At 64.1% G+C, this 57,671-nt stretch carries 49 protein-coding genes (1 of these 49 only partly in view); 32 read left to right on the top strand and 17 right to left on the bottom strand.

Annotation, left to right across the window (positions count from 1 at the left end):
• The 6 genes in view from BMW89_RS05625 to BMW89_RS05600 are tightly spaced (at most 17 nt apart) and all read right to left on the bottom strand, a layout consistent with a single transcriptional unit that may run on beyond the window.
• Window positions 1-1,154 carry the 5' portion of a M20 family metallopeptidase gene (locus BMW89_RS05625; protein ID WP_092023627.1) on the bottom strand. The gene continues 61 nt to the left of window position 1, outside the view, so only the first 1,154 of its 1,215 coding nucleotides appear in the window; it begins with the start codon at window positions 1,152-1,154; the stop codon falls past the left edge of the window.
• Window positions 1,155-1,171: 17 nt separating this feature from the next.
• Window positions 1,172-2,746, bottom strand: coding sequence for an ATP-binding cassette domain-containing protein (locus BMW89_RS05620; protein ID WP_092023625.1), 1,575 nt, complete (start codon window positions 2,744-2,746; stop codon window positions 1,172-1,174).
• Complete coding sequence (locus BMW89_RS05615; protein WP_092023623.1) at window positions 2,743-3,573, bottom strand: ABC transporter permease; 831 nt, start codon at window positions 3,571-3,573, stop codon at window positions 2,743-2,745. The genes BMW89_RS05620 and BMW89_RS05615 overlap by 4 nt, the downstream gene beginning before the upstream one ends.
• Entirely contained in the window at window positions 3,566-4,513 is a 948-nt protein-coding gene (locus BMW89_RS05610) for an ABC transporter permease (protein WP_092023621.1), read from the bottom strand. The genes BMW89_RS05615 and BMW89_RS05610 overlap by 8 nt, the downstream gene beginning before the upstream one ends.
• Window positions 4,514-4,528: 15 nt before the next feature.
• Entirely contained in the window at window positions 4,529-6,076 is a 1,548-nt protein-coding gene (locus BMW89_RS05605) for an ABC transporter substrate-binding protein (RefSeq protein WP_092023619.1), read from the bottom strand.
• A 17-nt stretch (window positions 6,077-6,093) separates the two neighbouring features.
• The gene (locus BMW89_RS05600; RefSeq protein ID WP_092023616.1) at window positions 6,094-7,410 is read right to left on the bottom strand and encodes a M20 family metallopeptidase; all 1,317 of its coding nucleotides are present in this window, start codon (window positions 7,408-7,410) and stop codon (window positions 6,094-6,096) included.
• Between the two features lie 81 nt (window positions 7,411-7,491).
• On the opposite strand from BMW89_RS05600, the gene BMW89_RS05595 reads away from it, so the two are divergent.
• From BMW89_RS05595 to BMW89_RS05570, 6 genes are all read left to right on the top strand, one after another.
• Window positions 7,492-8,253 (top strand): GntR family transcriptional regulator, encoded by a 762-nt coding sequence (locus tag BMW89_RS05595; protein ID WP_092023614.1) that lies wholly within the window; start codon window positions 7,492-7,494, stop codon window positions 8,251-8,253.
• 153 nt (window positions 8,254-8,406) lie between these two features.
• Window positions 8,407-9,357 (top strand): PDR/VanB family oxidoreductase, encoded by a 951-nt coding sequence (locus tag BMW89_RS05590; protein WP_092023612.1) that lies wholly within the window; start codon window positions 8,407-8,409, stop codon window positions 9,355-9,357.
• Window positions 9,358-9,375: 18 nt separating this feature from the next.
• Entirely contained in the window at window positions 9,376-10,716 is a 1,341-nt protein-coding gene (locus BMW89_RS05585) for an aromatic ring-hydroxylating dioxygenase subunit alpha (RefSeq protein ID WP_092023610.1), read from the top strand.
• A complete protein-coding gene (locus BMW89_RS05580) occupies window positions 10,713-11,189 on the top strand; it encodes an aromatic-ring-hydroxylating dioxygenase subunit beta (RefSeq protein WP_092023608.1) in 477 nt (158 codons plus the stop codon). Before BMW89_RS05585 ends, BMW89_RS05580 begins: the two co-directional genes overlap by 4 nt.
• Before the next feature lie 7 nt (window positions 11,190-11,196).
• A complete protein-coding gene (locus BMW89_RS05575; RefSeq protein WP_092023606.1) occupies window positions 11,197-12,813 on the top strand; it encodes an ATP-dependent acyl-CoA ligase in 1,617 nt (538 codons plus the stop codon).
• A gap of 22 nt (window positions 12,814-12,835) precedes the next feature.
• The gene (locus BMW89_RS05570) at window positions 12,836-13,567 is read left to right on the top strand and encodes an SDR family NAD(P)-dependent oxidoreductase (RefSeq protein ID WP_092023604.1); all 732 of its coding nucleotides are present in this window, start codon (window positions 12,836-12,838) and stop codon (window positions 13,565-13,567) included.
• On the opposite strand, the gene BMW89_RS05565 is transcribed toward BMW89_RS05570, so the two are convergent.
• From BMW89_RS05565 to BMW89_RS05550, 4 genes are read right to left on the bottom strand one after another with little or no spacing between them, the layout of a single operon-like run.
• Window positions 13,564-14,046 carry a MarR family winged helix-turn-helix transcriptional regulator gene (locus BMW89_RS05565; RefSeq protein WP_092023602.1) on the bottom strand — a complete coding sequence of 161 codons (483 nt, stop codon included), beginning with the start codon at window positions 14,044-14,046 and terminating at the stop codon, window positions 13,564-13,566. The two genes, BMW89_RS05570 and BMW89_RS05565, sit on opposite strands and share 4 nt — an antisense overlap.
• A 25-nt stretch (window positions 14,047-14,071) precedes the next feature.
• Window positions 14,072-14,539: a MarR family winged helix-turn-helix transcriptional regulator gene (locus tag BMW89_RS05560; RefSeq protein ID WP_092023600.1), complete on the bottom strand. Its 468-nt coding sequence runs from the start codon at window positions 14,537-14,539 to the stop codon at window positions 14,072-14,074.
• Window positions 14,539-16,098: an indolepyruvate oxidoreductase subunit beta family protein gene (locus tag BMW89_RS05555; protein WP_092023598.1), complete on the bottom strand. Its 1,560-nt coding sequence runs from the start codon at window positions 16,096-16,098 to the stop codon at window positions 14,539-14,541. Before BMW89_RS05555 ends, BMW89_RS05560 begins: the two co-directional genes overlap by 1 nt.
• Window positions 16,095-18,254 (bottom strand): thiamine pyrophosphate-dependent enzyme, encoded by a 2,160-nt coding sequence (locus tag BMW89_RS05550; RefSeq protein WP_092023596.1) that lies wholly within the window; start codon window positions 18,252-18,254, stop codon window positions 16,095-16,097. Before BMW89_RS05550 ends, BMW89_RS05555 begins: the two co-directional genes overlap by 4 nt.
• Window positions 18,255-18,380: 126 nt before the next feature.
• Here BMW89_RS05550 and BMW89_RS05545 point away from each other — a divergent pair, with 126 nt between their 5' ends.
• The 6 genes from BMW89_RS05545 to BMW89_RS05520 all read left to right on the top strand — a co-directional run bounded on the left by BMW89_RS05545 (window position 18,381) and on the right by BMW89_RS05520 (window position 24,160).
• Window positions 18,381-19,409 (top strand): carbon-nitrogen hydrolase family protein, encoded by a 1,029-nt coding sequence (locus BMW89_RS05545; protein WP_092023594.1) that lies wholly within the window; start codon window positions 18,381-18,383, stop codon window positions 19,407-19,409.
• Between the two features lie 48 nt (window positions 19,410-19,457).
• Entirely contained in the window at window positions 19,458-20,564 is a 1,107-nt protein-coding gene (locus tag BMW89_RS05540) for a cupin domain-containing protein (RefSeq protein WP_092023592.1), read from the top strand.
• 42 nt (window positions 20,565-20,606) lie between these two features.
• Window positions 20,607-21,515: a fumarylacetoacetate hydrolase family protein gene (locus tag BMW89_RS05535; protein ID WP_092023590.1), complete on the top strand. Its 909-nt coding sequence runs from the start codon at window positions 20,607-20,609 to the stop codon at window positions 21,513-21,515.
• The gene (locus BMW89_RS05530) at window positions 21,515-21,952 is read left to right on the top strand and encodes an acyl-CoA thioesterase (protein ID WP_092023588.1); all 438 of its coding nucleotides are present in this window, start codon (window positions 21,515-21,517) and stop codon (window positions 21,950-21,952) included. The genes BMW89_RS05535 and BMW89_RS05530 overlap by 1 nt, the downstream gene beginning before the upstream one ends.
• An 11-nt stretch (window positions 21,953-21,963) precedes the next feature.
• Window positions 21,964-22,671: a hypothetical protein gene (locus BMW89_RS05525; RefSeq protein WP_244547534.1), complete on the top strand. Its 708-nt coding sequence runs from the start codon at window positions 21,964-21,966 to the stop codon at window positions 22,669-22,671.
• Between the two features lie 145 nt (window positions 22,672-22,816).
• Window positions 22,817-24,160 (top strand): hypothetical protein, encoded by a 1,344-nt coding sequence (locus BMW89_RS05520; RefSeq protein WP_092023584.1) that lies wholly within the window; start codon window positions 22,817-22,819, stop codon window positions 24,158-24,160.
• A 286-nt stretch (window positions 24,161-24,446) separates the two neighbouring features.
• Here BMW89_RS05520 and pdxR read toward each other — a convergent pair whose 3' ends face one another.
• Window positions 24,447-25,850 carry a MocR-like pyridoxine biosynthesis transcription factor PdxR gene (gene pdxR, locus BMW89_RS05515; protein ID WP_092023582.1) on the bottom strand — a complete coding sequence of 468 codons (1,404 nt, stop codon included), beginning with the start codon at window positions 25,848-25,850 and terminating at the stop codon, window positions 24,447-24,449.
• Between the two features lie 238 nt (window positions 25,851-26,088).
• On the opposite strand from pdxR, the gene BMW89_RS05510 reads away from it, so the two are divergent.
• Entirely contained in the window at window positions 26,089-27,006 is a 918-nt protein-coding gene (locus BMW89_RS05510; RefSeq protein WP_092024639.1) for an NADP-dependent oxidoreductase, read from the top strand.
• Window positions 27,007-27,554: 548 nt separating this feature from the next.
• On the opposite strand, the gene BMW89_RS05505 is transcribed toward BMW89_RS05510, so the two are convergent.
• Genes BMW89_RS05505 through BMW89_RS05490 form a run of 4 tightly spaced genes read right to left on the bottom strand, consistent with a single transcriptional unit; the run spans window position 27,555 to window position 32,256 of the window.
• Complete coding sequence (locus tag BMW89_RS05505; RefSeq protein ID WP_092023580.1) at window positions 27,555-28,268, bottom strand: ABC transporter ATP-binding protein; 714 nt, start codon at window positions 28,266-28,268, stop codon at window positions 27,555-27,557.
• Complete coding sequence (locus BMW89_RS05500; RefSeq protein WP_092023578.1) at window positions 28,265-30,034, bottom strand: branched-chain amino acid ABC transporter ATP-binding protein/permease; 1,770 nt, start codon at window positions 30,032-30,034, stop codon at window positions 28,265-28,267. The genes BMW89_RS05505 and BMW89_RS05500 overlap by 4 nt, the downstream gene beginning before the upstream one ends.
• A complete protein-coding gene (locus BMW89_RS05495) occupies window positions 30,031-31,074 on the bottom strand; it encodes a branched-chain amino acid ABC transporter permease (protein WP_092023576.1) in 1,044 nt (347 codons plus the stop codon). Before BMW89_RS05495 ends, BMW89_RS05500 begins: the two co-directional genes overlap by 4 nt.
• 33 nt (window positions 31,075-31,107) lie before the next feature.
• On the bottom strand, window positions 31,108-32,256 hold the full coding sequence (locus BMW89_RS05490; RefSeq protein ID WP_092023574.1) for an ABC transporter substrate-binding protein: 1,149 nt from the start codon (window positions 32,254-32,256) through the stop codon (window positions 31,108-31,110).
• A 587-nt stretch (window positions 32,257-32,843) separates the two neighbouring features.
• Here BMW89_RS05490 and BMW89_RS05485 point away from each other — a divergent pair.
• The 7 genes from BMW89_RS05485 (at window position 32,844) to BMW89_RS05455 (ending at window position 40,209) form a co-directional block, all read left to right on the top strand.
• Window positions 32,844-33,626 carry an aspartate/glutamate racemase family protein gene (locus BMW89_RS05485; protein WP_092023572.1) on the top strand — a complete coding sequence of 261 codons (783 nt, stop codon included), beginning with the start codon at window positions 32,844-32,846 and terminating at the stop codon, window positions 33,624-33,626.
• Window positions 33,627-33,656: 30 nt separating this feature from the next.
• Window positions 33,657-34,085, top strand: coding sequence for an organic hydroperoxide resistance protein (locus BMW89_RS05480; protein WP_092023570.1), 429 nt, complete (start codon window positions 33,657-33,659; stop codon window positions 34,083-34,085).
• 10 nt (window positions 34,086-34,095) lie between these two features.
• Window positions 34,096-35,274 (top strand): thiolase family protein, encoded by a 1,179-nt coding sequence (locus BMW89_RS05475; RefSeq protein WP_092023568.1) that lies wholly within the window; start codon window positions 34,096-34,098, stop codon window positions 35,272-35,274.
• Window positions 35,271-36,512, top strand: a complete 1,242-nt coding sequence (locus tag BMW89_RS05470) for an SDR family NAD(P)-dependent oxidoreductase (protein WP_092023566.1) — start codon at window positions 35,271-35,273, stop codon at window positions 36,510-36,512. Before BMW89_RS05475 ends, BMW89_RS05470 begins: the two co-directional genes overlap by 4 nt.
• 34 nt (window positions 36,513-36,546) lie before the next feature.
• Entirely contained in the window at window positions 36,547-37,329 is a 783-nt protein-coding gene (locus tag BMW89_RS05465) for a cyclase family protein (protein ID WP_177195846.1), read from the top strand.
• A 61-nt stretch (window positions 37,330-37,390) separates the two neighbouring features.
• Window positions 37,391-38,548 carry an ABC transporter substrate-binding protein gene (locus BMW89_RS05460; protein WP_177195845.1) on the top strand — a complete coding sequence of 386 codons (1,158 nt, stop codon included), beginning with the start codon at window positions 37,391-37,393 and terminating at the stop codon, window positions 38,546-38,548.
• A gap of 14 nt (window positions 38,549-38,562) precedes the next feature.
• Window positions 38,563-40,209, top strand: a complete 1,647-nt coding sequence (locus BMW89_RS05455) for an ATP-dependent acyl-CoA ligase (RefSeq protein ID WP_244547533.1) — start codon at window positions 38,563-38,565, stop codon at window positions 40,207-40,209.
• Window positions 40,210-40,228: 19 nt separating this feature from the next.
• On the opposite strand, the gene BMW89_RS05450 is transcribed toward BMW89_RS05455, so the two are convergent.
• Window positions 40,229-40,735 (bottom strand): MarR family winged helix-turn-helix transcriptional regulator, encoded by a 507-nt coding sequence (locus BMW89_RS05450; protein ID WP_092024637.1) that lies wholly within the window; start codon window positions 40,733-40,735, stop codon window positions 40,229-40,231.
• A gap of 309 nt (window positions 40,736-41,044) precedes the next feature.
• Here BMW89_RS05450 and BMW89_RS05445 point away from each other — a divergent pair, with 309 nt between their 5' ends.
• From BMW89_RS05445 to BMW89_RS05435, 3 genes are read left to right on the top strand one after another with little or no spacing between them, the layout of a single operon-like run.
• Window positions 41,045-43,363 (top strand): bifunctional salicylyl-CoA 5-hydroxylase/oxidoreductase, encoded by a 2,319-nt coding sequence (locus BMW89_RS05445; protein ID WP_092023559.1) that lies wholly within the window; start codon window positions 41,045-41,047, stop codon window positions 43,361-43,363.
• A 16-nt stretch (window positions 43,364-43,379) separates the two neighbouring features.
• Window positions 43,380-44,558 (top strand): acyl-CoA dehydrogenase family protein, encoded by a 1,179-nt coding sequence (locus BMW89_RS05440; RefSeq protein WP_092023557.1) that lies wholly within the window; start codon window positions 43,380-43,382, stop codon window positions 44,556-44,558.
• A 20-nt stretch (window positions 44,559-44,578) separates the two neighbouring features.
• The gene (locus BMW89_RS05435) at window positions 44,579-45,004 is read left to right on the top strand and encodes a RidA family protein (RefSeq protein ID WP_092023555.1); all 426 of its coding nucleotides are present in this window, start codon (window positions 44,579-44,581) and stop codon (window positions 45,002-45,004) included.
• Window positions 45,005-45,054: 50 nt separating this feature from the next.
• Here BMW89_RS05435 and BMW89_RS05430 read toward each other — a convergent pair whose 3' ends face one another.
• A complete protein-coding gene (locus BMW89_RS05430; RefSeq protein WP_092023553.1) occupies window positions 45,055-45,765 on the bottom strand; it encodes a GntR family transcriptional regulator in 711 nt (236 codons plus the stop codon).
• 171 nt (window positions 45,766-45,936) lie between these two features.
• On the opposite strand from BMW89_RS05430, the gene BMW89_RS05425 reads away from it, so the two are divergent.
• From BMW89_RS05425 to BMW89_RS05385, 9 genes are all read left to right on the top strand, one after another.
• Window positions 45,937-47,208: an aminotransferase class III-fold pyridoxal phosphate-dependent enzyme gene (locus BMW89_RS05425; protein WP_092023551.1), complete on the top strand. Its 1,272-nt coding sequence runs from the start codon at window positions 45,937-45,939 to the stop codon at window positions 47,206-47,208.
• A gap of 92 nt (window positions 47,209-47,300) precedes the next feature.
• On the top strand, window positions 47,301-48,827 hold the full coding sequence (locus BMW89_RS05420) for an ABC transporter substrate-binding protein (protein WP_502686385.1): 1,527 nt from the start codon (window positions 47,301-47,303) through the stop codon (window positions 48,825-48,827).
• A 56-nt stretch (window positions 48,828-48,883) separates the two neighbouring features.
• Complete coding sequence (locus BMW89_RS05415) at window positions 48,884-49,831, top strand: ABC transporter permease (protein ID WP_092023547.1); 948 nt, start codon at window positions 48,884-48,886, stop codon at window positions 49,829-49,831.
• Window positions 49,776-50,711, top strand: coding sequence for an ABC transporter permease (locus tag BMW89_RS05410; RefSeq protein ID WP_502686382.1), 936 nt, complete (start codon window positions 49,776-49,778; stop codon window positions 50,709-50,711). The genes BMW89_RS05415 and BMW89_RS05410 overlap by 56 nt, the downstream gene beginning before the upstream one ends.
• Entirely contained in the window at window positions 50,712-51,701 is a 990-nt protein-coding gene (locus tag BMW89_RS05405; RefSeq protein WP_092023543.1) for an ABC transporter ATP-binding protein, read from the top strand.
• Window positions 51,698-52,657, top strand: a complete 960-nt coding sequence (locus tag BMW89_RS05400) for an ABC transporter ATP-binding protein (protein ID WP_092023541.1) — start codon at window positions 51,698-51,700, stop codon at window positions 52,655-52,657. The genes BMW89_RS05405 and BMW89_RS05400 overlap by 4 nt, the downstream gene beginning before the upstream one ends.
• 34 nt (window positions 52,658-52,691) lie before the next feature.
• A complete protein-coding gene (locus tag BMW89_RS05395) occupies window positions 52,692-54,089 on the top strand; it encodes an amidase (RefSeq protein WP_092023539.1) in 1,398 nt (465 codons plus the stop codon).
• Between the two features lie 51 nt (window positions 54,090-54,140).
• Window positions 54,141-56,444, top strand: coding sequence for a penicillin acylase family protein (locus BMW89_RS05390; RefSeq protein ID WP_244547532.1), 2,304 nt, complete (start codon window positions 54,141-54,143; stop codon window positions 56,442-56,444).
• Window positions 56,445-56,588: 144 nt separating this feature from the next.
• Window positions 56,589-57,635: a Rieske 2Fe-2S domain-containing protein gene (locus BMW89_RS05385; protein ID WP_092023535.1), complete on the top strand. Its 1,047-nt coding sequence runs from the start codon at window positions 56,589-56,591 to the stop codon at window positions 57,633-57,635.
• The last annotated feature ends 36 nt before the right edge of the window (window positions 57,636-57,671 follow it).

Raw genomic sequence — 57,671 nt, 5'->3', positions numbered from 1 at the left:
ATATCGACGCGTTCGTCGGGCATGGTGTTGTAGCGGCCGCCGGGGCCGCAGACGATGCCTTCCATCTTGCCGAAATAATGCAGATGACCGGCGTCGGTGCCGTAGAAGCAGCTCGGTGCAACGGCTCCCGTCGGCTGGTCCTCGCCGCGCACCGCGCGATAGGCGCGATTGACCGCCGTGACGATCGGGCTCGAGCGCGCCACCTCGAAGGGCGGCATGGTCGGCACGCCGGAACGGTCCTCCGACATGATTTCGGCCTTGAGGCCGGGAAAGCGCGCTTCGAGCGCATCGAGCTCGCGGCGCATGTCGGCCATGGCGCCGGCCTCGGTCTGCCCCGGTGCATAGCGGCCCGAACCCTTGATCCGCAAAAAGTCCGCAACCTGGGGCGTACGCCATTCGTGCAGTTCGCGCCCGAGCGCGCCGTGGACGACGCCGACATGGACACGATTGATCCGTTCATGCTCCGGCGACAGCGCGCCCGAGAACTTCATCGCGTTGAGGCGCGGGATCAGGTCACAGGCCGCGGTGATCGCGTCGACCGCCTCTTCGCGCTTGGACAGATGGCGGGTATTGCCTGTTAGCTCGATGATGAACATGAACGCGGCGGCGTGCATGGTCATCGCCTTCAGATCGGTCGGCTCCGAATTGATGAAGTAGTCCGCGCGAAGCCCCTCCTCGACCAGCGAGTAGGTGCCGACGCCGCCTTGCAGCTCGCCGACAACGTAAGTGAGGATGACGTCGCCCCGCAGTTTGACGCCGGCATCGATCAGCGTCTTCACAGCGCAGAAATAGGCGGCGTCGCCGGCCTTCATGTTGGATACACCGATGCCATAAATGAAGTCGTCGTCGACCTTGCCGGCCCAGGGATCGACGGTCCACCCCTCAGTCACCGGATTGGTGTCGAGATGGCCGTTGAACAGCAGGCTCTTGCCGCCACCCGACCCTTTCCAGCGGCCGACGGCGTTGACCCGGCCCTCATTGCCGAAGGACGTGAGCTCGGTCGCAAGGCCGATCTCGCGCATGCGGCCGGCCATGAAGGAAGCCAGCTGCTTCTCGCCGTCCGACTTGGAGTAGCTCTTGTGCTGCACCATGCGTGACAGCAGGTCGAGGGCCGCGGGCACGTCGATCCGGGCGAGAAGTGCGTTGTGATCCATGGGAGAAATCCTTGTCGTCAGCCGACGGGCACGGGGGAGGCGGCCATCAGTTCGCTTGTGTAGGGATGAACATGGTCGGTATCGAAATCCTCGATCGCCAACAGGTCGACCATCTCGCCTCCGCGCATCACGGCGATGCGGTGGGCGATTTGACGGATGAGGTTGAGATCGTGGGTGATGAAGAGAAAGGCGGTCCCGGTCGCGGCACGCAGCGCCAGCAGCAGTTCGATGATCTGTGCCTGCACGGAAACGTCGAGCGGCGCGGTGATCTCGTCGCAGATCACGATCTTCGGCCGTGCGGCAAAGGCCCGTGCAATGGCGACGCGCTGCTTCTCACCGCCCGAGAGCTGGTGAGGCCAGCGACCGGCATAGGACGCCGGCAGGCGAACCTGCTCGAGAAGGCGGGGAATCTCGGCGGCGTTGCCGCCATAGAGTTTGAGCGGACGCGACAGGATTTCGCCGACCTTGTGGCGCGGATTGAGCGAGGCATCCGGATGCTGGAAGATGATCTGGACGTCGCGGCGGTAGGCCGCGTTCATGTCGCGCGCGCCCGTGATCACGCGATTGTCGAAGCGGACCGTCCCCGAAAAGCGGGCAAGACCGGTGAGCGCGCGCGCCACCGAGGATTTGCCCGAGCCGGATTCGCCGACGAGGCCGAGGATTTCTCCGGCCCGCACGTCCAGGCCGACGCGCCTGGTCGCCGGCGGCGGCGCATGGCCAAAGAGTTTGGCGCGACCGTAATGAACTTCGATGTCCGAGGCCGCGAGAAGAACGTCATCGCCGGATTTGTCGTGAACGAGGCGATGTTCCGGCCGCGGCACGGCCTGCACCAGGGCTTGCGTATCGGCATGACGCGGCGCGCGGAAAATATCGGCCGCGGGCGCCTGCTCGACCAGACGGCCGTGCTTCAGAACCGCGACCCGGTCAGCGACCCGCGTCACCAGCGCGAGATCGTGAGAGATATAGAGCGCGGCAACGCCGGTCTCCTCGCGCAGCCGGGCAAACAGTTTTAGGATGCGGGCGCCGGTGATCACGTCGAGCGCCGTGGTCGGCTCGTCGAACAGAATGACGTCCGGCCGGCAGCCGAATGCTGTGGCAATGATGACACGTTGCTTTTCGCCGCCGGAGATCTCGTGCGGATAGCGCCGCATGATCGCGGCCGGGTCGCGCAGCTCGACATGGCCGAGCAGGTCGATCGCCAGTGCATTCGCTTCGCGTTGGCTGAGGCCGCGATGCTGGATCAGCGTCTCCGTCACCTGCCGCCCGATGGAGAGCGTCGGGTTGAGCGCGGTCGAGGGATCCTGGAATACCATGCCGAGCCGGCGACCCCGGATTTTCGTCAGCTCCCGCGGGCCCAGCCGCTGAAGGTCGGTGTCGCCGAGATGCAGGGAGCCTGCGATTTCGCGGGCGTTGTCCGGCAAATGGCGCATCAGCGCCCAGGCGAGCGAGCTCTTGCCGGAGCCGGATTCCCCGACCAGGCCCAGCACCTCGCCGGGCGCGATCTCCAGCGAAATATCGTGCAGCACGCGCACCGGTCCCGCGGCCGTCAAATAGTCGAGCGTATAGTTCTTGATGGCAAGCGCCGGGGTCACCGCTCGTCCTTCGGATTGAGAGCGTCGCGAAGGCCGTCGCCCAGGAGGTTGAAGGCAATGGCGGTGAGCGCGATCGCTGCGGATGGCGCGATCAGGCCCCACGGCGCCTGATACATATATTGCCGGGCATCGGCGACCATGAGCCCCCATTCGGACGCAGGCGGCTGCGCGCCGACGCCGAGGAAGCTGAGCGTTGCAAACAGCATGACGGCAAAGGACACGCGGATGGTGGTTTCGATCACGATCGGCGCCATCACGTTGGGCAGCATCTCGCGGAAGATGATCCACAGCGCGCTTTCGCCGCGCGCGATGGCCGCCTTGACGTAGTCCTGGTTGCGGATGTTGAGCGCGACCGAGCGTGTCACGCGCGCCATGCCGGGCGCAAAGGCGACCGCGATGGCGACGACAGCGTTGCCGGTGCCGTTGCCGAGCGTCGAGACCAGCAACAGGGCCATCAGAAGGCCCGGGATCGCCATCACGGCGTCGTTGGTGCGCATGATGGCCTCGTCAGTGCGGCCGCCGAGATAGGCCGAGCCGACGCCGATGATCGCGCCGGCTGCGCTGCCGGCCAAGGTCGCGATGAGCGCCATTGGCACGGTCGAACGTGCGCCGACCATCAGGCGGCTCAGGATGTCGCGGCCGAATTGATCCGCGCCCAGCCAGTTCTGCCAGCCCGGCGCGCGAAACCGGCCGAGAAAGTCGATCTTCTCCGGCGCGTAGGGCGCGAGTGCCGGTCCGAACAGGCAGGCAATGGCGATGAGCGCCAGCAGCGCGACACCGACAAGACCCTGCGGTCTTCGGATCAGGCGGATGAGCAGCTCAGTCATAGCGGATCCGGCGGTCGAGAAGCGCGTAGGCCATGTCGGCAAGCGTGTTGGTAATCGCGTAGGTCGCAGCCATGATCAGTGCGCCTGCCTGGATCGATGGCAGGTCGCGCGTGGTGATGGCGACCATCAGCGCACGCCCGATGCCCGGAATGGCAAAAATCTCCTCGATCACGATGATGCCGCCGAGCAGGTAGCCGACGTCCAATGCGATGATCGTGACGACCGGCAACATGGCGTTGCGCAGAGCGTGGCGAAACAGCACGGTGCGTTCCGGTAGTCCTTTCAGCCGCGCCGCGCGGATGTAGTCCGACTTCAGCACGTCGAGTGTCTCGGAGCGCATCATGCGCATCACATGAGCGATGAGGATCATCGAGATGGTCAGGACCGGCAGCGCCAGATGACGGATGCCGTCGCCAAAGTCCTCCAGCAGCGAGACGTAGCCTGTTGCCGGCAGCCAGTGCAGCGTGTCGGCCAGCAGAAGCGCAAGCAGCGTTGCGGTGACGAATTCGGGCAGCGAGACACCGAGATAGGCGATCAGGCTCACGCCCGCGTCGGTGAGCCTGCCGTGCCGCAGCGCCGCCACCACGCCAAGCGGCACGGCGACGAGCAGCGTGACGAGGATGGAGGACACCGCGAGCAGCAGCGAACGCGACAGCGCCGTCAGCATATCGGGGCCGACGGGCTGGCTCGTTCGCATCGAGATGCCGAAATCGCCGCTGAAAACGCGGCCGGCCCAGTGCAGATATTGCTGCCAGGCGGGAGCGTCGAGTCCGAGTCTTGCCCTGAGCGCTGCCAGCATTTCCGGCGTCGCGTTCTCGCCGAGCAGCGACTGGGCCGCGTCGGCCGGCAGGATCTGCGTGATGGCGAACACCAGCATCGAGACCACGATGAGAGTGTAGCCCATCAGCAGCAGGCGACGCGCAAGCCAGGCAAGTGACACCCGATACCTCCGGCGTCAGGCGCGCTTCGGCGCGCCGGTGCCGAGCGAGACCATGTCGAGGCGGAACACCGAGCCGCGCGGATGCAGCGTGTAACCTTCGACATAGGCGCGCTGGGCGGCCAGAAGATCGAAGAACGCCGAGATCACCGAGGGGACCTCCGTGTTCATCAACTCCTGCGCCTTGGCATAGAGCGCGTTGCGCTTGGCCTCGTCGGTCTCGACGCGGGCCGCGTTGATGATGGTGTCGAACTCGGCATTGTTCCAGTGGGTCTCGTTCCAGGTCGCATTCGAGGTGTAGAGCAGGTTGAAGATCGCATCTGCGGTTGGCTGCATGTTGTAGAAGCCGACGTAGAAATTGCCCTTCTTCCAGACCTGGTCGAGATAGGTCGCGTGCGGCATCGTCTGCACGTTGATGCGGAAGCCCGCTGCTGCCGCCATTTCGCGAACCGCGACGCCGAGCTGGGTGCGGGTAGCCGGCCTGTCGGAAGCGATCAGCGTCAGGTCGATCCCGTTGGGATAACCGGCCTCGGCCAGAAGCTGCTTCGCCTTGGCGACATCGGGCTTCTTCATCGGGATGTTCTTGTAGAAATGATAGGCGGAGTTCAGCGGCGTGTCGTTGCCCGGCGTTCCGTAGCCGCCGGCGACGAAACCGACGGTGGCCTCGCGGTCGACCGCCAAGGCGAGGGCCTGGCGGACCCTGACATCGTTGAACGGCTTCTGGTCGCATCCGAGGTTGATATTGAGAAACTGGCCGGAGGGCGTGCGCAGCGCCTTGACGCCGCTGGCCTTCACAAGCCGCTCATACTCGCCGGGCGTCGTCGTCAGGAGCAGGTCGATCTCGCCGGACATCATCGCCGAGGCTTCGGCGGTGCGATCGGGATAGACGAGCAATTCCACGCGGTCGAGGTACGGCCGTGCCGGGTCGTAATAGGCAGCGTTGCGTTCGACGACGATCTTCCGATCGGGCTCATAGGACACGAGCTTGAACGGCCCGGTGCCATTCGCCGTCGTCGACAGGATCGCGAGGTCGGATGCAATGATTTTCGCCGGAACGATCCGCGCGTTGAGATAGGTAAGCGCCACCGGCAGGTCGGCATAGGCGCCCGAGAGCGTGAACTTGACGGTCAAGGGATCGATCGCTGCGACCTCTTTGATCGGACCGACATTGGTTCGGCCGGGGGAGGCGGTCTTCGGATCGAGGATGGCATTGATGGTGGCGACGACATCTTCCGACGTCAGCGGCGAGCCGTCGTGGAATGTCACGCCCGGGCGCAGCTTGAAGATCCACTCCGTGCTTGTCGCGTTCGGCTCCCAGGAGATCGCGAGGTCCGGTTCGACGGTCATGTCCGGCTTCAGCCGGGTCAGGTTGGAGTAGAGCAATTCGGTGACGAGATATTCGGGATTGACCCGCGCCAGCATCGGATGAATCACCGATGCCGCCTGGTCCAGCGACATCCGCAGCACGCCGCCACGCTTGGGGGGCTCGGCGCTGGCAATCCTGGGAAGGGTGACGAGGCTTATGGCAGTTCCGGCAAGAAAGAGGCGGCGGGTGACGGACAGCATCGGAAGACGCTCCTGAGTTAGCGAATGGCGGTTGCTTCGGGCGAAAGATCGGAACGGAATTCGGCAGAGAGATAAGCAAGGACCGACTTCGCCAGTGCGACGATGTCGGAGCGTGTCGTGAATTCGCCGGGGGCGTGAATGCGGCTGTCCGGCCGGCCAAGGCCGGTCAACAGGATCTCCTGCATGCCGGTGGCTTGCACCCAGCCGAAGTCGGAGCAGCTCGTCGCGCCCCATTTGGCGAATGCCTCGGGGGCGTAGCCGAACCCGGCCGACAATGCTTCCTGCCAACGCGGCCAGTGCGGACCGGTTGGATCCGACGTCGGCATCAGATGACCGGTGAGGGCGATCTCAATCCCGGCGTGCGGCGCGGCCTTGCGGATGACGTCCTCGATCTCGCGACGCGCGCCGAAAAAGTCCTCTTCCGGCGCATAGCGGCGGCAGACGAGGATCTCGAACTGCGAGGGAATCTGCCCGCCGCATTGGCCGCCATGCGCGGCGGAAATGTCGAGCTGTGCGGCCAGCGGACGAGTCGCGCCCGGCGGGGCTGGCAGGGCGGAGGTGCGCCCTGCGATCTCCGGCTTCAACGCCGCAAGCGCGTTGAGGATCGGCAGCGCGGCCTCGATGGCATTGGCTCCGGCTCCTGCGCTTGCGGCCTCGCTCGCATGAACTGTCCTGCCATGAACGCGCACCAGAAGCGTGAACAGGCCGAAGCAGCCGGCCCAGATGCGTGGCGCGGCCGCGCCGTTGAAATTGAGGATGTGCCCTTCCAGCAAGCCCTGTTCGGCGAGATAGCGTATGCCGGGATAGAGCCCGCCTTCCTCGTCGGTGCAAAGCAGCAGCATCGGATCGTAACCGAGCGGCAGGCCGGTTATGTCGGCGGCGCGCAATGCCAGCAGCACGGCGGCGATGGTGCCCTTCATGTCGGCGGCGCCAAGGCCGATCAGTTGGTCGCGATCGCGCGTCAACCGCAGCGGATCGGTGATCCAGCCCGGTGAAGCCGGCACGGTATCGACGTGGAAATACAATCCCAGCACCGGCTTGCCGGAGCGGCGGCGTGCGATGAGATTGGTGCGCGCCCCGTGCGCCGGGCCGCCGTCGACGCGCCACAAGTTCTCGGGCACTGCGACGCGCCGGCATTCCAGGCCGAGCGTTGCGACGACGCCTTCCATCAATCCGGCAAATGCATCGTATCCCGCGCCGGGCGGGAAGCTGGTGTCGACCGCCACCATCCGCGCGAGATCGTCGACCGCGCTTTCGGCGGTCCGTTCGATCTCGGCAAAGCCGTCGGCCAGGGTCGGCCCGGCCAGCCGGGGGCTTGATGGAGGCGAAATCATTTGCGGTGGTTCATTTCTATATTCTATAAAGAAATAGACGATGGACGCCGACGGCTGTCAATTCCAAAGAATGAGGCACACGTGACCGGCAAACAGGCAAAGGCAGCGACCAGCGGCCACGCGAGCCTGCCGGTTCCGCTGTACGAGCACGTCAAGCGGCAGCTCGCCGAGGCGATCCTGGTTGGGGAATTATCCCCCGGTACTGTCTTGCCGGGCGAGGTTGCGCTGGCGGCGCGGTACGGAGTTGCGGTCGGTACCGTCCGCCGCGCTCTGGCGGATTTGACGGCCGATGGCATGCTGGTGCGCCGTCGCAAGACCGGAACGGTCGTGACCGGCCGCGCGCCGCAGCACAGCCTGCGCTTCTTCTTTCAGTATTTCCGGCTGCACGGAGAGAACGGAAGCCTGCAGCGCTCCGTGCCCGAAGTCCTGGCCGTGGCGATCCGGCCGGCAAGCTCCGAGGAGGCCGCGCTGTTCTCGGAAGCCACCGGAGAGCCGCTGCTCTGCCTCCACCGTATCAGGCGCGTCGGCCGTGTGCCGGTCATGCATTCGCACATCAGCCTGGTTGCGCGCCGCGTCCCGGATTTCCCTCGGTCCGCGGCGCGCGTGCCGGCGCTGCTCTATCTTCATTTGCTCGATGCCTATGGCATCCGCATTGCCGCCATCCGCGAAAAGCTGCTGGCTGAGCTCGCGGACGCGGAAGATCGACGTCTGCTTGGGCTGCGATCGCCGAGCGCCGTGCTGGTCATCCGCGAGGAAGCCTACGATCAGGCCGGGGCATTGGCGCTGCTCAGCGAGCACCGCGCGACGACCGCGCATCATCACTATGTGAACGAGATCCGCTGACGGTTCGAACCTTCCTGGTCAGTTTCCCGGCCCACCGCGGAAAAGGCACAGGCGTTCGCCGCGACCCCGCGCTACCAGCCTTCATCCGGCGATTGACATGCAATTATTACATGTCTAAAAATATGCAAATACATACAATCGTGAGATGCCTGGATGGACGTGCATCCGCTCAAGCTCAAGGTGAGGTCGTGGTCCGCGGAAACCCCGCTGGTGCGGAGCCTTGTCTTTGACGTGGAGGGCGGTGTCGCGCCGCAATGGCAGGCGGGCGCACATGTTCGCGTGGCGCTCCCGAACGGAGGCGACCGGCCGTATTCGCTGATGGCCTTGCCGGGGCTCCCGGATGGCGCTCTGGCGCTCGGGGTGCTGCGCGAGCAGGCCTCGACCGGAGGCTCGCAATTCATGCACGCGCTGAAGATCGGCGATGTCGTGAGGGCCACGGCGCCGGTCAACAATTTCCATCTGCACAAGGAGGCGTCATCCGCGCTGCTGTTTGCAGGCGGCATCGGCGTCACGCCCATCCTGTCGATGGCGGCTGAGCTGGAGGTCTGCGGCAACCCATATCGCCTGCACTATGCGGGCCGCGCGCGCGGGATGCTGGCGTTTCTGCCACAATTGCAGGAGATCTGCGCGGACAGCCTCTCCATCCATCATGACGACGACGCCTCCCGCCTGGATATTGCGGCAGCGCTCGGCGATGTGTCGGTCGGCTGCCACATCTATGTCTGCGGCCCAGCGGGCATGATCGACGCGGTCAAGGCAGCGGCGCTGGCCGGCGGCATTGCGCCGGACCACATTCATTACGAGCTCTTCAAGGCAGAGCAGCCGGGCGTGCCCGACGCGCCGTTCGAGGTCGAGCTCAAGTCGAGCGGGCAGGTCGTCACCGTCGCGGCCGGCCAGACCATCATCCAGGCGCTGGAGGCCGCGGGCCTCGATGTTCTCTACGACTGCCAGCGCGGCGATTGCGGCATCTGTCAGTGCGGCGTGATCTCCGGCGTTCCCGATCATCGCGACGTCATTCTCAGCGACGACGAGAAGGCCTCCAACACGGTCATGCAGATCTGCGTGTCGCGGGCGAAATCGGAACGACTGGTATTGGATCTCTAGCGAGAGGCAAGGGGCGTCATGGACAGATACCGGAACAATGCCTTTGCGGTCGAGGCGCTGGTGCGCGACACCGAGGTGCATCGCGACGTCTATGTCGATCCTGAAATCTTCGAGCTCGAGATGGAGCATCTGTTCCCGAACAGCTGGATCTATATCGGGCACGCGAGCCAGCTATCGAAGCCCGGCGATTTCATCACCGCCAATATCGGCCGGCAGCCGGTGCTGGCGAGCCGTCATACCGATGGCGCGATCCACGTGTTCTACAATCGCTGCCCGCACAAGGGCGTGAAGATCGCGTCCGAACCCTGCGGCAATACCGGAAAGTTCTTCCGCTGTCCTTATCATGCCTGGTCGTTCAAGACCGACGGCTCGCTGCTCGCGATTCCCCTGAGGAAGGGCTACGAGGGCACCGGGTTCGGCGATGCGCAGGCCAATGAGGGGTTGTCGAAGATCAGGAACGTCGTCGTCTACCGCGATTTCATCTTCGCGCAGCTGAACGACAACGGCGTTTCCTTCGCGGACTATTTCGGGGAGAGCCTGTCGACCATCGACAACATGGTCGACCGTTCGCCGGAGGGGAAGCTCGCGGTCGTCGCCGCGCCGATCCGCTACATGCACACCTGCAATTGGAAGATGCTGGTCGAGAACCAGACCGACACCTGCCACCCGATGGTGGCGCATGAGAGCTCGGCCGGCACCGCGGTCAAGGTCTGGAAGCGCGAGCAGGGCGCCTCCACGGAAACGCCGATGGCGGTGCAGCTCTACGGTCCCTTCATGAGCCCGTACGAGTTCTACGAGCAGAGCGGCATCCGGATCTGGCCGAACGGCCACGGCCACACCGGTGTCGCCAACTCCATCCATTCGAATTATTCGGACATCGAAGGCTATCTCGGCCAGATGGTTGCAGCCTATGGCGAGACGCGCGCGCACGAAATCCTCGGCGACGTCAGGCACAACACGGTGTATTTTCCCAACATCATGGTGAAAGGCGCCGTCGCGATCCTGCGTAATTTCATTCCGATCGCGGTCGACAAGACGCTGGTCGAGAGCTGGGTCTATCGCCTGGTCGGGGCGCCCGACAAGCTCTATGAACGTGCGTTGATGTACAACCGCTTCATCAACGCGCCGACCTCGATCGTCGGCCACGACGATCTCGAAATGTACGAGCGCGCCCAGGAGGGGCTGAAGTCGAACGGCAATCAATGGGTCAATCTGCAGCGCCTCTATGAGGCCGGTGAGCAGGCGGACGTCACCGCGGTCATCAACGGCACCTCCGAACGGCAGATGCGGAACCAGTTTCATGCCTGGGCCAAGTTCATGACCATCGACATGGACAGCCACGTCGAGGCCGCCGAATGATTACCGAGAAGACCATCACGGACTTCATCTATCGCGAGGCCGATCTGCTCGATACGATGCAGTGGCAGGCCTGGCTCGACCTGTTTCATCCTGAAGGGCGTTACTGGATGCCGCTCGAATGGCAACAGCAGGATCCAGTGCTCCAGCCGTCGCTGATGTACGAGGATTTGCTGCTGTTGAAGGTGCGGGTCGAACGTCTCGCCGGCGAGCGGACTTTCAGCCAGAAGCCGAAAAGCCGCTGCCACCATCTGCTCCAGGCGCCGCAGATCGTCGCGTGCGATCCGGAGGCCGGATTGTTCAAGGCGCGGACCTCCTACATTTACACCGAGACGCGTGGCGACCTGCTGGAGCGTTTTTCGGGATGGGCCTCGCACGATCTCGTTCAAATCGGCGACGGCCTGAAGATCAAGCTCAAGCGCGTCGATCTCGTCAATTTCGACGCGCCGTTCGGCAACATCCAGCTCTTTATGTGAGATCACCTTGACCGCTGCGACCACCGTTTACGCACGCTTTCGCGAAACCGTCCTCCACAGCAGTGAGGCGGGTTTCCTCAACGTCCTGCCGGAAACCGCCGGGATCTACGGCATCGCGGCGGGTGAGATCTCGTATGGCGCCATGCTCGAGCGAGTCGAGCACTGGCGGTCGTCATTTGCGCGCCGGGGCTATGGCGAAGGCCACCGGGTCGGGCTTCTGCTCCAGAACCGGCCCGTGTTCATCGAGCTGTGGTTCGCGCTGAACGCGCTCGGCGTCTCCGTCGTGCCGATCAATCCTGATTTGCGGACGAGCGAACTCGAATACATCATTTCCCATTCCGAGATGAATGCGGCCTTCGTGCTTGCGGAGCGGCGCGCCGAGGTCGAGACGGCGGCGCGTCAGGCGGGCCGCGCCATTGCGGTGGTGACCGACACGGACGAGGTTCCTCCACCCTTCGGCGGTGCGCTGGCTGCGGCCTCAGGCGATGGCGCGACCGAATGCGCGCTGCTCTACACATCGGGGACGACAGGGCAGCCGAAGGGCTGCGTGCTCACCAACATTTATTTCCTGCATTCCGGAAACTGGTATCGCGACGTCGGCGGCCTGTGCGGGCTGAAGGCTGAGGGCGAGCGCATGATCACGCCGCTGCCGCTGTTCCACATGAACGCGATGGCGGTGTCGCTGATGGCGATGCTGTCGGTCGGCGGCTGCCTGACCATGCTCGATCGCTTCCATCCGCGCAGCTGGTGGGCTTCGGTGCGCGACAGCCGCGCCACCTGCCTGCATTATCTCGGCGTGATGCCCTCGATGCTGATGAGCGCGCCTGAAACGCAGCAGGACAAGGCCCACACCGTGCGGTTCGGCTTCGGTGCCGGCGTCGACAAGCTGCTGCACGCGCCATTCGAACAGCGGTTCGGCTTTCCCCTGATCGAAGCCTGGGCGATGACGGAGACCGGCAGCGGCGGCGTGATCGCCGCCAATTTCGAGCCGCGCAAGATCGGCACCAGCTGTTTTGGCCGGCCGGCGGCGGAGATCGAGATCCGTATCGTCGACGAGAGCGGCAATGATGCGCCGGTGGACATGCCGGGCGAGCTGCTGGTGCGGCGGGCCGGTGCAGATCCGCGCTACGGCTTCTTCCGGGAATACCTGAAGAACCCGCAAGCCACTGATGAGGCCTGGGGCGGCGGCTGGCTGCATACCGGCGACATCGTGTCGCGCGATGCGGACGGCGATTTGCATTTCGTCGACCGCAAGAAGAACGTCATCCGCCGCTCCGGCGAGAACATTGCCGCGGTCGAGGTCGAGTCGGTTCTGAACCGTCATCCCGCGATCCGTCAGGCCGCTGTTGCGGCAACACCCGATCAGGTGCGTGGCGATGAGGTCGCGGCCGTCATCATCGCCGAGCAGGCCGGCGCCGGTCGCGCGATGGCCGAAGACATCGTGCGCTGGAGCCTGGAGCAGATGGCCTATTACAAGGCGCCGGGCTGGATCTGCTTCGTCGACAGCCTGCCGCTGACCGCGACCGAGAAGATCCAGCGCGGCGGTCTCAGGGACTATGTGGCGAAGCTGATGGGCGAGGGTGCGTTCTTTGACCTGCGCGACCTCAAGCGGCGGCAAGTCTGAGACAAGTCTGAGGGTATCGATCATGAGCGAGACGCGCACCACACTCGTCACCGGCGGTAACTCCGGAATCGGTGAAGCCTTGGCAAAACGGCTCGTCGAGAAAGGCCAGCGCGTCGTCTCGGTCGGGCTGGAGAAGCCCAGCTGGACCCATGATCTGCTCGCCGCCTATTGCGCCGACCTGACCTCCATCGAGGAAACGCGCGCGATCGCGCAAGCGATCTGCAGGGATCACGTGATCGATTGCCTCGTGCACAATGCCGGCATCATCCTGCCGAACCTGCTGCAGGATGCAAAACCCGAAGACATCCTGACGCTGGCACAGCTGCATCTCGGCGCGCCGATGCTGCTGACCCAGGCTGCGATGGAGGGGATGCGCGCGCGCCGGTTCGGGCGCGTCGTGTTCGTGTCCTCGCGCGCGGCGATGGGGGCTGCGACACGCTCGGCCTATTCGGCGACCAAGGCCGGCGTGCACGGCATGGCGCGGACCTGGGCGCTCGAGCTCGCCGCTGATGGCATCACCGTCAACGTCGTCGCACCCGGACCTATCCTCACGGACAATTTCTGGGGCATCATTCCGAAAGGCTCGGAGCAGCAGGAGCGGATGGCGCGCAACGTGCCCGTCGGCCGGCTCGGCTCGCGCGAGGATGTCGCCCATGCGATCGAGTTCTTCCTCGACGAGCGTTCCGATTTCGTGACCGGCCAGGTGCTCTATGTCTGCGGCGGCGCCAGCCTCGTCGGGCTCGGTCCGAGCTAGATCTGGTTTTGCCTGATATTCTCGACCATCTTCGCAAGCACGCGGGCGCAGATTTCGATCTCGTCGGGGTCGATGCCCGCGATCAGCCGGTCGTAATTGGTCGCCATGATCGGCCAAATCTTGCGCAGCAGCGCTTCGCCGTCTGCCGTCAGCGCCACCACCCGGCGCCGCTGGTCCTCCTCCGCGATCTCGCGCATCACGAGGCCCGACGACACCATGGATTCGACCATGCGGCTTGCGGTCGATTGCTCGGTGACGGCGAGAACGGAGATCTCGTTGACGGTCAGGCTCTTGTAGATGAACAGCACCGACAGCGTTCGAAACACAACATTGTTGATGCCGTGCTCGGTGAGATCGCGGTTCTGGTCGAGGTTCCAGCGATTGGCGAGGCGGTTGAACAGGTACGGAATGTAGCTTAGCAGCTGGTCCCTTGTCCGGGGCGGACCTGATTTCCACCTGCTCTTGGAATCTTTGGCCATTATCTTTTGCGTCTTTACTTCTGCTTCAGGAGCGAATTTTCGAGGAGAGGGAGCGCAGCACCGATAATGCGGTGTCCAGCTCCCGGGCCGGAATATTCTCCAGCCGTTTGCTGAGATGCTTCTTGTGGATTTCGGCCGCCTTCCGGAACAGCTGCTCACCCTTGGGCGTCAGGCGCACGATGAACGATCGCCGGTCCTCGCTCGACATTTCCTTGCTGATGAGATCGTCGGCCAAAAGGCGCTGCACCAGCCCGGAGACGTTGCCGCCGGAGACTTTTAGGTTCTGCGATAGTTGCCCGAGCGCCAATCCGTCCGGGTAACGATCGAGCTGGGCCAGCACGTCGAACTTCGCCAGCGACAGCCCGAACTCGGTGCCCAGCATCGCATTCAGCGCCGCAAAAATCTCGCCATGCAGGGAGAGCAGCTGAAGCCAGAGCCGGGTTTCGATCTGCCCAGGGACGGGACCAATGTTCTCTTTGAGTGCTGCCGCCATCACGCAAAACTCTTGATGGTCTGGATCACGCCGTCGAGCTCCTTGCCGGGGCCGTCCTTCAGCGCGGCTTCCCGCAGCCGCCGGGCCCAGTCGGCGGCATCGTCGCGCCGCTCCACCAGCTTGATCGCGGCCAGCGTCTTGTCGAATTTCGACAGCCCGCGGCTGTGGGTATCGGAATAGCCCTTCACCAGCCGGCGGCATTGCAGGATTTCGACGCCGAGCTGGTAATTGATGCCGACGGCCTCGGTCGCGGCCTCGAGCCACGCGTCCCGATGATCAGTCTCGACGGCATGGCGCAGCGAGCGGCGGCGCATGCCGCGCAGACCTGCCACCGCATAGAGCGCCAGGAACCACGGCAGCGAATAGGTCCGCACCCGACGCCCCTTGTTGACGCGGCGATCGAGCCAGCCGAGCAGGCGGGGTTTTGCGCCAAGCCAGCGTCCGAAGCCCGCCGGCAGCATGCCCATGACCTCTTCCATGCGCGGATGCATGAACTCGGTCGTGTGCAGGACCTGGTCTTGCGACAGCTCCATCTCGTTCTCGATCCGCGTGCGACGAGCGCTGCGGGTCTTGAGATCGGCGACGCGGATAACGTCGTCATAGCTCATCGCGTTGGCGAGGTGCTTTGCGGCGGCCTGCGTGAATGTGTGGCCCTTGTCGGCGCCACCGGCGTTCCGGTCAGCAGTGGACAGCTTGCCGAGGATGTCGAGATACTCAGTGCCATAAGCGACATCCTGAAAGTCGACCACCTTCTTCAGGCCGGCACGCGTCATCGCCTGCGCGGGCTCGGGCAATTCCTGCGTCAGCCGCGCGACAAGCCTGCTGAGCCGCGGATCGAGCGGCGCGGGCGTTGCGCTGGCCTGCGCCGGCAGGATGGGTGCCGAAACCTCCGCAGGCCCGGTCTTGACGCGGTCGAACGCGGCGTCAAAGGTCTCGAGGCTGGCTTTTGCGCCCTTGCCGCCAGTGCGGATCACGTCGAGATAGCTCTCGCGGCTGAATGGCAGCACGTTGGCCGCGGCGAGCGCGCCGAACATCGCCGCCGAGATGACGCTGCCATGCGCGATCGCCAGCGCGTTGAGGTCGAAGATGATTTCGGTCTTGGCGGCAACGCCGATCGCACCCGTCACGGCGCCGTCGTCGGCAATGCCGTTGCCCGGCGCGATCTTCTCGCCGATCGCAAGCGAGCGGTGATTGGAAGCGATCAGCGTCGTGCGCTCCGGCGTCACGAGGCCGCGCAAGATCGACCGTCCCGCTTCCATGAACTCCGCGGCCATCACCACGTCGACATCGCCGGGCGTCGGCATCAGCGAGAGGATTGGCCTCCGGCCGTCGAGCAGCGGCATCGCCTCGATGTAGTAGATTGTCGCGCCGGTGCGCTGGGCGACGCCGGGCACCGAGGTCGATTGCGCGGCCCAACAGTGGTTCTCGGCGAGCTGCACGATCCAGTCGGTGAGGACGCCGCCGCCCTGGCCGCCCATCGCAACGATCGCGATCGAGATCGGTCGTTCGGTCGCATCGCCCGCGGCGGGCAGGGCCAGCCGTACCGTCTCGTCTCTCATGCCAGCGCCTCGAGCGCAGGCCGCCTTCGGTCGCGCCGCCGTTGCAGCCAGCCGATCACGGACATCGCGACATCAGATCTGAACTTGTCCCATCGGCTCGGATTGTGAATGACGTCGGCGCGATAGAACGAGGGGCAGAGCACCGCGGCTTCGGCGACCTCGCCGCAATTGCCGCATCCGACGCAGGAATTGTCGATCGCCGCGACCGGATCGTCGCGCAGGGGATCGTCGAGCTGCTTTACGGAGAGCGACGGGCAGCCGGATAGCCGGATGCAGGCATGGTCGCCGGTGCACACGTCCTCGTCGACGCCGAAACGTTCCTTGACGATGCGCACGCCGTCCTTGATCGCCTTGTTGATCTGCGGCTTCACGCGGCGCTGCTTGTTCAGCATGCATTCGGACGAGGCGACGATGACCTTGGGGCCTTCCTCCTTGGTCGTCAGCGCTTCCTTCAGCGTGTCGCGCATCTTGGCGACGTCATAGGTGCGGTCGAGCTGGCGCACCCATTGGCCGCCGATGCCCTTCACCGCCTGCGTGATCGAGTTGTTGGTCTTGCGCCGCTTGTTGGTCGCGCGCGACGACAGGATGTCCTGACCGCCGGTCGCGGAGGTGTAGAAATTGTCGACGATGACGAAGACGCCGTCATGCTTGTTGAAAACGGCATTGCCGATGCCGCTGGTCAATCCGTTGTGCCAGAAGCCGCCGTCGCCCATCACTGCGATCGAGCGCTTGTCGGCCTTGACGTTGAAGGCCGAAGTCGATGCCGGGCCTAGGCCAAAACCCATGGTGGTCGCGCCGATGTTGAACGGCGGCAGGATCGAAAACAGATGGCAGCCGATGTCGGCCGAGACGTGATGCTGGCCGAGCTCTTCCTCGACGAGCTTCATCGCGGCGAAGATCGGCCGCTCCGGGCAGCCGGTGCAGAGCCCGGGCGGGCGCGCCGGCACGACCTGCTTGAGTTTTTCGATGGCGGGATGATTGAGCACCGGCGCAGCATCCGGCGCCGGCGGCCGGTTGCCGAGCAGCCGCGGCTCGGTCTTCTCCAGAAATTCCCTGACGCCGCCGAGCAGGATTTGCGCGGTGTAGTCGCCGCCCATCGGCAGCACGTCCTTGCCATGGATTCGCGCCTGGATGTCCCTCCGGCGCAGCACGGTGTTGATCGCCTGCTCCAGATATTCCGGCTGGCCTTCCTCGACGATCAGCACGGCTTCCTTGTCGAGGCAGAACTCCGCAACCTCCGTGTCGATCACGGGGTAGGTGACGTTCATGACGTAGAGCGGGATTTGCGTGTCGCCATAGGCGTCCGACAGCCCGAGATATTGCAGCGCGCGGATCACATTGTTGTACATGCCGCCCTGCATGATGATGCCGACCTTGCCCTGCTTCGGCCCCATCCACTCGTTCAGCCTGTTGTCGCGGACGAAGCCGATCGCCGCGGGCATCCGGGTCTTGATCTTCTCCTGCTCGTGCTCGTAGGCCGCCGGCGGCAGCACGATGCGGTTGACGTCACGCTTGGGGTTGTTGAGCGCCTCCTTGATGGTGTGCGCGGGCTTGACGTTGTCCTTGCAGGCGAAGCTGCCGTGCATGTGGCAGGCCCGCACGCGGACCTCGAGCATCACGGGCGTATTCGAGAACTCGGAAAGTTCAAAACCCTTCTCGATCAAATTGACGATGCATTCATGGTCGGGGCGCGGGTCGAGCAGCCAGATCTGCGATTTCATCGCAAAAGCGTGAGTCCGCTCCTGCATGATCGAGGAGCCCTCGCCATAGTCCTCGCCGACGATGATCATGGTGCCGCCGGTGACGCCGCCCGAGGCGAGGTTGGCGAGCGCATCGGAGGCGACGTTGGTGCCGACCGTGGACTTCCAGGCGACCGCGCCGCGCAGCGGATACATCACCGAGGCCGACAGCATGGCGGCGGCCGCGGCTTCGTTGGCCGAACTCTGGAACACGACGCCGAGATCGTCGAGCACGTCCTTGGCATCCGCAAGCACGTCCATCAGATGCGAGATCGGCGAGCCCTGATATCCCCCGACATAGGCGACACCCGATTGCAGCAGCGCTTTGGTGATGGCGAGGATGCCTTCGCCGCGGAAAATGTCGCCATCGCCGAGCCGGAGATCCTCGACCTCGCGAGCAAAGGAACGTTCAGCCATTGCACCCTCCAGAAATATGCGTTAGCATACGTTTACATGTAAAGTAAGTCAACGCCGCGCCATGCTATCACGCCCACGGAGCTCTGCTCTGAAAGCGGATCATGAGCCAGCGACAGGGTAGGGCCCATGCTGAAGCTGCCGCGCTTTAGAGCTGCCGCCGTCCAGGCCTCACCCGTCTATCTCAACCCGAGCGCAACCGCCGACAAGGCGGCTTCACTGGTCCGTGAGGCCGCCGCCAACGGCGCCAAGCTCGTTGCGTTCCCCGAGGTGTTCGTTCCCGGCTATCCCTACTGGAACTGGATCACCGATCCTGTCACGGGCAGCGCGTGGTTCGAAAAGCTCGCCAAGGCGTCGGTGCTGGTGCCGGGCCCGGAGATCGATGTCGTCAGGAAGGCCGCGCGCGATACCGAATGCTACGTGGTGCTCGGCGTCAACGAGCGCAGCCCGGTGTCGCTGGGCACGATCTACAACACGCTGGTCTTCATCGGCCCGGACGGCGCGCTGCTCGGCAAGCATCGCAAGCTGGTGCCGACCTGGGCGGAGAAGCTGACCTGGACCGGCGGTGACGGATCGAGCCTGCGCGTCTATGATACCGAGATCGGACCTCTCGGCGCGCTCGCGTGCGGCGAAAACACCAACACGCTCGCGCGTTTTGCGCTGCTCGGCCAGGGTGAGCTCGTGCATGTCGCAAGCTACATCTCGCTTCCCGTCGCGCCCCCCGACTACGACATGGCGGAGGCAATCAAGCTGCGCGCGATTGCGCATTCCTTCGAAGGCAAGATTTTTACGATCGTCTCCTGTTCGACGGTCTCGGAAGAGATCATCGCGGCGATGGAGACAATCGTTCCCGATGCGCGGGCGCGCTTGCAGCGCAAGTCGAGTGCGTTCTCGGGCATCATCGGTCCTGATGGCCGCGTGGTCGGAGATTCGTTGATCGACGATGAAGGCATCGTCTACGCCGACATCGACCTCGATCGCTGCATCCAGCCGAAGCAGATGCATGACATCGTCGGACACTACAACCGGTTCGACATTTTCGATTTGCGGGTCAATCGACGGCCGCAGGCGCCGCTCGGCCTCGCGGACGGTGAACGCATGAATGGTGAGGCCGCGGAGCAGGGCGGGTTCGCCTCGATACCACTCAGGTCGGAATGAGAGCTTCGGGCGCGTCGAGATGGCAACGCCACGAGACAGGAGGTTAGCATGCGTGAGAACGTGATCGGCCGGGCCAATGTCGAGGACACCCCCGAGCTCAAGGCCTATTACAAGGACCTGGAAAAATACGAAGCCGGCGCGCTCTGGACGGTCGCCAACAAGATCGAGCCGTGGGCGCCGCAATCGGCATCCGTTCCCGTGCTCTGGCGCTACAAGGATCTGCGCGAGCATGTGCTGCGCTCGGTCGAGCTGGTGTCGCCGGAGAAGGCGGGACGGCGGGTGATCTATTTGAACAATCCCGGTCGCCGCGACGTCTCGGCCGCGGTGGGCTGGCTCTATTCGGGCCTCCAGGTGATGCATCCCGGCGAAGTCGCCACCGCGCACGCGCACTCGGCCTCGGCGCTTCGCTTCATCATGGAAGGCGCGGGCGCCTACACCATCGTCGACGGTCACAGCATGACGCTTCGTGCGCGCGATTTCGTGCTGACGCCGAACGGCACCTGGCACGAGCACGGCGTCGATGCGAACGGCTCCGTCTGCATCTGGCAGGACGGGCTCGACATCCCGCTGGTCAATGCGCTGGAGGCCAATTTCTTCGCGGTCCATCCGAAGATCCAGCAGGAGGCCTCCGGCTACCCCGTGGATGGCACGACCAAAACCTGGGGCAATCCCGGTCTGCGGCCGGCCGGTTCGACATGGTCGAAAGGCTATTCGCCCATGTTCAAATATGAGTGGGAGCCGACCTACGAGTCCCTGCAGAAATATGCCGCCGCGACCGACGGCTCGCCCTACGACGGCATTCTGATGAACTACGTCAATCCGGTCACGGGCGGACATGTGATGCAGACGATTGGCGCCAGCATGCAGTTGTTGCGGCCGGGCGAGAGGACCAAGGCGCACCGCCACACCGGCAGCTTCCTCTATCAAGCCGCCAAGGGCAGCGGTTACTCTATCATCGCGGGCAAGCGTCTGGATTGGGAGGAGCGCGACATTTTCTGCGTGCCGTCCTGGGCCTGGCATGAGCACGGCAATACGTCCCAGAGCGAGGATGCCTGCCTGTTCTGCTTCAACGATCTGCCCGTTATCGAAGGCCTCGGCTTCTACCGGGAGGAGGCCTATGGCGACAATGCGGGCCACCAGCCGGTGGCCGCCTGACATCTTCACAGAACTCAATCGAAAGAGCCGGATAGAGCTGCCATGCGTCTTGTCACCTACACCTTGGGCTCCAGCGGTGCCCGCGTCGGAGTTCTCGTCAGCGGATTGGTCGTCGATATCGAGCGGCTCGGGGCGTCGCGTGGCCTCGCCTGGCCGAGCGACATGCTGTCGTTCATCGACAACAGCGTGACCTTGCTGCCGGCGCTGCGAGACTGCCTTGAGAGCGTCAACGGCCGCCTGCCGACCGGCTCCGCCGTTCCGGTCGAGGACGTCAAGCTGCAAGCGCCGATCCCGCGCCCGCGCAAGAACATTTTTGGCATCGGGCTGAACTACCGTGAGCATGTCGCCGAATCCGCCATGAGCCTGGATACCAGCAAGGATCTGCCGAAGCAGCCGGTGGTGTTCTCGAAGCCGCCGACGTCGGTGATCGGTCCGGGTGCTGCAATTCACCACAACGCGAAAATGACGCAGCAGCTCGACTGGGAGGTCGAGCTCGCCGTCATCATCGGCAAAACTGCGACGCGCATTCCGGTCGAGAAGGCCATGGACCATGTCTTCGGCTATTCGGTGATGATCGACATCTCCGCGCGCGACAATCGCCGCGCTGGCCAGTGGATCTTCTCCAAGGGCATGGACACCTACGCGCCGTTCGGCCCCTGCATCGTGACCGCGGACGAGATTCCCGATCCGCATGACCTCAGGCTGTGGCTGACGAAAAATGGAGTCATGAAGCAGGACTCCAACACCAAATATATGATCTTCGATATCCCGGTCCTGATTGCCGACATCTCGTCGGGCATGACGCTCGAGCCCGGGGACATCATCGCGACAGGCACGCCCGAAGGCGTCGGCGCGGGGAGGAGCCCGCAGGAATGGCTGTGGCCAGGCGACGTCTTGGAGGCCGGCGTCGATGGTGTCGGTGTCATCCGGCATCCCGTTGTCGCGATCTGATGAAATCGTTCTCGTTCGATCGCGAATTGCGCTTCGGGGATTGCGACCCTTCCGGGATCGCGTACTTCCCGTCCTACCTGAACATCCTCAACGGTGTCGTCGAGGAGTTCTGGGCGGGAATCGGCTTTCCCTGGCCGGAGCTGATCACGGTCCGGAAGATCGGGACGCCGACGGTGCATCTGGCTTGTGATTTTGCGCGGCCGTCGATGTTCGGCGATCTTCTGACGTTCAGCTTGCGCGTCGTCCGGGTCGGCGGATCGTCGCTTCATCTGGAGCATGTCATCTCGGGTGCGAATGGCCCGCGCTGGCGCGCGCGCCAGATCCTTGCGGCGACATCGCTGGTGGATCATCATGCGATCCCCTGGCCCGATGACGTTAGAGCCGCACTGATGGCGCATCTGAGCGTGGGCGAGGGCACCGAGGCAACCTCAGCATGATCTCGCTCTTCATGACATTCTCTGACTCCACAGGCGAACGGCGCATTCGTCCCGACGAGGTTGACGCCGTAGCCGAACTGGTCGGATCGATCCCTGCCATGACCGAGGGCTTGCTGTTCACGCCGCTCGAACAGTCGGTCGACCATCCCTACAAGGCCGATGGCGCCGGCCCCGTGTTCGCGCTTCAACTGCGATTTCCCGACCTGCTCGCGTGCGAGGCGGCGATGGACCGCCGCGGCATCCTTGCCAGCCTCGCGGCTGGTGCCGGACACTCCGGCCTCACTGGCCTCGACGTCACCCACCAGGTGATGCTGACACGCGCATTTCCCGTCGATGTCGCCGAACATCCGGCAGGAACGACAACTCCGTGCAGCTACCTCGTGCACTATCCCGGTCCGGCCGAGGACATGAACGCCTGGAATCTGCATTATCTGGAGCATCATCCGTCGATCATGCGGACCTTCCCGAACGTCCGCGGAATCGAGATCTACACCCGCATCGACTGGATCGACCGGCTGCCGTCGAGCCGCGTCGAGCACATGCAGCGCAACAAGCTGGTGTTCGACAGCCCGCAAGCCCTCGCGCACGCACTCGGCTCCGACGTGATCACGCGCATGCGCGCGGACTTCGTGAAGTTTCCGCCGTTTGCAGGCAGCAACAGGCATTTTCCGATGCTGACGCGGGTGGTGAAGCCCGGCTCTGGAAAGCCGAGGGTGTGAGCAAAATTGATGATCGCCTTTGAGCTCATCGTTTACGCGGCGAAAGGACGCCTTTTGTGATCCAGTTCACGATCACCTCAAGAAACAATGGTAAGTTTCAAGGGAACATGGACTGTCAACCAATGACATTCTAGGAATCCCGCATATGAACCGCCAAGGATCCCATGAGCGGCCGGTGATATCGGAAACTCTCCTCAACAACTACCGATATGGAATCTATCTTCTTTCGGATTTAGAACCGGAGACCGAGACCTATATTGCCGGTGGCCTCAAATCAGTCGATGAAGCAAAGGCATGGGCCAAGGAGCTCGCCGTAAACCAAGAGTTCAAAGAGATCAGTGGCATCTTTGATTCGATCGAATATAGGCCTCGGCCAAAAGTCAGTCTCGGCCTTTCTCTCGCGCTTGCGAAAGAAGAAGATTTGGCCGAGTCGCTTCGGTTGCACTTGGACCGCGCAACCGAGCAGATAACGAAGCTGAAATTCCCTAGATCTCTTTTTTCATATCAAAGTTCGATATTCTACCTCACCGTTTTGGCGCTCTGGCTCTTTTGGAGCAAAGGCTCGATAGGTATCCCCAAAGGTTTAGATCTCCCACTTGTCGGCAATCGGCTTGATGGAATCGTCCTGGATGCGCCCACCCTCGCGCGGTATTTGCCTATTGCCCTGTTCGCCCTTTATGGCGGTAAATTCCTCTCGGTGCTTAAAACCAACATGGAATATGATACTTTAAGGCAGCGGATTCTTGCCTTGATCATCTATCATCAATGGCGCGCCGACAAATTCCTCGGTGTCCTCTTGCACTCACGAAAAAGCGCAGAAAAGAGTGGGCTCGGTTGGTTGCTCAGTCTTTCCGAGTGGCTCTACGATAACAGCCCGAACACGTTCGCTAGCATGCGGCGGCCGTCAAAGGAGCGCCCCTCTGGTAGTGGCGGCAAAAATGCAGCCGAACTTTCACCCACCTCCCAAAAGAGTGAGGAGGCCATCGATCCTAGGGTCGAACTCGACCAGCGTCTTCCCGGCTGGCTAGATAAAGAATTTGAACGGCGCGTACACGCCTTGTATTTTCTCGATAAAGAAAAGGACTACAGCCGATTTGTGATCTGCTTTAATCCGTTACTGTATATCTGCTCACTCAATAGGGTCTTACTCTATACATATGATTTCCTTTCCGCTCGAGGCGAAAACCTTAGTCACGAACGCCCGACTGATGTTCACGCCATGGAGCGTTTTGCTGTACCAGGGTTTTGGGCGGGCGCCGCGTTCAATTTGCTGTTTCTCGGCGGGGTAATGATATGGGCAATATTCCTAGCAAGGGATATGCCTCGTATGCTGCTCGCCACAAATATTGTTGCTGCCACGGTCGTCATTGCACTGCCGACCTGGTGGAATTTTCTCGCTATGGCAAAGCACCGAGGTTATCCAAGAGGTGAGCCACTTGGCGCTTACTTAGTGGGAGCGTTGACGCCGAACCGTTTGTCCCTTCTTTAGTATTCAGATTGCGGTGACAGTGCTGGACTGCACTCAATTGACCCGCTCCGTTTCGAGCCCGGCAAGCGCGGGTCGAAGCCAGCGCTGTCTGACGGTGATGATTTAGTGCACTGTGACCGTAATTCGCAATTCCGCGGGTGGTGCAGCCCGGGGCCTAGCTAGGACATGCTCGCATCGGCCCGGCATCGCAGATCAGGGATGATGTCTGCTGTGCCGCCGATAGCGTCGCGATAGCAGACCTCACCAGAGATCTGAATTGGGCCACGCGGACATGATGCCCGGCGGTCTATCGCGTCAATTCCAATAGCCGACGACAGTCCGCCGAGAGCCGCCGTTCATTGAGGTTGGTCACGCAGAGCAATAGTCCCTGCTGCTGGGGAGGTTGCATGTGCCACGTGGACATCGGGCGCGGCGCGAGTCCGAACTGCCGTGCGCGTGAAGCGATGTCTACGTCTGACACAGAGTTGGGAAGCAATATCACCACTGCGAGACCAGCGGTAGCCTGCACCTTGATCGTGTTTGGCGCCATTTCGCCCAAGCACTGAAGCAGGGCCTCGCGTCGAGCGGCGTAGAGCCGCTTCATGCGGCGCAGATGGCGAAGATAGTGACCGTCCCGCATGAATTCCGTCACAGCGCGCTGCATGCCTGCAGCCGGCGCCGGCGCCAGGGAAGCAGCGAACTCAGCGAACCGACGACTCAGTTCCGGCGGCACGACCACGAAACCCAGGCGCAGCGCCGGGCTGATCGTTTTGCTGAAACTGCCTATGTGCAGCACCCGTCCTCCATGATCGAGAGATGCAAAAGCCGGAGCCGCCCGTCCTTTCAGCTGCAGTTCGCTCAGGTAATCGTCTTCGATGATCCAGCTATCGTTGCGCCGAGCCCATGCAAGCAGTGCAAGCCGCCGCGGCGGCGACATCGTCATCCCGAGTGGCGCCTGCTGGCCTGGTGTCACAACTGCTAATTTCGCGCCAGCGGCGTTCCGGACACCAGCGGCAACATCTAGTCCTTCTGAATCGACCGGGACAGCTGTCACGGCCATGCCGGCCAAGCCGAGTGCGGTGCGAGTGAGTGGAAAGCCTGGATCCTCAATCCAAGCGCCCATCCTTCCAAGCTGAAGCCCCTGGATTGCCAGACCGAGCGCGCCGGAGAATCCAGCTGTTATGAGCACTTGAGAGGGATTGCACCGAAGGCCGCGGGCCAGCCACAAGTAGGCCGCGACCTCCTTTCGCAACTCCGGATCGCCACGCGGATCCGGATACGTCACCGGCGCCGCCGCAGCTCGCCGGGTCTCACGAGTCAGGATGCGTGACCACAGCTTGAACGGGAAGGCGTCTTGAGCGGGCACGCCCATCTGAAATACCAGCGGCGCGTTTCCGAACTCGTAGAAGAGGTCCGGCACAGGCGGGGCTTCCGGCGACAAATCGGGTATCGAGGATCCGGACTGCCGCTCGGCCACACGAGTTCCTGCCGGCCCGAGTCCAATCGCGAATTGCTCCGCGATGAGACGCTCGTAAGCCACACGCACGGTGCCGCGGGAGACGCCGAGTTGAGCGGCCAGATCCTGCCAAGAGGGCAACCGCGCGCCCGAGGCGAGCAGTCCGTTCTCGATGCCCTCTCGGATCGCCGAATAAATCTGGGCAGCCAGCGGAGTCCTTCTGGCGCGATCGAGTTGGATGGGGAGCGCAGCCATTCCGCAATGGTACAGCCAAAATTGCCAATCTTGGGGCTGTTTTATGATCGGGCGCAGCGCATCTATTGGCCAGCAGCAGCGACCGGAGCGATCCAGTTCCATCTGGCTTGGTGGGAACCCGGGTCAATGCAGACAGCGCAATCGCAGACACGGAGACAGGAGTTTGTGAATAGCCGGCGCGTCCATGCCTCCTGCAACACTTCCACCAAAGAGACAAATGACCGAGGAGATAATTCCCATGAAGGCGATCGTTGTAACGGACCAGGCTGCGGGGACGTCTGGGATGAAGCTGGTGGAGCGTCCCGAGCCGCAGGTACCGATAAACGACGTCATCGTTCAGGTTCATGCGTCGGGATTCGTCCCGACTGAGCTGGCGTGGCCCTCGACCTGGACCGATCGTCTCGACAGTGATCGAACACCGTCGATCCCTGGCCACGAGCTGGCCGGAGTGGTCACTGCTCTCGGCTACGGCACGACAGGGCTGTCCCTGGGACAGCGAGTGTTCGGTCTCGCCGACTGGTATCGCGACGGCACCCTGGCAGAGTATGTAGCCATGGAGGCACGCAACCTCGCGCCGCTCCCGGGCGACGTCGATTTCACGGTGGGCGCAAGTCTGCCAATCTCAGGTCTCACCGCGTGGCAGGGACTGTTCCAGCACGGTCGCCTTCAGATGGGGCAGAGCGTCCTCGTGCACGGCGCAGCCGGCGCAGTCGGTTCGATGGTAACGCAGCTCGCACGAGAGTTCGGCGCCTATGTCATCGGCACCGGACGCGCCGCCGACCGTCAGACGGTGCTCGACTTCGGTGCGAAGGAGTTCGTTGACCTCGACAACGAGGCCCTGGAAGACGTCGGCGGAATCGATCTGGTGCTCGATAGCATCGGCGGCGACATCGGGAAGCGGTCAGCAGGCCTGATTCGAGCCGGAGGAACGCTGGTGTCCATAGTCGGGCCGGCCGAGGCACGGCCCGACAATGGCCGCGCGGTCGACTTCGTCGTCGAGTCCGATCGTGCCCAACTGAGTGAGATCGTGCAGCGGGTGCGGGACGGACGACTGCGGACGAACATCGGCAGCATCTCGACCCTTGACGATGCTGTCGCGGCCTTAAACTCGACCGAGCGACGCAAGGGGAAGACGATCGTCCGCGTTCGTTCCTAGCAACGCACGCCATTGAAGCACGCGGCCGGCGCCGTCCAGGTCGGCCGGCTGGCGAGCGCCGACGAGAGCAAGCCACAAGCGCTCCTGGCTCAACGTGAACACCAATGATGTATGCAGCATTCCGGGCTTGCAGGAATGCGGCGGGCCAACTCGTTTACGGTGGCGGTGCACTCAATTGACAAAGCCGGGTGCGGCAACCCTTGATCCTTTTGGGTGTTTTTCTCGGTGCGTTGGCCAAGGTCGTTTATGACTGGCTGACTTCCACGCAAACATCCGCATCGCTCAGCTGGCAATCTTTTGCTGTGGCGGCGATAGCCGGCATCAATCTTTGAGGACGCGCCTTGGACCAGGGCATCCCGGGGCTCTGCGGGTCCCGCACGCCGGCGATGATGGCATCATGCCACTGTTTTGCCCGACGGCGCAAGTGAATTTCGTAAAATCCGTAGACGTCGACTAAGCCATTGATATCGCAGTCACCGGCTACTGTGCATGGGGTTGTTTTCGAATAATCTGGTCGCGCGGCTCTCCGAGCCTGATCCGGGCCTGCCCTAGTGTCCGCCGAGATAGGCGGTGATCAGGCGGGGATCGTGGATGAGGTCCTTGGCTGGACCTGACTGCACGACCTCGCCGGTCTCCAGCACATAGCCGTAATCGGCCGTCTCCAGCGCGGCTCTTGCATTCTGCTCGACCAGCAGGATGGAGACGCCGAGATCGCGCAGGGAGGCGATGGTGCGAAAGATTTCGCGCACGATCAGTGGTGCAAGACCAAGGCTCGGCTCGTCCAGCATCAGCAGTTTGGGCTTGGCCATCAGCGCACGCCCGAGCGCCAGCATCTGGCGCTCGCCGCCGGAGAGCGTGCCGGCGGCCTGGCGCTGCCGCTCCTTCAGGCGGGGAAAGCGGTCATAGACTTCGTCGAGCGTTGTCTGCACGCCGGAACGGTCGCGCAGGCTGTAGGAGCCGAGCAGGAGATTGTCGGCGACCGACATGTCCGAAAACAGCTCGCGCTTTTCCGGGACGAGGCAGAGCCGGCGCTCGACGCGGTCCTCGACCGACATCTTTCCGATGTCGTCGCCCTGAAACACCATGCGGCCGCGCGAGGCGAGCAGGCCGATCGCGGCCATCAGCAGCGTGGTCTTGCCGGCGCCGTTCGGGCCGATGACGGTGACGATCTGGCCTTCTTCGACCGACAGCGACACGTTGCGGACCGCTTCGACATTGTCGTAGCAGACGGTCACATCTCGCATGGAAAACATCTCGCTCACGCGACGCCTCCGAGATAGGCCTCTTGGACGCGCTCGTCGCTGCGGATCGCAGCTGGGGCGCCCTCGCAGAGCTTTGATCCGAAATCGAGCACGACGATGCGGTCGACCAGCGACATCACGAACTCCATGTCATGCTCGACGATCAGGATGGTCAGATGGTCCGCACGCAGCGACCTCAAGAGCTCGGCAAGCCGCAGCTTCTCCTGGCGGCGCAAGCCCGCCGCCGGCTCGTCGAGCACCAGCAGCGTCGGGTCGGCGGCGAGCGCGCGTGCGATCTCGAGAATGCGCTGATTGCCGAGCGGCAGATTGCCGGCGAGCTCGAACGGCTTGTCGCCGAGCCCGACGCGTTCGAGCTGCATCAGCGCCTCGTGCCGGGCGCTGGCTTCCTCGCGCTGGTTGAGACGGAACGCACCGGCCAAGATGCCCGCGCCGGTGCGGGCGTAGGTGCCGAGCATCACGTTTTCGAGCAGGCTCATGCGCGGCCTGAGCTTCACATGCTGGAAGGTCCGCGCGATTCCGGCTTTGGCGATGCGCGATTGCGCATCGCGGGTGATCGGCCGTCCCGCAAAGACGATCTCGCCCTTGTTGACGCGCAACGCGCCGGTCAGGCAGTTGAACATCGTGCTCTTGCCGGCGCCGTTGGGGCCGATGACGGCGAGGATCTCGCCCGACCGCACTTCGAAGCTGACCTTGTTCACCGCGATGAGGCCGCCGAAGCGGCGCTCGGCGCCGTCGACTTTCAGAAGCAGCTCGCCGGGTGTCGGCTGCACACGGCGGGGCAGGGGCGGCGCGGGCTGCGGCCGCTCGCGCTGGATTTTCGGCAGATAGCGCGCGACGAAGGGCACGATGCCCTGCCGCGCCCATTGCAGGAACAGGATGAACAGGGCGGAGAAGGCGACGATCTCGAGCTGCCCCGACGCGCCCTTGGCGATCAGCGGCAGATAGTCCTGCACGCTGTTCTTGAGCAGGGTGACGATGGCCGCACCAACGACGCCGCCGAGCAGGCTGCCGGCGCCGCCGACCATCGACATCATCAGATATTCGATGCCCATGCCGGCATCGAACGGACCCGGGCTGATGAAGCGGCTCATATGCGCGTAGAGCCAGCCGGAGAGCGACGCCAGGAACGCCGCGATCACGAAGGTCACGAGCTTGATCTGGAAGGCGTTGATGCCGAGGCTCTCGACCAGCGTGTTGCCGCCGCGCAGTGCGCGCATGGCGCGGCCGAGCCTGGAGTCCATGAGGTTGTAGCCGAGGAACAGGATCGCGGCGACGATGCCCCAGATCAGGAAATAGATCTGCGCGCTGGAGACCAGCGCGAACGAGCCGATGCTGATCGGCGGGATCGAGGAGATCCCGTTGAAGCGGCCGAGCCCCTCGACATTGCCGAACAGGAAGCCGATGGCGAGACCCCAGGCGACCGTCGAGAGCGAGAGGAAATGGCCCTGAAGCCGCAGGGTGACGATTCCGAGGATCGCTGCGACGCTGCACGTCAGCGCCACGCCGAACAGGAGGCCCAGCCACGGCGAATAGCCGTTGAGGGCCGAGACCCAGGCTGTCGCATAGGCCGCAATGCCGACGAAGGCCGCCTGTCCGAACGATACGATGCCGCCGACGCCGGTGAGGAGCGCAAGGCCAATAGCGACGAGCGAATAGATGCCGATGTAGTTCATCAGCGTGATGCTGAACGGGCTGAGCACGAAGGGCGCCAGCGCAAGGCCCACCACCGCGGCCAACGCCGCAAGCTGAACATGGACGCGCGTCATTCCTCGATCTCCTCCTCGGAATGCAGCGAGGCGAGGGACCGCCAGATCAGGACCGGAATCAGCAGCGAGAACACGATGACGTCCTTCAGCGCGCTGCTCTCGAACGAGGCGAAGCTTTCGAGGATGCCGACGCCGACCGCGCCGATCGCCGCTCCAGGATAGCTGGTCATGCCGCCGACGATGGCGCCGACGAACGCCTTGAGGCCGATCAGGAAGCCGGAATCGTAGAACACGGTATTGACCGGCGCGATCAGGATGCCCGAGACGCCGGCCATCAGCGATCCCAGCAGATAGGCGATGGTGCCGGCGCGCGCGGGCCGTATGCCCATCAGCCGCGATCCGGTGCGGTTGACGGCGGTCGCGCGCAGGGATTTGCCGACCAGCGTGAAGTCGAAGAAGAGATAGAGCAGACCGCTGAAGACGAGCGCCGCGATCACGATCAGCATGGTCTGACCCGAGATCAGCACGCCGGCGAACTCGGTCGAGAACGAGGTCAGCGGCTCGGTTCGGACACCCTCGGGTCCGAAGAACAACAAGCCGAGGCCGACCAGCGCGTAGTGCAATGCGACGGAGACGGTCAGCAGCAGCAGCACGCTGCCGTCAGCGATCGGGCGGAACACGATCCGGTCAAGCAGCGGGGCGATCGGCGTGATCAGCATCAAGGCCAGCACGAGCCGGATGGCGAGGGGCGGATCGGTACGCATCGCCAGCCATGCGGCGCCGACCACGGCCAGGGGAAGCACGAGATAGAAGAGAAGCGCGCGCGGCAGCAGGCGAAGCTCGCCATTGCGCAGCAGCGAGATGATCTCGATCAGGGTCGCAAGGCAGGCCAGGATCACGACGAGCGCCCCGGTGCCCGGAAAGCGCTTGGCGTCGAGCGCAGCCAGCGTCAGCGCGGTGAAGGCGGCGATGTCACCGAAGGGAATGAAGATGACCCGCGTCACCGTGAAGATGAGGACGGTTCCGATCGCCACCAGCGCATAGACTGCGCCGGTGGCGATCCCGTCGATCCCAAGAATGGCTGCGATGTCGCTCGTCATGGAGACGCCGTTCCCCGGTCTGATCGTCTGCGCTTATGGTGCGTACTTCCAGCCGCCGCCGGTGAGGCGCACCACGACCAGCGAGCGCTCGTCGACGCCGGTCACGGCGCCCGGCTTGAAATTGTAGACGGCATGCACGCCCGGCAGCTCCTTGGTGCTCAGGATCGCATCGCGGAGCGCCGTACGGAATTCGACGGTGCCGGGCTTTGCGGTCTTCAGCGCGCGCTCGGCGGCGTTGGCGAAGATCAGCCAGGCGTCGAAGGAGTAGGCCGAGAAACCGTCGGTGGTCGGGATGTTATGGGTCTTCTGGTAGACCGCGCGGAAGTCCAGCGCGATCTTCTTGGCGAAGTGCTCGTCGGGAAGCTGCTCGGCCACGATCACCGGGCCGGCAGAAACCTGAATGCCGTCGGCTGCCTTGCCGCCGACATTGACGAAGTCCGGATTGACCAGCGCCACGGTGCCGTAGGTGTTTCCCTTGAAGCCGCGCTCGGCGAGGCTGAGCAGCGGCAGCGCGCCTTGCGTGCCTGAGCCGCCGTCCAGCACGGCGTCGGGACGGGCGGCCATGACCTTGAGGATCTGCGCAGTCACCGAGGTGTCGGTGCGGGCGTAGCGTTCGTTGGTCTGGATCTTGATGTCGCCGGCTGTCTCGGCAGCCTTGGCGCCGTTATAGACGAGGTCGCCCCAGGCGTCGGAGAAGCCGATATAGCCGATGTTCTTCATGCCGTCGCGCTTCATGCGGTCGGCGATGATCTTGACGAGGAGAGAGGCCGGCTGCGGCACCGAGACCACCCACTGCTCGGGCGTTTCAGGAAGCTTGCCGATCGGCGACACCGCGATCATCGGCACCTTCAACTCGCTCGCGACCGCCGCCATGGCGATGGTCGACGGTGCGGTGGCAGTCCCGATCAGCAGGTCCACCTTCTCTTCTTCCACCAGCTTGCGTGCGTTGCGGGTCGCAGCCGACGGATCGGAGCCGTCGTCGAGCTGGATCAGGCGGATGGTCTCGCCGTTGATCGTCTTCTTGTATTCATAGGCGGCGTTGAGGCCCCGGCCATAGGGAATGCCGATCGAGGAACCGTTGCCGCTGAGCGAGGTGACGAAGCCAATGGTGATGTCGGCCTGCGCGGCCGGCGCCGCCAGGACGCCTGCGGCAAGTGTGAGGAAGCTCAGAGTCTTTCGCATATGCGTTCTCCTCCGTTGATGCTGGGTACGACAAACCGACTGAAAGCATTGTTGCAGCGCCAAACGCCGGGCGCAGCCGAAAAGAGTTTGCTCGGCCGGGCGTCAGCAACCATGGCGACGCGTGCCGCTCAGATCGCGGGCCCATCGGCGGAAACCGGCGGGCGCCTCTCGATGTGATGGGAAGTGATTGCCGCAGTCGCGATGCGCGACCGGCGATGCTGCTGCGGGCTGTTCAAGCCCGACGACTGTCCACGCGATTGAGTCTCTCAAAATCGGTGCCCTGCAACATCATTGTCTTGGCCATCGGCCGCGACCGGTGGAGGATTACTTAAAGCCTAAAGTATTTCTGGCGGGGCCGTCAACACGTGTCACGGCACCGTCAGAAAAAATGTTGTTGCATACAATTCCATCAGACTTCGCCATTTCCTCGGTCTCTTTGTCCCGTTGAAAGGGCGTCGGCGCCGCGTTGCGAGAGCATCGCTCGCCGGCGCTGCCGCGCACATTTGACGGCTCAATTAGTTTATGGTTGAAATATATCGTGGCAGCCGACGGCCGGTCCTCGCATGGACTGATCGAGGAGAAGGACGATGCGCATCTTCTGGCAGAGCTTCGTTGATGCGAGCGTGAATGCGCCCTACATGGCGCGGCTGTCCGAATATCTCAACATGATCGCGGCACCCGGGACGGCGGTGCATGTCGAAGGCATTTCGCCGCCGGACCGCGAGTTCGGGCGGCTCGCCGAACTGCGCTGCGCGGCCCAGGCCATCGACAATGGCATTGCGGCCGAGGAGGCTGGGTTCGATGCCTTCGTCATGGGACATTTCCAGGATCCCGGCCTCTACGAGCTTCGTTCGGCGCTCGCCATTCCCGTGATCGGGACCGGCGAAGCGACGCTGCTTGCGGCATCGCAGCTCGGCCGGCGCCTGGGTCTCGTCACGCTCGATCCCGTCTTCGAAGTGTGGCACTACGAGCAGGCCGAGCGTTACGGTCTCGGTGACCGCGTCGTTCACGTGACCGGCATGGGCTGCAAGCCCGAGGATTTTGCCGAAGCGTTTGCAGGCAACGAAGCGGCCCAGGCCCGCATGATCAGGGATTTTATCGCCTGCGCGCTGCCGCTGACGGAGCGCGGCGCCGATGTCGTGATTCCCGCCGGCGTACTTCCCGGTCTCTTGATTGGACGGGAGCATGGCCTGAAGGTCGGGCATGCGCCGGTCGTCAATTGCGCGGCCGTTGCGCTCAAGAGCGCCGAGATGTGGGTGCAGCTCCGGCGTCTCAATGGCACCGAGCCCAGCCGCGGGCCGAGCTTCAGTCGCGCCAGCGAGGTTGCCCGCAGTGATTTTCGCGCAATGCTCGCCCGCAACAAGCGTTAGGGCGCAGCGTCGAACTTTGGAGACCGAGACATGATGACGCCCGAGAAGATCCTGTACGAGACCGAGGTGACGGCCACCGGTGGCCGCGACGGCAAGGCTGCGAGCCCGGACGGTCTGTTGTCAGTCTCGCTGTCTTTGCCGAAATCGATGGGCGGTCCCGGCGGCGAGGGGACCAATCCGGAGCAGCTCTTTGCGGCCGGCTATGCCGCGTGCTTTCTCGGCGCGGTCAAGCTGGTGGCGCGTACCCGGAAGATCGTGCCGTCCGCCGAGCCGTCGGTGACGGCGAAGGTCGCGATGGGGCCGGTCCCCGTCGGCTATGCGCTCGCCGTCGAATTGAAGGTCAACCTGCCCGGGGTCGAGAAAGCCATCGCCGAAGAGGTCGTCGCCGGCGCGCATGAGCGTTGTCCCTATTCGAACGCGACACGCGGCAATATCGACGTCAGGCTGACGGTGATCTGAGGCGCGACCGGTGAAGAAATCCCAGCGCACGCCATACGACGGCATCGTGATCGCGGCTCCCGTCACGATTCCCTATGTGCGCTATTCCATCGAGAGCGCGCAGTGGTGGATCGGCCGCGCGCTCGGCGCGCTCGTGGCCCAGGCCGGCATCAAGGCGTCCGACATCGACGGCCTCTGTGTCTCGAGCTTCACCATGGGCAGCGACAGCGGAATCGGGCTGACGCAACATTTTGGTCTTTGCGTCCGGTGGCTCGACACGATTCCGCTGGGTGGTGCCAGCGCCATCGCAGGCTTGCGCAAGGCTGCGCGCGCGGTCCAGGCCCGTGACGCCGACATCGTCGCCTGCGTGGCGGGCGACACTAACCACGTCGATTCCTTCCGCCTGACGCTCGAGAATTTCTCGCGCTTCAACCAGGATGCCGTCTATCCCTACGGCGCGGGCGGCGCCAATGCGAGCTTCGCGCTGATCGCGCGCAACTACATGCGGACCTTCGGCGTCACGCGCGAGGACGTCGGCAGGATCGCGGTGGCCCAGCGCGCCAATGCGCTGCGCAATCCGCACGCGCTGATGAAGGCGCCGCTGACGCTCGAGCAATATCTGGCGGCCCGGCCGATTTCCGATCCGATCCATCTGTTTGATTGCGTGATGCCTTGCGCAGGCGCCGAAGCCTTTCTGGTGATGCGCGAGGAGACCGCCGCATCGCTGGGGCTGCCTGCGGCGCGACTTTTGTCGACGATCGAGCGGCACAACGCCTTCGCCGACGACCCAATGCAGGTGCGCGGCGGTTGGGCGATGGACATCGGCGAGCTCTATGCCATGGCCGGCGTGAAGCCTGACGATCTCGATATCGTCCAGACCTATGACGATTATCCCGTCATCACGATGATGCAGTTCGAGGATCTCGGCTTCTGCAAGAAGGGGGAGGGCGCGGAATTCGTCCGTGCGCACGATCTCACCATCGACGGCGACTTTCCGCACAATACCTCCGGCGGGCAGCTCTCCGTCGGGCAGGCTGGCGCTGCCGGCGCCTATCTTGGTCTCGTCGAGGGGCTGCGGCAGGTCCTGGGAACCGCGGGCCCCACGCAGGTCAGCAATGCGAGCCTCGGCTTGGCTTCCGGGTTCGGCATGATCAATTATGACCGCGGTCTCGCCTCCGGTGCCGCGATCTTTGCAGGGCCTTCACGATGATCGATCCGATCAAGCCGCCCCGCCGCAAAAATCCGCTGCTGCGGACGCGGCTTCCGGCATCGCCCCCGAGGCCGCGCAGCCGGACGTCGCACGGTTTCACGCGGGCGGCTGCCGAAGGGCGCTTCATGCTCCAGCGCTGCGAGGCTTGCGGCGCTTTCGCTTATCCGGCGCGGGAGGCTTGTCCGTCTTGCCTATCGCCCGCACTCGCGTTTGCGGACGCGCCGCGCCAGGGCACGCTTCTCGCCGAGACGACGGCGCGTGTGCCAAGCGACGTCTATTTCCGCGAACGGGCGCCCTGGCGGATCGGCCTCGTCAAGATGGTCTGCGGTCCGACGATCGTGGCGCATCTCCATGCAGACTGTGCCGAGGGTGCACCGGTCCGCATGTCGTTTCAGCTCGACAAGGGCGGTCAGGCAGTGGCCTTTGCCAGACCCGAGGGGGATACTCCCAACATGGCAGACGACAGGCAGTGGCGGGAAATGACGGCCGATCCGAAATTCAGGCGGGTGTTCGTCACCAACGGCCGCAGCCTGATCGGCCAGGAAGCCGTGGTCGCCTTGAAGGCCGCTGGCGCGAAGACCGTGTTTGTTGGCGTGGCCGAACCCTGGCGGCCGTTTGCCGGTGAGGATCTGCTGCGCCGGCAGGAGGGGGTTGAGGTCGTCACGCTCGATGCGGCCGATGAAAAATCTGCCGCTGATCTCGCCGCCGACATCGGTGGCAAGGTGGATATTCTCGTCAATACGACGGAGTATGTGCGAGCGGGCGGCCTGCTCGACCGCAAGGGGACGAGCATCGCGCGTGACGAGATCGACCAAGCCTATCTCGGCTTCATCAATCTCGCGCAGGCTTTTGGACCCGCGATGCGGATGCGCGGCGCCGACGGCGTCAACAATAGCGTCGCATGGGTCAACATCCTGTCAGTCTACGCGCTTGCGAACTGGCCGGCCTTTGGCGCCTACTCGGCCTCGCAGGCCGCGTGCCTGTCGCTGTCGCATTGCCTTCGCGCGGAGCTGCGGCCGGGCGGCATCAAGGTCATGAATCTCTTCACCGGACCTGTCGACATCGAATGGTTCCAGACCGTGCCGCCGCCGAAGGTCGCGCCGCGCGCGATCGCGCAGGCGATCGTGTCGGGGCTGAGAGGCGGGCTCGAAGAGATGTATGTCGGGGACGTCGCCGAGGAAATCAGGCAGCGTCTCGCGGCCAATCCGAAAGCGCTCGAGCGCGAGCTCGACAAATGAGGGACGGATTTCAACCAAGCCGGAGGACGTGACAATGCAAAGCAAGAATCTCCTGGAGCTGGCCGGTGCGATTTCGTCCGGCGCGGTGCGCGTCGTCGATCTGACCTTCACACTCAGTCCGGACTTTCCGGTCATCGTGCTGCCGCCGGAGTTCGGCCAGGCGGCGCCGGTGCGTATCCAGGAAATCTCGCGATATGATGGTCGCGGCCCGGCCTGGTACTGGAATAACGTGACGTTCGGCGAACACACCGGCACGCATTTCGACGCGCCGATCCACTGGTTCACCGGCAAGGACCTGCCGAACAATGCCGTCGATACGATGCCGGCCAAGGACATGATCGCGCCGGCCTGCGTCATCGACTGCTCCGCGGAGGCGGCGCAGGATCCCGACTTTGTGCTGACGGTGCCGCTCGTCGAGGCTTGGGAATCCAAGCACGGGCGCATCCCCGCGCGCCAATGGGTCCTGCTGCGGACCGACTGGTCCAAGAAGGGCTGGCGCGACTATTCCAACCTGAGGGATGACGGCGCGCACACGCCGGGGCCGAACCCGGCCGTCATGAAGTGGCTGGTGGAGGAGCGCGGCATCATCGGTTTCGGCACCGAGACCATTGGTACCGATGCTGGCCAGGCCGGACATTTCGAGCCGCCTTATCCCGCGCATCACTTCCTGCACGGCGCGGGTCGCTACGGCCTGCAATGCCTTTGCAATCTGGACCAGCTTCCGGCCACCGGCGCCGTCATCGTGGCTTCCCCCCTGAAAATCCAGAACGGCTCCGGCAGTCCGCTCCGGGTCATCGCATTGGTTGGGTCGAACTGAGCAAGGCATGGCGCTTGCCGAACGAGACAACAGAAGAAACCGCTTACGAAAGACAGGTGCCATGAACTTGATGAAGAGCCTGCTGGCTTCCACCGTGCTGCTCATCGCCGTGCCAGAGATCGCGCAGGCGGAGATTCTCGTCGGCTTCGTCACCGGCCTCAGCGGGCCGGTATCGTCGATCGGGATTCCGAACGGGAAGGGGATCGCGGCGGGCCAGGCCTATGTCGGCGAGGTCGGCGGTGAGAAGCTCCGGATCATTCAGCTCGACGACGGCTCCGATCCGACGGCGTCGGCGCGCAATGCCCGCAAGCTCGTCGAGCAGGAGAAGGTCGACATCCTCATCGGCACCTCAGGCGCGCCCCAGACACTGGCAATGGCGACCGCGGCGATCGAGATGAAGGTGCCGATGATCGCGGTATCCCCGATCGCGCCGGTGCCTCCGGGTGATGGCGGTCCCTGGGTCGTGCAGACGCCGCAACCGACGCCGCTGCTCGTCCAGGGCATCGTCGATCACATGAAGGCTCATGGGCTGAAGACGGTGGCCTTCATCGGGTTCTCCGACGCGTTCGGCGACCTCATGTACGCCTCGCTCGAGCAGAGCGCGAAGGTGGCTGACATCAAGGTGATCGCGAACGAGCGATATGCGCGATCGGATTCCTCGGTGACCGCGCAGGTGCTGCGCGCGCTCGCGGCGCGCCCCGACGCCATCATGCTCGGCGGCACCGGCACGCCCGGCGCGTTGCCGGTCATCGGCTTGTCCGAACGCGGATATAAGGGACCGCTCTACGGCAATCATGGACTCATCAGCGCCGATTTCCTGCGCCTTGCCGGCAAGGCGGCCAACGGCATCATCTGCCCGACCGGGCCGGTCACCGCGGCCGAGCAGCTTCCCGCCAGCAATCCGATCCAGAAGGTGGCGCTGGAGTTTCGCTCGGCCTTCGAGAAGGCGAATGGCGAGGCCCCGACGGACTCGTTCTCGTCATACTCCTTTGACGGCTGGCTGGTGTTCGTCGACGCAGCCAAGCGCGCGATGGCGACCGGCGCCAAACCGGGCACGCCGGAATTCCGCACCGCGCTTCGCGAGGCGCTGTTCACGACCAAGGACGTGGTGGGAACGCAAGGCATCTACACCTATACGCCGGCGGATCGGCATGGCGTCGACGCTCGCGCGCGCATTATGGTTCAGATCGAGGACGGCAAATACAAGCTGCTGCCGTGAGCGAGGCGGCTTTGGTGAAGCCCAGCGCGATATCGGAGGCGGGGGAGGCGGCTGCGGCGCCGGCCTGGGCCCGCGCGGTGGGGATGTTTCCGCCGTCTGACCGGATTCTCTCCACCATCCTTGCGCGACAGGCCGAGCGCTACGGCGATCGTGTCCTGCTTGTCTCGGGAGAGACGCGCTGGACCTACGCGCAGACTGCGGCGATTGCCGCCGCATCGGCGCAGACGCTTGTCGACGCCGGGATCAAGCCCGGCGACCGGGTCGCCCTGATGTGCTCCAACCGGCCGGAGTTTCTGCAGGTCTTTCTCGGATGTGCCTGGCTCGGCGCGATCGTGGTGCCGATCAACACGGCGCTGCGCGGCTTCCAGCTCTCCCACATCTTCCGTAATTCGCAGCCCTCTCTTCTCGTCGTCGAGGCGCCGTTCCTTGCCGCGATCGACACTGTCGAGGCAGGTGTTGAGCTTCCTTCGCAGGTCTGGATGATCGGAACGGCCGCCGAGACAGGCAGCGCGAAGATTTCGCCAGTTCCGCTCCCCGCTCTCGGGGACCAGGCGGCCGCGAGCCTCGTGCGACCCGGCGACACCGTGGCCATTCTCTACACCTCCGGCACGACCGGCCCCGCCAAGGGCGTGTGCTGTCCGCAAGCGCAATTGTTCTGGTGGGGCATCTATTCGGCGCGCGCGTTGGGCATTCGTGAAGGCGACGTGCTGTTCACGACGCTGCCGCTGTTCCACACCAACGCGCTGAATGCGTTCTATCAGGCCGTCCTGAACGGATGCACTTACGTGCTGGAGCCTAAATTCTCCGCCTCCGGCTTCTGGGCTGCCGCGCGACGACACAATGCGACCGTCGGCTATCTGCTCGGCGCCATGGCATCGATGCTGCTGGCGCAGCCGCAGACTGGGGATGACCGATCGCATCGGCTTCGCGTTGCGCTCGGCGGCGGCGTGCCGCCGCAGATCCACGCGCCGTTTTTCGCGCGGTTCGGCGTGCCCTTGGTCGACGGCTACGGATCGACGGAGACCAATTTCGTGTTCGCGGGCGCGATTCCGTCCGACCGCCCGGGGACGATGGGATATCTCGCTGACGGCATCGAAGCCCGCATCGTCGATGCCGATGATGCCGAGCTTCCCGTTGGGCAGGCGGGAGAGCTGTTGCTGCGCGCCAAAGAGCCCTTTGCATTCGCGACCGGATATTTCGGCATGCCGGAGAAGACGGTCGAGGCCTGGCGAAATCTCTGGTTCCACTCCGGTGATCGCGTGGTCCGCGATCCCGACGGGCATTATCGCTTCATCGACCGCATGAAGGATTCGATCCGCAGGCGCGGCGAGAATGTCTCTTCATGGGAGGTGGAGCAAGCGATCCAGTTCCATCCTGCGGTCGCGGCCTGCGCGATCTATCCGCTGCCCTCGGAGTTGGGTGAGGACGAGGTTGCCGTCGCGATCCTGCTGGAGCCCGGCCAATCGCTTGCACCGGTCGACATCATCCGTCACTGCGAAGGCAGGATCGCTTATTTCGCCGTTCCCCGCTATGTGCGGATCGTGAAAGAGATGCCGCTGACGGAGAACGGCAAGATCAAGAAGGGCGTGCTGCGCGACGCCGGCGTGACGACGGATATCTGGGACCGCGAGGCGGCCGGGGTCAAAGTCAGGCGGCTCTAGCGCCTGGCGCCGGAGGCCGTCACGGCTTTTCCAGCGAATCCCTGACGGCGCCCTTGAGCTGGTCGAGCTCGCCGATCAATCCGTCGAGCTTGTCAGCGGGGAATTCCGCCAACAGCTCCGCGAGCCACGAGCCATGGCTCTTGGCCATGCGCCTGAAGGTTTTTCGGCCCTCGACGGTCATGCAGACGATCTGCACGCGGCGATCCAGGGCGGACGGCGTGCGGGTGATGTAGCCGTCCTCGACCAGCCGGTCCACGATCGGCGTCAGGTTCCCGGCTGATACCATCAGGCGCTTGGGCAGCTCTCCCAGCACCAGTCCGCTCGGCTCGCGGTCGAGCTGGGCCAGCACGTCGAAGCGGGGCATGGTGAAATCGAATTCCTCGCGAAACCGGCGGCGCAACTCACCCTCGATCAGGGTCGTGCAGGCCAGCAGCCGGAGCCAAAGCCGTGTTTGAGCCCTGTACTCGGCCTCCTGATCCGCCCCATTCTTCGACGAAACAGGCGGGGACTCCTTCGCGAGTGCCAAATCGAATCTCCTGGGAGCGGCGCGCCCGTCGAAAACGGACGGCGTCGTGAACATCCGGCAAGATAGTTCGTACCAAAAGTAAATTCAAGGCTTGGCGGCATCCCCGCCGAACCGGGGCGGCCTTGCGGCGAATCCGCCGCCAGTCACCAGATTGCAGCAACCCGCAGGGCGATCTCAAAAGCCCCCGACAAGCGTCTTGACAATCCGCGCTCCGCCGAAATATTTTATGCTTAAAATAATTTACGGCCCGGCATTCCCATGGGGGTTTGCAGGCTCGGCACACGGCGCGACGCGCGAAAGCGAGGGATCATGCGCATAGTCTGTATCGGCGGCGGCCCGGCCGGTCTTTATCTGGGCCTGCTGATGAAGCGCCGTCACCCGGAGCACATCGTCACCGTCGTCGAGCGCAACAAGCCCTACGATACGTTCGGCTGGGGCGTCGTGTTTTCGGACGCGATGATGCAGGCGATGCGCCTTGCCGATCCCGAGAGCGCGACCGAGATCGAGGACGCCTTCAATCACTGGGACGACATCGAGCTCGTCTTCAAGGGAACGCGCCAGCGCACGACCGGCCATGGCTTCATCGGCATCGGCCGCAAGCACCTGCTGAACATCCTGCAACGGCGCTGCGAGGCGCTTGGGGTCGAGCTCGTCTTCGAGCGCGATGTCGAGTCTGATCTCGAATTTCCCGACGCCGACCTGATCGTCGCCTGCGACGGCGTCAATTCCAGGATCCGCGCCCGCTATGCCGAGCAATTCCAGCCCGACATGGTGATCCGGCCGAACCGCTTCATCTGGCTTGGCACCAAGAGGGCGTTCGACGCCTTCACGTTCGATTTTCAGAAGACCGAGCACGGCTGGTTCCAGGCGCATATCTACAAGTTCGACGCAGAGACTTCGACCTTCATCGTCGAGACCACGGAAGAAGCCTACAACGCCCACGGGCTCGGCGAGCTCGATCAGCAGGGCTCGATCGAGTTCTGCGAAAAGATCTTTGCCGAGACGCTCGACGGCGCGAAGCTGCTGACCAATGCCCGCCATCTGCGCGGCTCGGCCTGGCTCAATTTCAGCCGCTTGATCTGCGGCAAATGGAGTGTGTTCAACGGCAAGTCCCATGTCGTGCTGATGGGGGACGCCGCGCACACCGCGCATTTCGCGATCGGTTCGGGCACCAAGCTCGCGCTTGACGACGCCATCGAGCTCGCCAACCAGTTCGACCGCCACGGTCACGGCGGCGACAACATCGGGACGGTGCTGGAAGCCTATGAAGACGTGCGCCGCGTCGATGTCGCGCGCATCCAGAACGCCGCGCGCAACGCCATGGAATGGTTCGAGGTGGTGGGCCACCGTTATGCCGACACGCTGGAGCCGCCACAATTTTTCTATTCGATGCTGACGCGCTCGCAGCGCATCAGCCACGAGAATTTGCGCCTGCGCGATCGCACCTGGCTGGAAGGTTTTGAGCGCTGGTTCGCCGCGCGTTCGGGGATCACGGTCAAGGACGGCGAACGGGTGCCGCCGCCGATGTTGACGCCGCACCGTGTGCGCGGCCTTTCGCTTGCGAACCGCATCATGGTCTCGCCGATGGCGATGTATTCGGCACAGGATGGTCTCATCGACGACTTCCACATCGCCCATCTCGGCGCGCGCGCCATGGGTGGCGCCGCGCTGATTTTTGCCGAGATGACTTGCGTCTCGCCGGATGCGCGGATCACGCCGGGCTGCCTCGGGCTCTGGAACGATGCGCAAGCGGCACAATGGCGCCGGCTGGTCGATTTGATCCACAGCCTCGGGCACGCCAAGGTCGGCATCCAGCTCGGCCATGCCGGGCGGAAGGGATCGACCAGGCTTGCATGGGAAGGTATCGATCAGCCGCTCGAGACAGGCAATTGGCCGCTGATCTCGGCTTCTGCATTGCCCTATCTGCCGCACAGCCAGTTGCCGCGGGTGATGGACCGCAGCGACATGGACCGCGTGCGCGACGATTTCGTCGCCGCAACGCGCCGCGCCGCCGAGGCTGGCGTCGAATGGCTCGAACTCCATTGTGCGCACGGCTATCTGCTGTCGAGCTTCCTCTCGCCGCTGACCAACCGGCGGACCGACGAATACGGCGGCAGTCACGAGAACCGTGCGCGCTTTCCGCTGGAGGTGTTCAAAGCGGTCCGCGCAGCTTGGCCGTCGGATCGGCCGATTTCGGTGCGGCTGTCCTGCCACGACTGGACCGAGGGCGGCAACACGCCAGCCGATGCGGCGATCTTCGCTGCGATGTTCAAGCAGGCTGGCGCCGACGTGATCGACTGCTCGTCGGGACAGGTCTCGAAGGAGGAGCGGCCGATCTATGGCCGCCTGTTCCAGACGCCGTTCGCCGATCGCATCCGCAACGAGGTCGGGATCGAGACCATCGCGGTCGGTGCGATCTCCGAGGCCGATCACGCCAACTCGATCCTCGCGGCCGGCCGCGCCGACCTCTGCGCCATCGCGCGGCCCCATCTTGCCGATCCCGCCTGGACACTGCACGAGGCCGCGCGCATCGGCATCACCGCGATCAGCTGGCCGAAGCAATATGTCTCCGCCAAGGGACAATACGAAACCAATCTGGCGCGCGCCGCGGCCGCGGCCGCGAGTTGAGCGGAGGAGGGATCAGATGAGCTCCATGGCAAAGGTCATCCGGCGCGAATGGCTCGACTGGCCGTTTTTCGAGCCGCGTCATCGGGCGATCGGCAGCGCGCTCGACCGCTTCGTGCAGTCGGGAGCTCTCGACAAGATCGACCACAATGATGTCGACGACGCCTGCCGCAAGCTCGTGCGCGCGATGGGCGAGGCGGGGGTGCTCGACTGCGCGGTCGCAGCGCCCGAGGGCGATGCGACGACGATCGATTCCCGTTCGATCTGCCTGTCACGTGAGTCGCTGGCCTATGCTGACGGCCTCGCCGATTTCGCCTTCGCCATGCAGGGGCTCGGCTCCGGGGCGATCGCGCTCGGCGGCTCCGTGGAGCTGCGCAAGGCCGTGCTGCCGAAGGTGCGCTCCGGCGAATGGCTCGCGGCCTTCGCGCTGTCCGAGAAGGAAGCAGGATCCGACGTCGCGGCGATGTCCTGCACGGCGCGGGCCGACGGCGACGACTATGTCATCGACGGTGAGAAGACCTGGATCTCGAACGGCGGCATCGCCGACGTCTACACGCTGTTTGCGCGAACGGGCGAGGCGCCGGGCGCGCGCGGCATCTCGGCCTTCGTCGTCTTTCCCGATGATCCCGGCTTCAGCATTGCCGAGCGCATCGATGTCGTCGCCCCGCATCCGCTGGCGACGCTGCGCTTCACGGGCTGCCGGATTCCGGCGAGCCGCCGCCTCGGCGCGCCGGGCGGCGGGTTCAAGCTTGCGATGCAGACGCTGGACATCTTTCGCGCCTCGGTCGCCGCGGCAGCCCTCGGCTTTGCGCGGCGTGCGCTCGACGAGGCGTTGTGGCATGCGAAGAGCCGGCACATGTTCGGGGCAACCTTGGGCGATCTCCAGCTGACCCAGGCCGCACTTGGCGACATGGCGACCGAGACTGATGCCGCCGCACTGCTGACTTACCGCGCCGCCTGGCGCCGCGATGTCCAGAAGCTCCCGACCACGCGTGAAGCTGCCATGGCCAAGCTGACCGCGACCGAGACCGCACAGCGTGTCATCGACCGCGCCGTGCAGATGTTCGGCGGTCGCGGCGTACGCAAGGGCGAGATCGTCGAAAGCCTTTACCGCGAAATCCGGGCGCTCCGCATCTACGAGGGCGCGACCGAGGTCCAGAAGCTGATCGTGGCGCGTGATCTGTTGAAGCCGCGCTGATTGCAGAGAGTTTTAGCACAATGAAACAAGAAGAGCTGCCTGTCGCGACCAATGGTCGGCGGGTGCTTCAGCCCAGCGGCTGGCCGCAGCCGAAGGGATATGCGAACGGCATCATGGCCGAAGGGGGCCTCGTGGTGACGGGCGGCGTCGTCGGCTGGGACGTTGCCGGTCGATTTGCCGACGGCTTTGTCGCGCAGGTCCGGCTGGCGCTCGAAAACATCGTCGCGATCCTCGCGGAGGGCGGTGCGGGACCCGAACATCTCGTGCGCCTGACCTGGTATGTCGTGGACATGGACGAATACGTTTTCAATCTGAAAGCGCTTGGCAAAGCCTATCGCGATGTCGTCGGCGTCCACTACCCCAGCATGGCGCTGGTCCAGGTCGTGCGTCTTGTCGAGCCGGCAGCGCGCGTCGAGATCGAAGCGACGGCCGTCGTTCCCCATTGAGGCGCACGAACAGCTTAGAAGCGTCCGTTGCTAGCGGAGACAAACGGCAACTACCGCGTAGCGACATCGATGGTGGTCGGCGCGGTGCCAGCCTCGATGTCCCGAAGAAGTTGCAGCAATCTGGCGCCGCCCTCCAGCAGGTCGGCCTGGATTGATTTTTTGACGGCCTCGGGATCTTTCGCCACCAGACCGTCGATCACGTTCAGATGCTGGTGCCGCCCCGGATAGGTCGGGGTCGCATGCGGGTACAGCATGTTGAGCATGGGGCCGTTGCGCAGCCAGATCGTTTCGATCATTTCGAGCAGTTCCGGCGCGTCGGCGGCCTTGTAGAGCGTGTGGTGGAATTGCCAGTTCACCTCCACGGCTTCGCGCCAGCGCCCGCCGCGTTCCGCCGACACCAGCGCCTGATGATACTTCTTGAGGTTGGCGATATCGGCCTTCGAGATCCGACTGGTCGCGCGCTCGGCGGCCAGTCCTTCAAGCAGAATCCGGATGCTTCGCAGTTCCTGGTATTGCGCGGCGCTGAGGTGTGCGACCTCGATCCAGCGGCTCGCCTGCATGCTGAGCACGCGCGCGCGCACCAGCTGCATCAACGCTTCGCGGATCGGCGTTTCCGAGACGCCCATCGTTTCCGCGAGCTCGCGGATCTTGAAGCGATGGCCGGGACGAAAGCGTCCCTCCATCAGCGCAAGCCGCAGTTCCTGGAACACGCGGGCCGTCAGATTATCGCGGCTGACCAGACCGACAGCGTCGTTGGGCATCGAAGGGCTGCTTCCAGTTGAATCAGAGCGACCGGTATCCATGCACGCCATGCACGTCCGCAGGCTGTCGTTGCAAGACTAAAAGTCGTGAGACGCTTTCACAGGTATGATATATCATATATTGAAATGTTGGCGCAACGGCGCGGCCGATCCGAAACGAGGGGACTTGCGATGGCACCTCACGCGACACCCGGCTCCCTTGCTCCGGACGAGGCGCTGCGGGCGCGGGCCCGCAAGGTCATTCCCGGCGGCATGTGGGGGCACATGAATGTCGCCCGGCTGCCACCCGGCTATCCGCAATTCTTTCGCAACGCGCGCGGTTGCCGGCTCTGGGATGTCCAGGGCACCGAATATATCGACCTGATGTGCGGCTACGGGCCGATGGTGCTGGGTTATGGCGATCCCGATGTAGAGGCTGCAGCCGCGGAGCAGCGTGGCCGTGGCGACCTCATGACGGGACCGGCCGAATGCCAGGTTGAACTTGCGGAGCTCGTGGTCGAGACCATTCCGCATGCCGACTGGGTGCTGTTCGCCAAGAACGGCAGCGACGCGATGACGGCTTGCGTGACCATCGCGCGTGCGGGGACGCAGCGGCGCAAGGTGCTGGTGGCGAAGGGCTCCTATCACGGCGCCGCGCCGTGGTGCACACCCTCGCTGGCCGGCGTCACCACGGAGGATCGCGCCCACATCCTGCACTATGACTACAACGACGTGGCGAGTCTCGAGCGCGCCGCCGATGAGGCCGGCCGCGATCTGGCAGCGGTGCTGGCGACCGCATTTCGTCATGATGTGAAACGCCCACAGGAGGCGCCGACGCTCGCCTTCGCGCAGGCGATGCGGCGGATTTGCGATGCGGCCGGCGCGGCTCTGGTCCTCGACGACGTCAGGGCGGGCTTTCGGCTCCATATCGGTGGCAGCTGGGAGCCTTACGGCGTGCGGCCCGATCTGTGCGGCTGGAGCAAGGCGATCGCCAACGGTCATCCGCTCGCCGCGGTGACCGGCAACGATCGCTTTCGCGAAGCCGCGCAGCAGGTCTACGTCACCGGCTCGTTCTGGTGTGCGGCGGTGCCGATGGCGGCTGCGATCGCCACGATCAGGAAGCTGCGGGCGACCGGTGCAATCGCAACGATGGAAGCCATGGGGCGCCGGCTCCGCGAGGGGCTGGAGCAACAGGCGCGCGCGCACGATCTGCCGTTGCGGCAGACCGGGCCGGTCCAGATGCCGCTGGTCATGTTCGACGATGACCCGGATTTCACGCTCGGCCATCGCTTCGTGCTGGAGGCGCTACAGCGCGGCGTCTACATGCATCCCTGGCACAACATGTTTATGTCGGCGGCGCATCAGGCCGCGGACATCGACCGCGTCCTCGAGGCGACGGACGGCGCCCTCAAACAGGTCGCCTCATCGGTCGAACGGCGTCAACCCGCGAAGGTAAACCAGTGAAGCCGTGAATACGTGAATAACGGGCAATGCACGAGCCCAACAGGAAGGCAGTTGTGATGACAGGCGTTGCTTCCATATTCCGTTCGATTGCCATGATCGGCTCGGCGATCACCTTCCTCGTTGCACTCGCGAACCCGATCCATGCCGCAGAACCACACCGTGGCGGCAGTCTGGTCTACGCTTATCTCTCGGGACCCGGCACGCTCGATCCCCATGTCGCATCGAGCCTCGTCGAGCTCGAGGTCATCCATCACATCTTCGAGCCGCTGGTCGCGATTGACGGCAACTACAATGCAAGGCCCGTTCTGGCCTCGAAGATCGACACCAATGCCGACGCCACGGTCTTCACCTTCACGCTGCGCAAGGGCGTCAAGTTTCACAATGGCAAGGAGATGAATTCGGCCGACGTGCTGGCGTCGTTCGAGCGCTATCGCAGGGTCAGCCCCAATGCCTCCGTGCTCGCCGATGTCGACGGCTTCGAGGCGCCCGATCCGTACAGCTTCGTGATTCGCCTGAAGAAAGCGAATGCGGTGTTCATCGATGTGCTGAAGTCGCCGGTCTATCCGTTCGAGATCCTGCCGGCCGAGCAGAAGGACAAGGCAGCGCGCGAGATCGACATCGTAGGGACCGGTCCGTTCCTGCTGGGCGAGTGGGTCAAGGACAGCCACCTCGTCATCAAGCGCTTCGACGGTTATGTGCCCGACGACAGCGCGCCGGGTCCGGATGGACTGGCCGGGCGCCGCACCGCCTATCTCGACCAGGTTCGCTACAATTTCGTGCCTGAGGCAAATGCACGCGTCGCCGCACTGCAGACCGGCAATGCCGACGTCATCGGCGATGTCCCCCGCGATCTGGCCAAGCGCTTCGAAGGCCAGGCAAACATCACGACGCAACAGATCTTTCCCTACTGTATGCAGGTGTTCGTCGTGAACACGCAGGCTGCACTGACCAGCAATCCGCTCATTCGCCAGGCGATCGAGGCGGTGGTCAATGTCGAGGACATTACCGGGGCGATGGGACAAATCTCGCGGCCCGGCCATTCGCTGGTCTATGCGTCGAGCCCCTATTATCAGGGCGATGCCATGAAGCCCTATTACGACCAGCGCAATCCGGCCAAGGCCAAGGCATTGCTGAAGCAGGCCGGATACAATGGCGAGAAGATCGTACTTCAGACCAACTCCAACTATCCAAATTTCCGCGATGCCATCCTGGTTCTGTCCGAGCAGATGAAGGACGCCGGCATGAATGTCGCGGTCGACATCGTCGACTGGACCACCAACGCCAGCAACATGCAGCGCGGCACCGGTGTCTGGAATGTCTCCACCACGGGCTATTGCTCGAATCCGCTGCTCGGACCTCAGCAATGGAAGGTGATGATCTACACCTTCCCGCATGTGAAGGACGACCAGGTTCTCGATGCCGCCTATGACAAATTCTATGCCTCGCTCGATCCGAAGCAGCGCGTCGCAGCCTGGGCCGAGATCGAGAAGCGCGTGCTGGACCAAGCCTACATGATCAAGATCGCCGACATGGGCACGATGCGAAGCTTCAATGCCGCCAAGGTCGCGAACTTCGAGCCCTATTACATCGTTCATTTCTGGGATGTGTGGCTGAAGTAGCGTCGTCGACAAGACAGCGGGCAGGGCAGGGACACAAGCCTCATATCGGGTATCTCATGTTTCGCGCGATCATCGTCCGTCTCATGCAATCCATACCGGTCCTGCTGCTGGTCGCGGTGCTGTCTTTCATCCTGATGCATCTGTTGCCGGGAGATCCGGCCGTGGTGATCGCTGGTGCGGACGCCACACCCGCGGCGGTCGAACGGATCCGCAGCGAGCTCGGCCTTGACCAGCCGATATGGCAGCAATTGCTGTCCTGGTTTCTCAGTCTTGCCCAAGGCAAGTTCGGCAGCTCGCTGGTGCTGAACCAGACCGTGCTCTCGGCGGTCGCGGAGCGCCTGCCGGTGACGCTGTCGCTGGCTGCGCTGTCGCTTGCCATCACCCTGCCGATCGGTATCACGCTCGGCATCCTCGCCGCCTATTTCCGCAGCAGCTGGATCGACGCCGGGGTCATGATGATCGCCTTGGTCGGGGTATCGGTCCCGAGCTTCTGGATCGCAATCCTGTCGGTCATCCTGTTCAGCGTGACGCTCGGCTGGGTGCCGTCCTCGGGTTACGCGCCACTGCTGACGGCGGGGCCGGGCCCCTGGTTTGCTTCACTGATCCAGCCGGCCATGGTGCTCAGCCTGTTCCAGATCGGGTTTCTGGCGCGGATGACACGCTCGGCGATGCTCGACGTGCTCGATCAGGATTTCATTCGTACCGCGCGCGCCAAGGGCGTCAGCGAGTGGCGGACGGTCGGCAAGCACGGCTTCCGCAACGCTCTGGTTGCGGTCGTGACGGTCGGCGGCATCATCATCAGTCTGTTGATCGGGGGCTCGGTCGTCGTCGAGCAGGTGTTTGCGCTGCCGGGCATCGGCCGACTGGTCGTGCAGGGGATCATGGCGCGCGATTATCCCCTGATTCAGGGCACGATGCTGCTGTTCGGCTTCGCGTTCGTGCTGATCAATGTCGCAGTTGATATCATCTACACTCTGGTCGATCCGCGGGTGCGCTATGACTGAGGTCGTTCTCGCCGCAGCGCCGACCCAGATACTGGCGGAGCGCCGGCGGTTTCGCGTCCTGCGCAAGCTTGCCGCGCACCGCTCGTTCAAGATCGGGCTGGTGCTCGTGACCATCCTCGTGCTGTGCGCGATCATCGGGCCGATGCTGACCGGCATCGATCCCACGGCCATGAGCATTCGCTCGCGCTTCAAGCCGCCGTCCGTGCGATTCCCGTTCGGCTCGGACCAGTACGGGCGCGACATCCTCACGCGCGTGCTCTATGGCGGCCGGCTGTCGCTGTCGCTCGGGCTTTCCGTGGCGCTGATTTCGGGCGTGTTCGGCGCGTTGATCGGGGTAACGGCGGGGTATTTCCGTGCGCTCGATCCTTATGTCATGCGGTTGATGGACGCGTTGATGGCGTTCCCGGCGATCCTGCTCGCCATCGGTATCGGCGCCGCGCTCGGCGCGCAGGCCAGCAGCATCGTGGTGGCGCTGTCGGTCGCCTACGTTCCGCGCACTGCGCGCATCGTGCGCGCCTCGGTTCTGGTCATTCGCGAAATGGAATATTTGCAGGCGGCGCGGGTGAGCGGCGCCGGCGACCTGCATATTATCCTCAAGCACGTGCTACCCAATTGCCTCGGGCCGTTGATCGTCCAGCTGACCTTCATCTTCGCCTACGCCATTCTCGCCGAAGCCGCGCTCAGCTTCCTCGGTATCGGACCGCCGCCGCCGGCGCCGAGCTGGGGCAACATCATCGCGGAAGGCCGCGACTATTCGGTCGAGGCGTGGTGGGTGATGCTGTTTCCCGGCCTTGCGGTCAGCCTCGCTGCACTTGGCATGAATCTCCTGGGCGACGGGTTGCGCGACGTGCTCGATCCGCGACTGAAGATCGAGACCTGAATGGCGGAGCAACCCCTTCTCAGCGTCGAGAACCTCACGGTCCAGTTCCGCGGTGATAACGGCTGGGTGAACGCCGTCGAAGGCGTGGACTTTGCGGTCGGCGCCGGCGAATGCCTCGGCATTGTCGGCGAGTCCGGCAGCGGCAAGAGCGTCAGCGCGCTCTCGATCCTCAAACTGCACAGCCAGGCCAACACGCGTTATGCATCGGGCACGATCCGCTATGGCGACCGTGACCTGCTGACGCTGCCGCAGCGTCGCCTTCGCCAGGTTCGCGGCGGAGAGATCGCGATGATCTTCCAGGATCCGATGTCGTCGCTCAATCCGGTCCTGACCATCGCCGACCAGATCATGGAGCCGTTGCGCCAGCATCAGGGGCTCTCCGTCCAGGCCGCCCGGCGGAAGGCCATCGAACTCCTGGAGATGGTGCGGATTTCCGACGCGTCGCGCCGCATCGATGACTACCCGCACCGGCTGTCCGGCGGCATGCGCCAGCGCGTCATGATCGCCATCGCGGTGGCGTGCCGCCCCAAGATCCTGATCGCGGATGAGCCGACCACTGCGCTTGATGTAACCATCCAGTCGCAGATCCTCGAACTGCTGCGTGAGCTCCAGCGTGAGATCGGCATGGCGGTGATTCTGATCACCCATGATCTCGGCGTGGTCGCGCAGTTCGCGCAGCGCGTCGTCGTCATGTACGCGGGCCGGGTCGTCGAAACCGCTTCCGTCCCTGCATTGTTCGAACGGCCGATGCATCCCTACACGGAGGGCCTGATCCGGGCTGTGCCCAATCTCGATGAGGATGTGCACCGGTTGACCACCATTCCCGGCAGCATTCCCGATCCGTCGACATTGATTGCGGGATGCCGGTTCAGTCCGCGCTGTCGCGAGGCCGTCAAATCCTGTCTGGCGGAGCCGCCGGCTCTGGTCGACGCCGGGGCGGGTCATTTCGCACGCTGTCCGCCACGCATTGCCGCGGGAGGGATCTCGTGAGCGCGGCTTCGATCGTCGTTGTGCGCGATCTGGTGAAGACCTTTGCGGCACGGGGCGCCCTTTTGCGCGCGGTCGATGGCGTCAGCTTCGATGTCAGGCAGGGCGAAACGCTAGGCCTCGTCGGCGAGTCCGGTTCGGGAAAATCCACTACCGGACGGATTTTGGTGGGGCTGGAAGCGGCGACCAGCGGATCGATCAATCTGTTCGGGCAGGAGATTTCGTCGGTACGCGGCAGGGTGACGCCAGGCGCGGTGCGCCGGCGCCTGCAATTCGTGTTTCAGGATCCGCAGAATTCGCTCAATCCCCGCATGCGTGCGCAGGATGCGATCGCCGAGCCGCTCGACGTCGCGGGCGGGTGGTCGCGCAGCGCCCGCAGCGATCGCGTCCGTGAGCTGTTGGAGATGGTCGGCCTGCCGCGTTCGTGCGGCGACCGGTTTCCCCATGAATTTTCCGGCGGCCAGCGCCAGCGCATCGGTATCGCGCGCGCCCTGGCATTGAAGCCGGACTTCGTCATTTGCGACGAACCGGTCTCGTCGCTCGACGTGTCGATGCAGGCGCAGATCGTCAATCTGCTGCTCGATCTTCAGGAGCGGCTGGGCCTCAGCTATCTCTTCATCGCCCATGACCTTGCGGTCGTCCGCAGCATTTCGGCGCGCGTGGCGGTGATGTATGCCGGCGGCATCGTCGAGATCGCGCCGAAGCGCGAGCTCTATACCTCGCCCCTTCATCCCTACACGCAAGCGCTGCTGGCGGCCGTTCCCCGAATGACATCGAACCGGGCGCGTGCCGCGGTCATCACCGGCGAGCTGCCGAGCCAGATCGACGCCGTGCCCGGCTGCACGTTTCACCCCCGCTGCCCGTTCGCATTTGAGCGCTGTCGGATCGAGAAGCCAAAACTGCGCGAGATCGCGCCCGGGCATCTCGCCGCCTGCCACCTTCATGAAACACCTGCCTGATGGCTGCCGCTGCCTCAATTGATGGAGTTTTGGGATGACTGATCGCGATCTTCTCTTCATGCCGGCCACAGCCGCCGCACGCCTGATCCGCAAGCGCGCTTTGTCTCCGGTCGAGTATGTGGATGCCGTGCTGGGAGCTATCGAGAAGACGCAGCCAACGGTCAACGCTTATGCGACGATCACCGCCGACGCCGCGCGGGCGGAGGCGCGTGCTGCCGAACAGGCCGTCATGTCAGGCAAGCAACTTGGGCCACTGCACGGTATCCCGATCAACATCAAGGATCTCTTTTCGACCAAGGGCGTACGTACCGCGCACGGATCGGCGATCCTTGCCGACAACATTCCCTCGCAGGACGACATCCTGGTGACGCGCCTGAAGGACGCAGGCGCGATCATGGTGGGCAAATCCACGACACCCGAATTCGGCCACAAGGGCCACACCGATAGCCCGAGCTTCGGCGTCACACGCAATCCCTGGAATCTCGAGCGCACCGCCGGCGGATCGAGCGGTGGCGCCGCCGCCGCAGTGGCGGCCGGGCTAGGACCGCTGGGTCTTGGCACCGACGGTGCGGGATCGATCCGCATTCCCGCCGCCGCCTGCGGCGTGGTCGGACTGAAGCCGACCACGGGCGCGGTGCCCTACGAGCAGACGTCGGACTCGTTTTTCAATTATGCCGCGGCCGGTCCGTTGACACGCACCGTCGCCGATGCCGCGTTGATGATGGGCTGCCTTACTGGTCCTTCAACGCTCGATCCGTGGTCGCTCGGTGCGCCCGGTCACGGAGCGCTGCCGCCGAGCCTGATCTCCGAGGATCTGTCGGGCGTGCGGATCGGGTATTTGTCTGGCATGAGCGACTGCGGCGCCGATGTCGCCGCCAATGCCAAGGCCTCGCTTGCGGCGCTTGCTGCTCTTGGCGCCGAGGTGGAGGAGGTGGACGCCGGAATGGACTGGATCGCCGGCGCCGCGCGGGTGATGTATCTCGCCAATCTGAACGTCTATTTCGGCCACCATCTCGAGAAATGGCGAGACCGCATGGATCCGGTGTTGGTGGAATGGATCGCAACCGGCAGCCGCGCCAATCTGGTCGACTTCCGCAAGGCGCAGATGGCGCGTTCGCGACTTTATCGTGGCGTGCAGAAACTGCTGGAAAGCTACGACTTCCTGGTGACGCCGACCTTGCCCACCACTGCGATTCCCGCAGAGGCCGGCAAGACCGTCGATGCGCTGTTCAATCGCGGCTGGAATGCCTTCGTCTATCCGTTCAACCAGAGCGGCAATCCCGCGCTGTCGGTCCCGAATGGTTTTGGCGCGGATGGATTGCCGACCGGCCTTCAGATCGTTGGCCGCTGGTGGAGGGACAGCGATGTCTTGCGGCTCGGCGCGATCCTGGAGCGGGTTCAGCCCTGGGCGGATCGCCGGCCGTCGGTCTGAAACAGATCGGATGACGAAGTCTCGCGTATCAACCTGACCATGGAGAAGAGCGTGCCAAACGCTGCCGCAGATCATCAATCATGCCTGCCTCAAACCAGCGGTGTCGTCACGCTGCGCGGCCTTGAGGCTGACGTCGACGTCCATCGTGACGCATGGGGCATTCCGCATGTCCGTGCGCGGAAAACGGCTGATGCCTTCTTCGCGCAGGGCTACGTCCACGCCCAGGATCGGCTCTGGCAGATGGATGCCGCGCGCCGGCGCATGCTCGGCCGCTGGGCGGAATGGGAGGGCCGCGCGGGCATCGCGGCCGACACGCTGGCGCGGCGGCTCGACGTCGCGGGCGCGTCGCGGCGCGATTTCGCCGGTCTGTCCGCCGAAGCGCGCGCGATGCTCGAGGCCTATGCCAGCGGGGTGAATGCATTCCTGGCGCAGGGCGCGCCGTTGCCGTTCGAGTACAGTCTAGTCGGCGGCGAGGTCGAACGCTGGGAGCCATGGCATTGCATCCTCGTCATGCGGCAACGCGGTTATCTGATGGGCTCGGTGTGGTTCAAGCTGTGGCGCGCTGCGGCGCTGCGCGCCATCGGGCCGGACCACGTCGCCAAGCTGCGTTACGACGACGGCGGTCAAGATTTTCTCGCAACCCCGGCGGGCGCTGAGGGCAAACGATGGATCGCCACGCTGGAAGATCTTGCTCCGGCGATCGAAGCGCTGGCGGCGCTCGCAGGGCCTGAGGCCACCGATGGCGGCAGCAACAATTGGGCAGTTGGGCCGTCGCGAACGGCGTCCGGCCGGCCGTTGCTGGCGGGTGACCCGCACCGCGCCTTCGAAATGCCGAGCCTGTATTCGCAATTCCATCTGGCTTGTGATGAATTCGACGCCATCGGTCTTTCCGTGCCGGGCGTTCCTGCCTTCCCGCACTTCGCTCATAACGGTCATGTCGCGTTCTGCGTGACCCATGCCTTCGTCGATATCCACGATGTTTATGTCGAGAAATTCAAGCCCGGCGACGCGTCTCGCTACCTGTTCCGGGACGAATGGCTTGAGGCGAGTATCCGTCATGAGCGCATCGCCGTGCGCGGTGGGCCGGACGTCGACGTCGAGGTCGTCGCCACCGACCACGGGCCGGTGATCGCGGGGGATCCGCGCAAGGGAGCGGCTTTGACGTTGCGGTCGGTGCAATTCGCAGAGCTCGATCTGTCGTTCGACTGCCTGCTGCCGATGCTGCGCGCCACCAACGTCGATACGCTCTACGAGGCCACGCGGGGCTGGGGCCTGATCGATCATAATCTGGTCGCGGCCGATACCGCGGGGAAGATCGGAAACCTGGTGCGGGCCATCGTGCCGCGCCGCCCGCGACTGAATGGCTGGCTGCCTGTGCCCGGCTGGACCGGAGACTATGAATGGCAGGGTGCCATTCCCTGGGAAGACATGCCGTGCGCCTTCGATCCGCCTGATGGCATCCTGGTCACCGCGAACAATCGCGTCGTCACCGATGACCGCCCGGACTATCTCTGCACCGACTGTCATCCGCCGTACCGTGCAAAGCGCATCGCCGCGCGGCTCGCCGAACTTTCGGCCGCGACCGTCGACGACATGAGCAGCATTCATGCCGATACGCACAGCTTCACGGCGCGCGAATTCATTGCCCGCCTGAGCCGCCTCCCGGCGATCGAGGGGCCGGCCGCCGCGCTGCGCGATCTCATCACTGGATGGGACGCGCGTATGGCGGCGGATTCAAAGGCGGCTGCGGCCTATGCGCGGACCAGGCGCGAACTGGCGCGTATCGTTCTCGAACGATCCGGCTTGAGCGCGGTGACGCGCGATCCGGTCAGCCAGGTTGCCCCGGGTGTGGTGCCGCTCAATCAGATCTGGTGGGCGCTGCCGTCATTGCTGCGCAACGACGATACCGCGTTTCTCGGTGGCTGGGATTGGGATCGCGCACTGGCAACGGCGCTCGCGCGCGCAGCGGAGATCGATGACGGCAAGACATGGTCGGAGCTGCATCATGTCCGTATGGCGCATCCGTTGTCGGCGGCCTTCCCGCAAGCGGTCTCGCAGCTCGAACCGCCGGGCCTTCCGGTCGGTGGCGACAACGACACCGTCATGGCCAATGGATGCTATTGGGCGTCGTCCGGTTTGACCGCGGCCTATGGCGCGGTCGCACGCTACGTGTTCGATGTCGGCAACTGGGACAATTGCGCCTGGGTCGTGTTTCACGGCGCGTCGGGACACCCTGCGAGCCCGCATTACGCCGATCAGCATGCTGCATGGGCCGCCGCCGAACTGGTTCCGATGCTGTACGACTGGAGTGTCATCGCGAATGTGGGCGACCGGCTCGTTCTGCAGCCGGCGTAAGCCGAACGTCCGGGCCATCGTGCCGACGCCGGACTTCATATCCTCGATATCTCACGCGAAGTCGTGCAATCCCGACAATCCGGTTGACGTTGAAGCATCCAAAGGTTGTAGTGGGGTCGCTCCAATGGCGAGTGAGGTGAGGTCATGGTGATCGCGTCAACCTGGGATACCGAGAGAGCCGATTATCGCGCCATCATCAATGAATGGCACGTGGTCCGAGGGAGTGCGGAGGTCGCGGAAGACGCCATCGTGCCGGCGCGTCTGCTTGGCGAGGATATCATCCTGTGGCGCCATGACGGCGAGGTTCACGCGTGGAAGGACTATTGCCGTCATCGCGGCGCGCGCTTGTCGCTCGGTTGGGTGAAGGATGGTTGCGTCGTCTGCCCCTACCACGGCTGGGAATACGGCGCCGATGGTGCGTGCCGTCGCTACCCGGCCCATCCGACGACCCGGCCGACGAGCCGAGCCACGGCATTCCGCCATCACGCGATCGAGCGGTATGGATATGTTTGGGTCTGCATGGGCAATCCCGTCTCCGCTGTTCCTCCGTTTCCCGTTTGGGAGGATGCGACCTATCGCAAGGTCCAGGCGGGACCGTACCACTACAACGCAAACGCGCTTCGTGCCGTGGAGAACTTCCTCGATCCGGCGCATTTTCCGTTCGTGCACGCCAACCTCAATGGCAACCCCGATGATCCCGACGAGCTCGTGGATTACGATGTCGTGTTGACGGATGAAGGCTTGCGCACCAGCGAGATCACCTTGTTTCAGCCCCACGGCGATCATCGCGGCATTCCCATCACCGCGCGTTATCATTACTACTGCTTCCGCCCCACGACGGCCTATTTCAACAAGAAGACCGGCGACGTCGAGCGCTTCTGCACGTTCTTGGCCGTCACGCCGGTCGATCTCGAAAACTGCGTGCTGCATCTGACCGCCGCCGTCAATTTCGGCCTGGACATTGCCGTCGAGCAGGTCGTGGCGCGCATGGACAAGGTGTACGAACAGGACCGCGTGATCGTCGAGTCGCAACGCCCGAAGACTTTGCCGCTTCATCCCAAGGACGAGATACACCTGCGAAGCGATCTTCTCGGCGTGGAGTATCGCCGCTGGATTCGTGCATTGGCGGGTGACGGACCGATGCCGGATCGCGCGCAAGACCCGGCGGCCGAGGACGCGGTCGCAAACTGAGTGACCGGGGCGCATGCGAAACAGAGCACGCCGCGT

The organism is Bradyrhizobium sp. OK095, from assembly GCF_900109945.1.
Classification (GTDB): Bacteria; Pseudomonadota; Alphaproteobacteria; order Rhizobiales; family Xanthobacteraceae; genus Bradyrhizobium.
Note: the sequence above shows the minus strand (reverse complement) of the source record. Positions and strands in the feature narration are given on the sequence as shown.

Coding starts and splice junctions, on each gene's coding strand:
- BMW89_RS05615 (WP_092023623.1), bottom strand. CDS start 3,573: ATGACTGAGCTGCTCATCCGCCTGATCCGAAGACCGCAGGGTCTTGTC.
- BMW89_RS05605 (WP_092023619.1), bottom strand. CDS start 6,076: ATGCTGTCCGTCACCCGCCGCCTCTTTCTTGCCGGAACTGCCATAAGC.
- BMW89_RS05600 (WP_092023616.1), bottom strand. CDS start 7,410: ATGATTTCGCCTCCATCAAGCCCCCGGCTGGCCGGGCCGACCCTGGCC.
- BMW89_RS05590 (WP_092023612.1), top strand. CDS start 8,407: ATGGACGTGCATCCGCTCAAGCTCAAGGTGAGGTCGTGGTCCGCGGAA.
- BMW89_RS05585 (WP_092023610.1), top strand. CDS start 9,376: ATGGACAGATACCGGAACAATGCCTTTGCGGTCGAGGCGCTGGTGCGC.
- BMW89_RS05580 (WP_092023608.1), top strand. CDS start 10,713: ATGATTACCGAGAAGACCATCACGGACTTCATCTATCGCGAGGCCGAT.
- BMW89_RS05570 (WP_092023604.1), top strand. CDS start 12,836: ATGAGCGAGACGCGCACCACACTCGTCACCGGCGGTAACTCCGGAATC.
- BMW89_RS05565 (WP_092023602.1), bottom strand. CDS start 14,046: ATGGCCAAAGATTCCAAGAGCAGGTGGAAATCAGGTCCGCCCCGGACA.
- BMW89_RS05560 (WP_092023600.1), bottom strand. CDS start 14,539: ATGGCGGCAGCACTCAAAGAGAACATTGGTCCCGTCCCTGGGCAGATC.
- BMW89_RS05555 (WP_092023598.1), bottom strand. CDS start 16,098: ATGAGAGACGAGACGGTACGGCTGGCCCTGCCCGCCGCGGGCGATGCG.
- BMW89_RS05550 (WP_092023596.1), bottom strand. CDS start 18,254: ATGGCTGAACGTTCCTTTGCTCGCGAGGTCGAGGATCTCCGGCTCGGC.
- BMW89_RS05545 (WP_092023594.1), top strand. CDS start 18,381: ATGCTGAAGCTGCCGCGCTTTAGAGCTGCCGCCGTCCAGGCCTCACCC.
- BMW89_RS05540 (WP_092023592.1), top strand. CDS start 19,458: ATGCGTGAGAACGTGATCGGCCGGGCCAATGTCGAGGACACCCCCGAG.
- BMW89_RS05535 (WP_092023590.1), top strand. CDS start 20,607: ATGCGTCTTGTCACCTACACCTTGGGCTCCAGCGGTGCCCGCGTCGGA.
- BMW89_RS05530 (WP_092023588.1), top strand. CDS start 21,515: ATGAAATCGTTCTCGTTCGATCGCGAATTGCGCTTCGGGGATTGCGAC.
- BMW89_RS05525 (WP_244547534.1), top strand. CDS start 21,964: ATGACATTCTCTGACTCCACAGGCGAACGGCGCATTCGTCCCGACGAG.
- BMW89_RS05520 (WP_092023584.1), top strand. CDS start 22,817: ATGAACCGCCAAGGATCCCATGAGCGGCCGGTGATATCGGAAACTCTC.
- pdxR (WP_092023582.1), bottom strand. CDS start 25,850: ATGGCTGCGCTCCCCATCCAACTCGATCGCGCCAGAAGGACTCCGCTG.
- BMW89_RS05510 (WP_092024639.1), top strand. CDS start 26,089: ATGAAGGCGATCGTTGTAACGGACCAGGCTGCGGGGACGTCTGGGATG.
- BMW89_RS05500 (WP_092023578.1), bottom strand. CDS start 30,034: ATGACGCGCGTCCATGTTCAGCTTGCGGCGTTGGCCGCGGTGGTGGGC.
- BMW89_RS05495 (WP_092023576.1), bottom strand. CDS start 31,074: ATGACGAGCGACATCGCAGCCATTCTTGGGATCGACGGGATCGCCACC.
- BMW89_RS05490 (WP_092023574.1), bottom strand. CDS start 32,256: ATGCGAAAGACTCTGAGCTTCCTCACACTTGCCGCAGGCGTCCTGGCG.
- BMW89_RS05485 (WP_092023572.1), top strand. CDS start 32,844: ATGCGCATCTTCTGGCAGAGCTTCGTTGATGCGAGCGTGAATGCGCCC.
- BMW89_RS05480 (WP_092023570.1), top strand. CDS start 33,657: ATGATGACGCCCGAGAAGATCCTGTACGAGACCGAGGTGACGGCCACC.
- BMW89_RS05470 (WP_092023566.1), top strand. CDS start 35,271: ATGATCGATCCGATCAAGCCGCCCCGCCGCAAAAATCCGCTGCTGCGG.
- BMW89_RS05465 (WP_177195846.1), top strand. CDS start 36,547: ATGCAAAGCAAGAATCTCCTGGAGCTGGCCGGTGCGATTTCGTCCGGC.
- BMW89_RS05460 (WP_177195845.1), top strand. CDS start 37,391: ATGAACTTGATGAAGAGCCTGCTGGCTTCCACCGTGCTGCTCATCGCC.
- BMW89_RS05445 (WP_092023559.1), top strand. CDS start 41,045: ATGCGCATAGTCTGTATCGGCGGCGGCCCGGCCGGTCTTTATCTGGGC.
- BMW89_RS05440 (WP_092023557.1), top strand. CDS start 43,380: ATGAGCTCCATGGCAAAGGTCATCCGGCGCGAATGGCTCGACTGGCCG.
- BMW89_RS05435 (WP_092023555.1), top strand. CDS start 44,579: ATGAAACAAGAAGAGCTGCCTGTCGCGACCAATGGTCGGCGGGTGCTT.
- BMW89_RS05430 (WP_092023553.1), bottom strand. CDS start 45,765: ATGCCCAACGACGCTGTCGGTCTGGTCAGCCGCGATAATCTGACGGCC.
- BMW89_RS05425 (WP_092023551.1), top strand. CDS start 45,937: ATGGCACCTCACGCGACACCCGGCTCCCTTGCTCCGGACGAGGCGCTG.
- BMW89_RS05420 (WP_502686385.1), top strand. CDS start 47,301: ATGATCGGCTCGGCGATCACCTTCCTCGTTGCACTCGCGAACCCGATC.
- BMW89_RS05415 (WP_092023547.1), top strand. CDS start 48,884: ATGTTTCGCGCGATCATCGTCCGTCTCATGCAATCCATACCGGTCCTG.
- BMW89_RS05410 (WP_502686382.1), top strand. CDS start 49,776: ATGTCGCAGTTGATATCATCTACACTCTGGTCGATCCGCGGGTGCGCT.
- BMW89_RS05405 (WP_092023543.1), top strand. CDS start 50,712: ATGGCGGAGCAACCCCTTCTCAGCGTCGAGAACCTCACGGTCCAGTTC.
- BMW89_RS05395 (WP_092023539.1), top strand. CDS start 52,692: ATGACTGATCGCGATCTTCTCTTCATGCCGGCCACAGCCGCCGCACGC.
- BMW89_RS05385 (WP_092023535.1), top strand. CDS start 56,589: ATGGTGATCGCGTCAACCTGGGATACCGAGAGAGCCGATTATCGCGCC.